The 57671-nt window shown below is 44.8% G+C and carries 53 protein-coding genes and 2 tRNA genes (2 of these 55 running past the window's edge); 45 read left to right on the plus strand and 10 right to left on the minus strand.

Features of this window, described 5'->3' with window-relative positions:
• Nucleotides 1-83, plus strand: partial view of a transcription elongation factor GreA gene (greA, locus tag ABMY42_RS05745; RefSeq protein WP_005439449.1) — the end only. It extends 391 nt beyond the left edge of the window; the window shows 83 of its 474 coding nt (coding positions 392-474); its start codon lies off the left edge, out of view; its stop codon occupies nucleotides 81-83.
• 91 nt (nucleotides 84-174) lie between these two features.
• Here greA and yhbY read toward each other — a convergent pair whose 3' ends face one another.
• Nucleotides 175-471, minus strand: coding sequence for a ribosome assembly RNA-binding protein YhbY (gene yhbY, locus ABMY42_RS05750; RefSeq protein WP_005425257.1), 297 nt, complete (start codon nucleotides 469-471; stop codon nucleotides 175-177).
• 138 nt (nucleotides 472-609) lie between these two features.
• Here yhbY and rlmE point away from each other — a divergent pair, with 138 nt between their 5' ends.
• The 17 genes from rlmE (at nucleotide 610) to vmrA (ending at nucleotide 18652) form a co-directional block, all read left to right on the plus strand.
• Nucleotides 610-1239: a 23S rRNA (uridine(2552)-2'-O)-methyltransferase RlmE gene (gene rlmE / locus ABMY42_RS05755; RefSeq protein WP_005439450.1), complete on the plus strand. Its 630-nt coding sequence runs from the start codon at nucleotides 610-612 to the stop codon at nucleotides 1237-1239.
• Nucleotides 1240-1347: 108 nt separating this feature from the next.
• Entirely contained in the window at nucleotides 1348-3327 is a 1980-nt protein-coding gene (ftsH, locus tag ABMY42_RS05760; protein ID WP_009698724.1) for an ATP-dependent zinc metalloprotease FtsH, read from the plus strand.
• 68 nt (nucleotides 3328-3395) lie between these two features.
• Nucleotides 3396-4226: a dihydropteroate synthase gene (gene folP, locus ABMY42_RS05765; protein WP_349266120.1), complete on the plus strand. Its 831-nt coding sequence runs from the start codon at nucleotides 3396-3398 to the stop codon at nucleotides 4224-4226.
• Between the two features lie 18 nt (nucleotides 4227-4244).
• Nucleotides 4245-5585, plus strand: a complete 1341-nt coding sequence (gene glmM / locus ABMY42_RS05770; protein WP_005449157.1) for a phosphoglucosamine mutase — start codon at nucleotides 4245-4247, stop codon at nucleotides 5583-5585.
• 225 nt (nucleotides 5586-5810) lie between these two features.
• The gene (gene secG, locus ABMY42_RS05775) at nucleotides 5811-6149 is read left to right on the plus strand and encodes a preprotein translocase subunit SecG (protein WP_005449155.1); all 339 of its coding nucleotides are present in this window, start codon (nucleotides 5811-5813) and stop codon (nucleotides 6147-6149) included.
• An 18-nt stretch (nucleotides 6150-6167) separates the two neighbouring features.
• Nucleotides 6168-6251 (plus strand) — tRNA-Leu (locus ABMY42_RS05780).
• A 56-nt stretch (nucleotides 6252-6307) separates the two neighbouring features.
• A tRNA-Met gene (locus ABMY42_RS05785) sits at nucleotides 6308-6384 on the plus strand.
• Nucleotides 6385-6615: 231 nt separating this feature from the next.
• Entirely contained in the window at nucleotides 6616-7071 is a 456-nt protein-coding gene (rimP, locus tag ABMY42_RS05790; protein ID WP_005449153.1) for a ribosome maturation factor RimP, read from the plus strand.
• Between the two features lie 36 nt (nucleotides 7072-7107).
• A complete protein-coding gene (gene nusA / locus ABMY42_RS05795) occupies nucleotides 7108-8595 on the plus strand; it encodes a transcription termination factor NusA (RefSeq protein ID WP_005449151.1) in 1488 nt (495 codons plus the stop codon).
• Nucleotides 8596-8616: 21 nt separating this feature from the next.
• A complete protein-coding gene (gene infB / locus ABMY42_RS05800) occupies nucleotides 8617-11304 on the plus strand; it encodes a translation initiation factor IF-2 (RefSeq protein ID WP_005449149.1) in 2688 nt (895 codons plus the stop codon).
• Nucleotides 11305-11413: 109 nt separating this feature from the next.
• Nucleotides 11414-11821, plus strand: a complete 408-nt coding sequence (rbfA, locus tag ABMY42_RS05805) for a 30S ribosome-binding factor RbfA (protein WP_005449148.1) — start codon at nucleotides 11414-11416, stop codon at nucleotides 11819-11821.
• Nucleotides 11821-12765, plus strand: a complete 945-nt coding sequence (gene truB, locus ABMY42_RS05810; RefSeq protein ID WP_005449147.1) for a tRNA pseudouridine(55) synthase TruB — start codon at nucleotides 11821-11823, stop codon at nucleotides 12763-12765. The genes rbfA and truB overlap by 1 nt, the downstream gene beginning before the upstream one ends.
• A 149-nt stretch (nucleotides 12766-12914) precedes the next feature.
• Nucleotides 12915-13184: a 30S ribosomal protein S15 gene (rpsO, locus tag ABMY42_RS05815; protein WP_005449146.1), complete on the plus strand. Its 270-nt coding sequence runs from the start codon at nucleotides 12915-12917 to the stop codon at nucleotides 13182-13184.
• A gap of 313 nt (nucleotides 13185-13497) precedes the next feature.
• Nucleotides 13498-15630, plus strand: a complete 2133-nt coding sequence (gene pnp / locus ABMY42_RS05820) for a polyribonucleotide nucleotidyltransferase (protein WP_005449145.1) — start codon at nucleotides 13498-13500, stop codon at nucleotides 15628-15630.
• A 183-nt stretch (nucleotides 15631-15813) separates the two neighbouring features.
• On the plus strand, nucleotides 15814-16737 hold the full coding sequence (gene nlpI, locus ABMY42_RS05825) for a lipoprotein NlpI (protein ID WP_005449143.1): 924 nt from the start codon (nucleotides 15814-15816) through the stop codon (nucleotides 16735-16737).
• Between the two features lie 97 nt (nucleotides 16738-16834).
• Nucleotides 16835-17248: a MarR family transcriptional regulator gene (locus ABMY42_RS05830; protein WP_050907048.1), complete on the plus strand. Its 414-nt coding sequence runs from the start codon at nucleotides 16835-16837 to the stop codon at nucleotides 17246-17248.
• Nucleotides 17249-17305: 57 nt separating this feature from the next.
• Nucleotides 17306-18652 (plus strand): sodium-coupled multidrug efflux MATE transporter VmrA, encoded by a 1347-nt coding sequence (vmrA, locus tag ABMY42_RS05835; RefSeq protein WP_009698720.1) that lies wholly within the window; start codon nucleotides 17306-17308, stop codon nucleotides 18650-18652.
• Between the two features lie 70 nt (nucleotides 18653-18722).
• Here vmrA and ABMY42_RS05840 read toward each other — a convergent pair whose 3' ends face one another.
• From ABMY42_RS05840 to ABMY42_RS05850, 3 genes are all read right to left on the minus strand, one after another.
• A complete protein-coding gene (locus ABMY42_RS05840; RefSeq protein WP_005449138.1) occupies nucleotides 18723-19601 on the minus strand; it encodes a U32 family peptidase in 879 nt (292 codons plus the stop codon).
• Nucleotides 19602-19621: 20 nt separating this feature from the next.
• The gene (locus ABMY42_RS05845; RefSeq protein ID WP_005431919.1) at nucleotides 19622-20635 is read right to left on the minus strand and encodes a U32 family peptidase; all 1014 of its coding nucleotides are present in this window, start codon (nucleotides 20633-20635) and stop codon (nucleotides 19622-19624) included.
• A gap of 149 nt (nucleotides 20636-20784) precedes the next feature.
• Complete coding sequence (locus tag ABMY42_RS05850; protein WP_005449136.1) at nucleotides 20785-22824, minus strand: EAL domain-containing protein; 2040 nt, start codon at nucleotides 22822-22824, stop codon at nucleotides 20785-20787.
• Nucleotides 22825-23090: 266 nt separating this feature from the next.
• Between ABMY42_RS05850 and ABMY42_RS05855 the strand changes: the two genes are divergently transcribed.
• Both ABMY42_RS05855 and ABMY42_RS05860 read left to right on the plus strand, forming a co-directional pair.
• Nucleotides 23091-23618 (plus strand): SCP2 domain-containing protein, encoded by a 528-nt coding sequence (locus ABMY42_RS05855; RefSeq protein WP_005431915.1) that lies wholly within the window; start codon nucleotides 23091-23093, stop codon nucleotides 23616-23618.
• Nucleotides 23602-24105, plus strand: a complete 504-nt coding sequence (locus ABMY42_RS05860; protein WP_038898002.1) for an N-acetyltransferase — start codon at nucleotides 23602-23604, stop codon at nucleotides 24103-24105. Before ABMY42_RS05855 ends, ABMY42_RS05860 begins: the two co-directional genes overlap by 17 nt.
• 87 nt (nucleotides 24106-24192) lie before the next feature.
• On the opposite strand, the gene ABMY42_RS05865 is transcribed toward ABMY42_RS05860, so the two are convergent.
• Nucleotides 24193-24645 carry a hypothetical protein gene (locus tag ABMY42_RS05865; protein ID WP_239923239.1) on the minus strand — a complete coding sequence of 151 codons (453 nt, stop codon included), beginning with the start codon at nucleotides 24643-24645 and terminating at the stop codon, nucleotides 24193-24195.
• Between the two features lie 63 nt (nucleotides 24646-24708).
• Between ABMY42_RS05865 and ABMY42_RS05870 the strand changes: the two genes are divergently transcribed.
• The 11 genes from ABMY42_RS05870 (at nucleotide 24709) to deoD (ending at nucleotide 36054) form a co-directional block, all read left to right on the plus strand.
• Nucleotides 24709-25107: a DNA polymerase III subunit psi gene (locus tag ABMY42_RS05870; RefSeq protein WP_005449132.1), complete on the plus strand. Its 399-nt coding sequence runs from the start codon at nucleotides 24709-24711 to the stop codon at nucleotides 25105-25107.
• A 12-nt stretch (nucleotides 25108-25119) separates the two neighbouring features.
• A complete protein-coding gene (rimI, locus tag ABMY42_RS05875; protein WP_017817701.1) occupies nucleotides 25120-25578 on the plus strand; it encodes a ribosomal protein S18-alanine N-acetyltransferase in 459 nt (152 codons plus the stop codon).
• Nucleotides 25579-25786: 208 nt separating this feature from the next.
• Nucleotides 25787-26854 (plus strand): GGDEF domain-containing protein, encoded by a 1068-nt coding sequence (locus tag ABMY42_RS05880; RefSeq protein WP_009698716.1) that lies wholly within the window; start codon nucleotides 25787-25789, stop codon nucleotides 26852-26854.
• Nucleotides 26855-26986: 132 nt separating this feature from the next.
• On the plus strand, nucleotides 26987-28576 hold the full coding sequence (gene prfC, locus ABMY42_RS05885) for a peptide chain release factor 3 (protein WP_005449129.1): 1590 nt from the start codon (nucleotides 26987-26989) through the stop codon (nucleotides 28574-28576).
• Nucleotides 28577-28699: 123 nt separating this feature from the next.
• Entirely contained in the window at nucleotides 28700-28867 is a 168-nt protein-coding gene (locus tag ABMY42_RS05890; RefSeq protein ID WP_005449128.1) for a DUF5363 family protein, read from the plus strand.
• Nucleotides 28854-29627 (plus strand): TatD family hydrolase, encoded by a 774-nt coding sequence (locus ABMY42_RS05895; RefSeq protein WP_349266121.1) that lies wholly within the window; start codon nucleotides 28854-28856, stop codon nucleotides 29625-29627. Before ABMY42_RS05890 ends, ABMY42_RS05895 begins: the two co-directional genes overlap by 14 nt.
• A 204-nt stretch (nucleotides 29628-29831) precedes the next feature.
• On the plus strand, nucleotides 29832-31115 hold the full coding sequence (locus ABMY42_RS05900) for a NupC/NupG family nucleoside CNT transporter (protein WP_005449124.1): 1284 nt from the start codon (nucleotides 29832-29834) through the stop codon (nucleotides 31113-31115).
• A gap of 580 nt (nucleotides 31116-31695) precedes the next feature.
• A complete protein-coding gene (deoC, locus tag ABMY42_RS05905; protein ID WP_005449122.1) occupies nucleotides 31696-32472 on the plus strand; it encodes a deoxyribose-phosphate aldolase in 777 nt (258 codons plus the stop codon).
• A 98-nt stretch (nucleotides 32473-32570) separates the two neighbouring features.
• Nucleotides 32571-33899, plus strand: coding sequence for a thymidine phosphorylase (gene deoA / locus ABMY42_RS05910; RefSeq protein ID WP_005449121.1), 1329 nt, complete (start codon nucleotides 32571-32573; stop codon nucleotides 33897-33899).
• A gap of 68 nt (nucleotides 33900-33967) precedes the next feature.
• Nucleotides 33968-35188 (plus strand): phosphopentomutase, encoded by a 1221-nt coding sequence (locus ABMY42_RS05915; protein WP_272759784.1) that lies wholly within the window; start codon nucleotides 33968-33970, stop codon nucleotides 35186-35188.
• A 146-nt stretch (nucleotides 35189-35334) separates the two neighbouring features.
• Complete coding sequence (gene deoD / locus ABMY42_RS05920; RefSeq protein ID WP_005449118.1) at nucleotides 35335-36054, plus strand: purine-nucleoside phosphorylase; 720 nt, start codon at nucleotides 35335-35337, stop codon at nucleotides 36052-36054.
• 91 nt (nucleotides 36055-36145) lie between these two features.
• On the opposite strand, the gene ABMY42_RS05925 is transcribed toward deoD, so the two are convergent.
• Entirely contained in the window at nucleotides 36146-36751 is a 606-nt protein-coding gene (locus ABMY42_RS05925; protein ID WP_009698713.1) for a YtjB family periplasmic protein, read from the minus strand.
• Nucleotides 36752-36842: 91 nt separating this feature from the next.
• Between ABMY42_RS05925 and serB the strand changes: the two genes are divergently transcribed.
• A complete protein-coding gene (serB, locus tag ABMY42_RS05930) occupies nucleotides 36843-37823 on the plus strand; it encodes a phosphoserine phosphatase (RefSeq protein WP_061065361.1) in 981 nt (326 codons plus the stop codon).
• Between the two features lie 57 nt (nucleotides 37824-37880).
• On the opposite strand, the gene ABMY42_RS05935 is transcribed toward serB, so the two are convergent.
• Nucleotides 37881-40229, minus strand: a complete 2349-nt coding sequence (locus ABMY42_RS05935) for a PilZ domain-containing protein (protein ID WP_005449113.1) — start codon at nucleotides 40227-40229, stop codon at nucleotides 37881-37883.
• Nucleotides 40230-40380: 151 nt separating this feature from the next.
• Between ABMY42_RS05935 and radA the strand changes: the two genes are divergently transcribed.
• Complete coding sequence (gene radA, locus ABMY42_RS05940; protein WP_005439523.1) at nucleotides 40381-41760, plus strand: DNA repair protein RadA; 1380 nt, start codon at nucleotides 40381-40383, stop codon at nucleotides 41758-41760.
• Between the two features lie 217 nt (nucleotides 41761-41977).
• Nucleotides 41978-44068, plus strand: coding sequence for an elongation factor G (fusA, locus tag ABMY42_RS05945; RefSeq protein ID WP_005449112.1), 2091 nt, complete (start codon nucleotides 41978-41980; stop codon nucleotides 44066-44068).
• 120 nt (nucleotides 44069-44188) lie between these two features.
• On the opposite strand, the gene ABMY42_RS05950 is transcribed toward fusA, so the two are convergent.
• Nucleotides 44189-45118: a LysR substrate-binding domain-containing protein gene (locus ABMY42_RS05950; RefSeq protein ID WP_017189169.1), complete on the minus strand. Its 930-nt coding sequence runs from the start codon at nucleotides 45116-45118 to the stop codon at nucleotides 44189-44191.
• Between the two features lie 99 nt (nucleotides 45119-45217).
• On the opposite strand from ABMY42_RS05950, the gene ABMY42_RS05955 reads away from it, so the two are divergent.
• The gene (locus ABMY42_RS05955) at nucleotides 45218-45427 is read left to right on the plus strand and encodes a DUF1127 domain-containing protein (RefSeq protein WP_009698710.1); all 210 of its coding nucleotides are present in this window, start codon (nucleotides 45218-45220) and stop codon (nucleotides 45425-45427) included.
• Nucleotides 45428-45501: 74 nt separating this feature from the next.
• Here the strand turns inward: ABMY42_RS05955 and ABMY42_RS05960 are convergent, their stop codons facing one another.
• Nucleotides 45502-47193: an AMP-binding protein gene (locus ABMY42_RS05960; protein ID WP_349266209.1), complete on the minus strand. Its 1692-nt coding sequence runs from the start codon at nucleotides 47191-47193 to the stop codon at nucleotides 45502-45504.
• Nucleotides 47194-47346: 153 nt separating this feature from the next.
• Nucleotides 47347-48072: an AraC family transcriptional regulator gene (locus ABMY42_RS05965; protein WP_050907040.1), complete on the minus strand. Its 726-nt coding sequence runs from the start codon at nucleotides 48070-48072 to the stop codon at nucleotides 47347-47349.
• Nucleotides 48073-48386: 314 nt separating this feature from the next.
• On the opposite strand from ABMY42_RS05965, the gene ABMY42_RS05970 reads away from it, so the two are divergent.
• The 10 genes from ABMY42_RS05970 to ABMY42_RS06015 all read left to right on the plus strand — a co-directional run.
• A complete protein-coding gene (locus tag ABMY42_RS05970) occupies nucleotides 48387-48575 on the plus strand; it encodes a fimbrial protein (protein WP_038898346.1) in 189 nt (62 codons plus the stop codon).
• Between the two features lie 204 nt (nucleotides 48576-48779).
• A complete protein-coding gene (locus ABMY42_RS05975) occupies nucleotides 48780-49322 on the plus strand; it encodes an A24 family peptidase (RefSeq protein WP_038898347.1) in 543 nt (180 codons plus the stop codon).
• Nucleotides 49323-49365: 43 nt separating this feature from the next.
• Nucleotides 49366-50691 carry an AAA family ATPase gene (locus ABMY42_RS05980; RefSeq protein ID WP_050907039.1) on the plus strand — a complete coding sequence of 442 codons (1326 nt, stop codon included), beginning with the start codon at nucleotides 49366-49368 and terminating at the stop codon, nucleotides 50689-50691.
• A gap of 15 nt (nucleotides 50692-50706) precedes the next feature.
• Nucleotides 50707-51453, plus strand: a complete 747-nt coding sequence (gene cpaB, locus ABMY42_RS05985) for a Flp pilus assembly protein CpaB (protein ID WP_029790388.1) — start codon at nucleotides 50707-50709, stop codon at nucleotides 51451-51453.
• Nucleotides 51454-51460: 7 nt separating this feature from the next.
• Complete coding sequence (locus ABMY42_RS05990; protein ID WP_349266122.1) at nucleotides 51461-52915, plus strand: type II and III secretion system protein family protein; 1455 nt, start codon at nucleotides 51461-51463, stop codon at nucleotides 52913-52915.
• A complete protein-coding gene (locus ABMY42_RS05995) occupies nucleotides 52905-53174 on the plus strand; it encodes a hypothetical protein (protein WP_029790390.1) in 270 nt (89 codons plus the stop codon). The genes ABMY42_RS05990 and ABMY42_RS05995 overlap by 11 nt, the downstream gene beginning before the upstream one ends.
• Before the next feature lie 96 nt (nucleotides 53175-53270).
• Complete coding sequence (locus tag ABMY42_RS06000) at nucleotides 53271-54488, plus strand: AAA family ATPase (RefSeq protein WP_029790391.1); 1218 nt, start codon at nucleotides 53271-53273, stop codon at nucleotides 54486-54488.
• Nucleotides 54489-54506: 18 nt separating this feature from the next.
• Nucleotides 54507-55952 (plus strand): CpaF family protein, encoded by a 1446-nt coding sequence (locus ABMY42_RS06005; RefSeq protein WP_050907037.1) that lies wholly within the window; start codon nucleotides 54507-54509, stop codon nucleotides 55950-55952.
• A gap of 12 nt (nucleotides 55953-55964) precedes the next feature.
• Nucleotides 55965-56927: a type II secretion system F family protein gene (locus tag ABMY42_RS06010; RefSeq protein ID WP_029790393.1), complete on the plus strand. Its 963-nt coding sequence runs from the start codon at nucleotides 55965-55967 to the stop codon at nucleotides 56925-56927.
• Between the two features lie 3 nt (nucleotides 56928-56930).
• Nucleotides 56931-57671, plus strand: partial view of a type II secretion system F family protein gene (locus ABMY42_RS06015; protein WP_029790394.1) — the 5' portion only. The gene runs 234 nt beyond the window's last position; 741 of the gene's 975 nt are visible here — the first part of the coding sequence; it begins with the start codon at nucleotides 56931-56933; the stop codon falls past the right edge of the window.

Below are 57671 nucleotides of genomic sequence, written 5' to 3' on the forward strand. Positions count from 1 at the left end.
GTAAAATGGAAGGTGACGAAGTTGTTATTCAAACTCCTGGCGGAGCGAAAGACTTCGAAATCGACAGCGTTGAGTACATCTAACTTCGTGTTCTAACGGTTAGTTGAAATAAACTCTAGATGCAAAAAAGGTCGCCTATGGCGACCTTTTCTTCTTCCGCTGCGCAAGTAGGTATTACTTACGTGGGATTTCGATTTTACGCTCTTCAGACTGGCGGTATAGCACAAGTACCTTACCGATTGTCTGAACTTTTTCAGCGCCCGTCTCACGTACGATAGCGTCGATGATCAGCTGTTTTGTCTCACGGTCTTCTGATGCAACTTTAATTTTGATCAGTTCGTGGTGGTCAAGAGCGATTTCAATTTCTGCTAGCACGGCTTCTGTAAGTCCATTTGCGCCCATTAGCACAACAGGTTTTAAACTGTGAGCCAGGCCTTTTAGGTGCTGCTTTTGTTTGGTGCTTAGGTTCATTACGCGGCCAATTTTCTTTAAAATAAGGGTTGAAAAAAGCTATTTTAACGCCATCTATTGCTGAAGACTATAATTTATTGAGTAATAGGTTGAGCCTATTAAAACAATAGCTCCTAATTACGCCTTGTTGGGATTAAGATGAGTAAACAAAAACATTCGGCTAGTTCTGGTCGTTGGTTGAAAGAACACTTTGACGATAAATATGCGAACGAAGCTCGTAAAAAAGGCTATCGTTCTCGTGCTTACTTCAAAATTGAAGAGATCCAAACAAAAGATAAATTGTTGAAATCTGGGATGACAGTCGTCGATTTAGGCGCCGCTCCAGGTGGATGGTCTCAATATGCTGCTAAGATAATAGGTGAAGAAGGTCAAATCATCGCATGTGACTTATTACCTATGGATCCAATCGCTGGTGTAAGCTTTTTGCAAGGTGACTTTCGTGACGAGGCGGTTTTAGACGCTCTATTGGAAAGAATCCAACCTTCGATGGTGGACGTAGTAATGTCTGATATGGCTCCAAACATCGCTGGTAACAATTCCGTAGATCAGCCACGAGCTATGTATTTAGTTGAATTGGCTTTAGATATGTGTCGACAAGTTCTAGCACCTAATGGTAGCTTTGTCGTAAAGGTTTTCCAGGGTGAAGGCTTCGATCAATTTGTGAAAGAAGTCCGAGACATGTTTAAAGTCGTAAAAATCAGAAAACCAGACTCATCGCGAGCTCGCTCACGAGAAGTCTTTGTTGTAGCCACTGGTTACAAAGGTTAACTATTTCGCTCGTTTAGAGCATGGTTAACACTATAGCTACAGCTAATAAACTGTAGTACCCTACCTTTAATTACAATTAGTTATCGAGAGGCTGACACCTTGAGTGACATGGCAAAAAATTTAATTCTGTGGCTTGTTATCGCTGTCGTGTTGATGTCGGTATTCCAGAGCTTTGGCCCTGGAGAGAGCAATGGCAGAACCGTGGATTACACCACGTTTGTACAGGAAGTTGGCCAAGGCCAGATTCAAGAAGCAACTTTTAAAGACGGTGAAATTAGTTTTGTTCGTCGTGGCGGCGGTGCCAAAATGGTCACTTACATGCCTGTGTACGATCAAAAGCTTCTAGATGACCTAATTAACCAAAACGTGAAAGTGCAAGGTACGCCTCCTGAAGAGCAAAGCTTACTTGGCACAATCTTCATTTCTTGGTTCCCTATGATCTTACTGATTGGTGTGTGGATTTTCTTCATGCGTCAAATGCAAGGCGGCGGCGGTAAAGGCGCCATGTCTTTCGGTAAGAGCAAAGCTCGTATGATGAGCGAAGAGCAGATCAAGACGACTTTTGCGGATGTCGCAGGTTGTGATGAAGCAAAAGAAGACGTTAAAGAACTGGTTGACTACCTACGCGATCCAAGCCGATTCCAAAAATTGGGCGGTAAGATCCCGACAGGTGTACTTATGGTTGGTCCTCCAGGTACTGGTAAAACGCTTCTAGCGAAAGCCATTGCTGGTGAAGCAAAAGTGCCTTTCTTTACTATCTCTGGTTCTGACTTCGTAGAAATGTTTGTTGGTGTTGGTGCGTCTCGTGTGCGTGACATGTTCGAACAAGCGAAGAAAGCGGCACCTTGTATCATCTTTATCGATGAGATTGATGCAGTAGGTCGTCAGCGTGGTGCTGGTGTAGGTGGTGGTCACGATGAACGTGAACAAACCCTAAACCAAATGCTCGTTGAAATGGATGGTTTCGAAGGTAACGAAGGTATCATTGTTATCGCAGCGACTAACCGTCCAGACGTGTTGGACCCAGCACTACTGCGTCCTGGTCGCTTTGACCGTCAAGTTGTTGTTGGTCTTCCAGACGTACGTGGTCGTGAACAGATTCTTAAAGTACACATGCGCAAAGTACCTCTAGCAGGTGACGTAGAGCCTTCTCTAATCGCACGTGGTACACCTGGCTTCTCTGGTGCTGACTTAGCAAACCTAGTAAACGAAGCAGCCCTATTTGCTGCGCGTGGTAACAAGCGCAACGTTTCTATGGTTGAATTTGAACTAGCGAAAGATAAAATCATGATGGGTGCAGAGCGCCGTTCAATGGTGATGTCTGAAGAAGTAAAAGAGTCAACTGCTTACCACGAAGCAGGTCACGCGATTGTTGGTCGCCTAGTACCTGAACATGACCCTGTGTACAAAGTCTCTATCATTCCACGTGGTCGTGCGCTTGGTGTGACTATGTACCTACCAGAGCAAGACCGTGTGAGCATGTCTCGCCAACACCTAGAATCTATGGTTTCTAGTTTGTACGGTGGTCGCCTTGCTGAAGAGCTAATCTACGGTGCTGATAAAGTATCGACAGGTGCATCGAACGATATCGAGCGTGCAACTGATATTGCTCGTAAGATGGTGACGCAATGGGGCTTCTCTGAAAAACTTGGTCCGCTTCTATATGCGGAAGAAGAAGGTGAAGTGTTCCTAGGACGTAGCGTGACACAGACTAAACATATGTCTGATGACACAGCGAAGCTAATCGATGATGAAGTTCGTAAGATCATCGACCGCAACTACGACCGTGCGAAGCAAATTCTGGAAGACAACATGGACATCATGCATGCGATGAAAGATGCGCTAATGAAGTATGAAACCATTGATGCTGGCCAGATTGATGACCTGATGGAGCGTAAGACTGAGATTCGTGAACCTGCTGGTTGGGGTGATAAGCCTGCAAACAAACCAGAAGATAACGATAAGCCTCAGGCTAAACCTGAAGTGAAAGCGGAAGAGAAACCAGTTGAACCGACTAAACCGGTAGAACAACCAACGTCTCAAGAAGCGACTTCAAGTGAAGCTCCAGAAAAGAAAGACTCTGAATAAAGAGTAGCGTTAATAAAAAACCCCGAGTTAGGCTCGGGGTTTTTGTTTCTGTTGTGATTATTAAAGCTATGATTATTAAAGCAAACAACAAATCTCTCGACCTTTCCCTCTCGCATGTTATGGCGATCCTCAATGTCACTCCAGACTCGTTTTCTGATGGTGGTAAATTCAACTCGTTAGAGCGTGCACTTGCTCAAGTCGAAAAAATGATTGCTGCTGGCGTTAGCATTATTGATGTGGGCGGGGAGTCTACGCGTCCAGGGGCTCCAGATGTTGCGTTAGAAGAAGAGTTGCAGCGTGTGGTCCCTGTAATCAAAGCGATTCGCGCAAAACATGATGTGTGGATTTCTATTGATACCAGTAAAGCGGAGGTCATGCGTCAAGCTATTGAAGCCGGGGCGGACTTGATTAACGATGTGCGTGCTCTCCAAGAGCCGGGGGCGTTAGAAGTTGCCGCGAAAGCAAACCTTCCTATTTGCTTGATGCATATGAAAGGTCAACCGCGCACTATGCAGACTAATCCTCAATACGATGATCTGATGGATGATGTCTCTGCATTTCTTCAAGAACGCATTGCTGCCTGTGAGTCCGTGGGCATCGATAAATCTCAACTTATTCTTGATCCAGGTTTTGGCTTTGGAAAAACCATTGAACACAATTATCATATGCTGGCACACCTCGATAAGTTTCATGAATTCGGTCTGCCAATTTTGGCCGGTATGTCACGTAAATCAATGATCTTTAAATTGTTGGAAAAACCTGCAGCAGAGTGCGCAAATGCTAGCGTTGTCTGCGCGACAATTGCTGCGATGAAAGGTGCGCAGATCATTCGAGTACATGACTTTGAAGAAACCATTGAGGCAATGAAAGTTGTTGAGATGACGAACAATAATATCTAAAAGAATTAAGGAAATTTTATGTCTGATAAAAGACGTTATTTTGGTACTGACGGTGTACGCGGGAAAGTAGGACAATACCCAATTACTCCGGACTTTGTACTAAAGCTTGGCTGGGCGGCTGGTCGTGTACTAGCAAAACAAGGCACTAAGAAAGTTATCATCGGTAAAGATACCCGTATTTCAGGTTACATGCTTGAGTCTGCACTTGAAGCTGGTCTAGCTGCGGCAGGTCTAAAGGCTACCTTTACTGGTCCGATGCCAACGCCAGCAGTTGCATACCTAACACAAACTTTCCGAGCGGAAGCTGGTATCGTTATTTCAGCGTCACATAACCCATACTACGATAACGGCATTAAGTTCTTCTCATCTGAGGGGACTAAACTTCCTGATGACATCGAACTGGCTATTGAAGCTGAGCTAGATAAAGATATCGAATGTGTAGAGTCTGCTGAACTTGGTAAAGCAACTCGCCTTAATGACGCCGCGGGTCGTTATATTGAATTTTGTAAGAGCACCTTCCCGTCAGAACTTAGCCTAGCAAACCTTAAGATCGTTGTTGACTGTGCACATGGTGCGACTTACCACATCGCTCCTAACGTATTCAAAGAGTTAGGTGCAGAAGTGATTGCTATGGGTGTTGAGCCAAACGGCACTAACATCAATGCAGAAGTCGGTGCGACAGACGTTCGTGCCCTACAAAAGCGTGTTGTGGAAGAGCAAGCTCACCTTGGTCTTGCATTCGATGGTGATGGCGACCGCATCATGATGGTTGACCATTTGGGCAACAAGATTGACGGCGACCAAATTGCCTACATTATCGCTCGTGATGCTCTACGTCGTGGCGAACTAAAAGGCGGTGTTGTTGGTACGCTAATGACCAACCTAGGTATGGAAAATGGTCTAAAACAACTGGGTATCCCATTTGTTCGTGCCGCAGTTGGTGACCGTTACGTGATGGAGCAACTACTTGCTAAAGGCTGGAAGATTGGCGCTGAAAACTCAGGTCACGTTATCTTACTAGACAAAGTCACTACGGGTGATGCAATTGTTGCTGCACTGCAAGTTCTTGCTTCTGTAGTTGGCAGTGATATGACACTACACGACTTGTCACAAGGCATGACGCTTTATCCTCAGGTACTAGAAAACGTGCGTTTTGCAGGTCAAAGTAACCCACTTGAAGCGCAGGTTGTACTAGACTCAGTAGCGGAAGTGGAAGCTGAGCTTGGTGACAAAGGTCGCGTATTGCTACGTAAATCTGGTACTGAGCCTCTAATCCGAGTCATGGTAGAAGGTGAAGATGCTGAACTTGTACAAAGCTCTGCGCTTAAGATTGCAGAAGCTGTAAAAGCAAGTTGTTAATCATTGCTTTAACCTGTTTTGCGAGAGAAAAGGGCATCTTTTGCCCTTTTTTTGAGCGCTTAATGCGTTAGTGGTGACTTTTTACTAATTTTCCCTTGTCAGCGTTACTGGCTTTCGCTAGTATTGCTCCGCCTCCCGTTAGGAGGTCGCTAGCCTTGTTCATAAATAAACACGATTGTTTTTGAACGGCGCTGGCTCAACAATTTGGAACATAGGTGGAAAAAAATGTTTTCAGTTCTACTTGTGATTTACCTGTTGGCGGCGCTTGGTGTGATTGGCCTTGTGTTGATTCAACAAGGTAAAGGCGCAGATATGGGAGCCTCGTTCGGTGCAGGTGCTTCAAACACAGTGTTTGGTGCAAGCGGCTCAGGTAATTTCTTAACCCGAACAACTGCTATTTTAGCAACCGTATTTTTTATCGTTAGCTTGCTACTTGGTCGTATGTCTACGCACAAGACTGAGTCACAATGGGTAGACCCAACACTAGGTCAACCAGTTGTAGAACAAGTTAAAGATGCAGCAAGTGAAGTTCCAGCACCAGCAGGTGATGAGATTCCACAATAAGCTGTAAAGGTTTATGTAGCCGAGATGGTGAAATTGGTAGACACGCTAGCATGAGGTGCTAGTGCCTTAGGTGTGAGGGTTCGAGTCCCTCTCTCGGCACCATGAATTTACAAACTTGTAAATCACTTGTGTGAGCGTATAATGCTCATCAAGTCGGACGCGGGGTGGAGCAGCTTGGTAGCTCGTCGGGCTCATAACCCGAAGGTCGTCGGTTCAAATCCGGCCCCCGCAACCAATCTCTTCTTTCAGTTGGAAAGGATGATTCGATTGGCAAGTTTGCACAGTGCTAACCACACTGTGAGTTAAGAAAAGCATTTCTTGGCTATTCTTAACGTATCAGGGTCCAGCAGCATAAAACCCCGACTTTCGGGGTTTTTTGTTATCTGAGTTTTTGTAAATGAACTCAGATACTGCTTGGTTTTTTGATTGGGCTCTGAGCCCTTTTTTTGTTTCTGGAGTGGTTCAAATGACTGGTTTAGAAAGACAACTTACTGAAATGCTTGAAGCTCCAGTAGAGGCATCAGGCTACGAGTTGGTTGGATTAGAATTTATTCGTGCGGGTGCGCACTCAACGTTACGCATCTACATCGACCATGAAAATGGTATCAACGTAGATGCTTGTGCAGAAGTAAGCCATCAGGTTAGCGCAGTACTAGACGTTGAAGATCCAATTTCTGTTGCTTACAGCCTAGAAGTTTCTTCTCCAGGCTTAGAAAGACCACTTTTCAAAGCAGCACATTACGAGCAATTTATTGGTCACGAGGTCAGCATCGTATTGAAAATGGCTGTTGCAAACCGTCGTAAGTGGAAAGGTATTATCCACAGCGTAGATGGTGAGACAATCGCAGTTACTTGTGAAGGGCAACAAGAAGAGTTTGCTCTAAGTAACATTTCAAAAGCTAACCTGATCCCTAAATTTTAGTTCCCTAAAAAATTTGAAGCTTAGAGGCTAAATACAATGAGTAAAGAAATTTTAGCGGTAGCAGAAGCGGTATCGAACGAAAAAGCGGTACCTCGTGAGCGTATCTTTGAAGCTCTTGAGATTGCTCTAGCGACTTCTACAAAGAAAAAATACGAAATCGAAATCGATGTACGTGTAGCTATCGACCGTAAAACAGGTGAGTTTGAAACATTCCGCCGTTGGTTGGTTGTAGAAGACGTTGAAAACCCAACAAAAGAAATCTCTCTAGAAGCTGCACAATACGAAGATGCAGACATTCAACTAGGTGATTTCGTAGAAGACGATATCCCGTCAGTTACATTCGACCGTATTACGACTCAAACTGCTAAGCAAGTTATCGTACAAAAAGTACGTGAAGCAGAGCGTGCACAAATCGTAGAACAGTTCATCGACAACGAAGGTGATCTGATCACTGGTGTTGTTAAAAAAGTGAACCGCGATACAGTTGTACTTGATCTAGGTAACAACGCTGAAGCGGTAATCCTACGTGATGACCAACTTCCTCGTGAAAACTTCCGTCCAGGTGACCGTGTTCGTGGTCTTTTGTACAAAGTTGCTCCTGAAGCGCGTGGTTTCCAACTGTTCATCACTCGCTCTAAGCCAGAAATGTTGGCTGAGCTATTCCGCGTAGAAGTGCCAGAAATCGCTGAAGAAATCATCGAACTGAAAGGCGCTGCACGTGATCCAGGTTCTCGCGCTAAGATCGCTGTTAAAACAAACGACAAACGTATCGACCCTGTAGGTGCGTGTGTTGGTATGCGTGGTGCTCGTGTTCAAGCAGTATCTGGCGAACTTGGTGGTGAGCGTATTGATATCGTTCTTTGGGACGATAACCCAGCTCAATTCGTTATCAACGCAATGGCTCCTGCTGACGTTGCTTCTATCATCGTTGATGAAGATGCTCACTCAATGGACATCGCTGTTGAAGCGGACAACCTAGCGCAAGCTATCGGTCGTAACGGTCAGAACGTACGTCTAGCGTCTCAACTAACTGGTTGGGAACTGAACGTAATGACTGTGGCAGATCTTCAGAAGAAACACGCTGAAGAGTCTCAAGCGTCTATCGAAAACTTCATGAAGTACCTAGACATTGAAGAAGACTTCGCTCAATTGCTTGTTGAAGAAGGTTTCTCAACACTAGAAGAAGTTGCGTACGTTCCTGTTAACGAACTACTAGAAGTTGATGGTCTGAACGAAGAGCTTGTAGAAGAGCTTCGTAGCCGTGCGAAAGACGCACTAACGACAATCGCTCTAGCACAAGAAGAGTCATTCGAAGGTCTAGAGCCTGCTGAAGATCTGCTAGGTCTTGAAGGTCTAGAGCGCGAAATGGCGTTTAAACTGGCAGCTAAAGGCGTGGCAACACTAGAAGACCTAGCTGACCAAGGTATCGACGATTTAGAAGGTATTGAAGGCCTGACAGAAGAGCGTGCAGGTGAGCTTATCATGGCTGCACGTAACATCTGTTGGTTCGGCGAAGAAGCATAATATCAGCAAGGAGGAAGCGGCATGACACAATTAACAGTTAAAGCTCTGAGTGAAGAGATTGGTACTCCAGTCGACCGCTTAATGGAACAACTTGCTGACGCTGGCATGAACAAAGCGAGTTCTGACCATGTATCGGATGAGGAGAAGCAGAAGCTTCTCTCTCACCTGAAGAAAGAGCACGGCGATAAGTCGGGCGAATCTGAACCTACTAGACTGACGCTTCAACGTAAGACTCGTAGCACGCTAAGTGTTGCAGCAGGTGGCGGCAAAAGTAAGGATGTTCAAGTAGAAGTGCGTAAGAAGCGCACATATGTGAAGCGCAGCACTATCGAAGACGACGCAAAACGTGAGGCTGAGGAAGCAGCAAAACGTGAAGCTGAAGAGCTTGCGAAGCGTGAGGCTGAAGAACAAGCCAAACGTGAAGCTGCAGAGAAAGCACAGCGCGAAGCCGATGAGAAAGCGAAACGTGAAGCGGATGCAAAACGTGAAGCTGAAGAAAAGGCAAAACGCGCACAAGCTGATAAGGCTAAGAAAGAAATGAATGCAAAAAATGCGGATGCTAATGCGCAAGCTAAGAAAGAAGCTGATGAGCTAAAAGCACGTCAGGAACAAGAAGCTCAACGTAAAGCAGAGCAAGAAGCTGCAAAACTCGTTGAAGAAGCTCGTAAGCTTGCAGAAGAGAACGAAGCTCGTTGGTCTGAAGAAGAGACTAAGAAGAAAGAGCTAGAGAACTCTGACTACCACGTAACTACTTCTCGTTACGCACGTGAAGCTGAAGATGCAGCTGACCGTCAACAAGAAGGCGGTGCACGTCGTAAGAAGAAGAAACCAGCTGGCAAAGAAGAACAATCACGCGGTGGTCGTAACCAACGTGGTGGCAAGGGCCGTAACAAAGGCAAACTTGCTAAACCAACTTCTATGCAACACGGTTTCGACAAGTCTGCGACTGTAGCGAAACAAGATGTAGTAATTGGTGAGACAATCGTTCTTTCTGAACTTGCTAACAAGATGTCGGTTAAAGCGACAGAAGTTATCAAAGTAATGATGAAGATGGGCGCTATGGCGACTATCAACCAAGTGATCGACCAAGAAACAGCACAACTTGTTGCTGAAGAAATGGGTCACAAGGTAGTTCTTCGTAAAGAGAACGAACTGGAAGAAGCAGTACTATCTGATCGTGATACAAACGCAGAAGCAGTGCCTCGCGCTCCAGTTGTAACAATCATGGGTCACGTTGACCACGGTAAAACGTCAACACTTGACTACATCCGTCGTACTCACGTTGCTTCAGGCGAAGCGGGCGGTATCACGCAGCACATCGGTGCGTACCACGTTGAAACTGACAACGGCATGATCACGTTCCTTGATACTCCTGGACACGCGGCGTTTACCGCTATGCGTGCTCGTGGTGCTCAAGCGACAGATATCGTTGTTCTTGTAGTAGCAGCAGACGATGGCGTGATGCCACAAACAGTTGAAGCGATCCAGCACGCGAAAGCGGCAGGCGTTCCTCTGATTGTTGCTGTGAACAAGATCGATAAAGAAGACGCGAACCCAGACAACGTTAAGAATGAGCTAGCTCAATACGACGTAATCCCTGAGGAGTGGGGTGGTGAGAACATGTTCGTTCACATCTCTGCTAAACAGGGTACAAATATCGACGGTCTTCTAGAAGCAATCCTTCTTCAGTCTGAAGTTCTAGAGCTTACAGCTGTAGCAGAAGGCATGGCGTCTGGTGTTGTTGTTGAATCTCGTCTAGATAAAGGTCGTGGTCCAGTAGCAACAGTACTTGTTCAATCAGGTACGCTAAACAAAGGCGACATCGTTCTTTGTGGTCAAGAATACGGCCGTGTTCGTGCAATGCGTGACGAACTAGGTAAAGAAATCACAGAAGCTGGTCCATCTATCCCTGTAGAGATCCTAGGTCTTTCAGGCGTACCATCTTCAGGTGACGAAGCAACAGTAGTACGTGACGAGCGTAAAGCACGTGAAGTAGCGAACTACCGTGCTGGTAAGTTCCGTGAAGTGAAACTTGCTCGTCAGCAGAAATCTAAACTAGAGAACATGTTCTCTAACATGACTGCTGGTGAAGTTGCTGAGCTAAACGTAGTTCTTAAAGCAGACGTACAAGGTTCTGTGGAAGCGATTGCTGACTCACTACTGAAACTGTCTACTGACGAAGTGAAAGTAAACATCGTTGGTTCTGGTGTTGGTGGTATTACAGAAACTGATGCAGTTCTTGCAGAAGCTTCTAACGCAATCATCCTTGGCTTTAACGTACGTGCTGATGCATCTGCTCGTCGTGCGATTGAAGCAGCAAGCGTTGATCTGCGTTACTACTCAATCATTTACCAATTGATTGACGAAGTTAAACAAGCAATGGGCGGTATGCTTGCTCCAGAATTCAAGCAAGAAATCATTGGTCTTGCTGAAGTACGTGACGTATTTAAGTCACCGAAACTGGGCGCAATCGCTGGTTGTATGGTTACTGAAGGTCTAATTAAGCGTAACAACCCAATCCGCGTTCTACGCGACAACGTTGTTATCTACGAAGGTGAGCTAGAATCACTTCGTCGCTTTAAAGATGACGTTCAAGAAGTTAAGAATGGCTACGAGTGTGGTATCGGCGTTAAGAACTACAACGACGTTCGCGTGGGCGACCAGATCGAAGTATTCGAAATCGTTGAAGTAAAACGTACTCTAGACTAATTGACTAAAATTACTAACCGTCTGAAAGACAAATAGTAATTGGTTGTTGAATACACCATGGGGGGCTGGCTTGACCATCCCCCCATTCTTTCTATCTAAGAGAATGAATATGTCAAAAGAATTTAGCCGCACGCAGCGCGTATCACAGCAGCTGCAAAAAGAACTAGCGATGATCCTTCAACGCGAAGTTCGTGACTCTCGCCTAGGCATGGTTACGATTTCAGATGTAGAAGTATCACGAGATCTTGCTTACGCAAAAGTATTCGTTACTTTCCTATGCGTGGGTGAGCAGACGCCAGAATCATGCCTAGCAGCGCTACGTGAGCACGAAGTGCACATCCGAATGATGCTAGGTAAGCGTATTCGCCTACGTCTAACGCCTGAAATCCGTTTCTACTACGATAACACGCTAGTAGAAGGTATGCGCATGTCGAACCTAGTTTCTGAAGTTGTGAGCGAAGATAAACGCAAACAACAAGATTCTGGTCGCGAAGAAGATCAGGCAGGGGAAGAGTAATGGCTCGTCGTCGTAAAGGTCGTCCAATTAATGGCGTTATCTTGTTGGATAAACCAACAGGTATTTCTTCAAATGATGCACTGCAAAAAGTAAAGCGTATCTACTTTGCTGAGAAAGCGGGTCATACGGGTGCATTGGACCCATTAGCGACGGGCATGTTGCCAATCTGCTTAGGCGAAGCAACCAAGTTTTCTCAGTTCTTGTTGGATTCAGACAAGCGCTACCGTGTAATCGCAAAACTGGGTGAGCGCACTGATACGTCTGACTCTGATGGCGAAGTGGTAGAGACACGTCCTATTGATGTGAATCTGGAGAAGCTAGAAGCGTGCATTGATACGTTCCGTGGTGAATCAGACCAAGTACCTTCGATGTTCTCAGCATTGAAATACCAAGGCAAGCCGTTGTACGAGTACGCTCGCAAAGGCATTGAAGTACCACGTGAATCTCGCAAGATCACGGTATATGAAATCGTACTTCACCGTTTTGAAGGTGATGAAGTTGAGATGGAAGTGCACTGCTCAAAAGGTACTTACATCCGTACAATTGTTGATGACCTAGGTGAGATGCTTGGTTGTGGCGCACACGTGACTATGCTTCGTCGTACTGGTGTTGCTAAATACCCGTACGAAAAAATGGTGACGCTAGAGCAACTTAATGAGCTGCTTGAGCAAGCGCATCGTGATGAAGTGGCACCAAAAGAGTTGCTTGATCCACTGCTACTGCCAATGGACACTGCCGTTGAAGATTTACCCGAGGTAAACCTAAACGCAGAGCTGACTAACCTAGTACAACACGGTATGCCCGTGCAGGTGTTGGGTGCGCCAGAGGGTACGCCAATTCGTATGACTTCTGGTGAAGAGAAGCTGTTTATCGGTGTAGCAGAAGTTAACGACGATGGAAAAGTAGCACCAAAACGTTTGGTGGTTTTCCGCGACGAAGAGTAACTTCGCAAAGCTTAAAAAATACCGGCATCATTGCCGGTATTTTTATATTGCGCGAGTGAGGAAACTTCCTTATAATTCGCGCTCCTCGTGTCGGCTGAATCAGAGATTGGCTGGCACAAATATTAACCTACTCTTATTAGGAGAGAATTATGTCTCTGAATGCAGAAACTAAAGCAGCAATCGTTGCAGAATACGCACAAGGCGAAGGCGACACTGGTTCACCAGAAGTTCAAGTAGCTCTACTTACAGCTTCTATCAACCACCTACAAGGTCACTTCAAAGCACACAAAGGCGATCACCACAGCCGTCGTGGTCTTCTACGTATGGTTTCTCGTCGTCGTAAGCTTCTAGATTACCTAAAAGGTAAAGATCTAGCTCGCTACCAAGACCTAATCAAGCGTCTAGGCCTACGTCGCTAATAAGCGACTGCATAGCAGTTTGTCTAAAAGGGGCTTTATGCCCCTTTTTTGTTGCCTGTTACTTATTTTGACTGCTATAGCTTAGCCAAATCAGACTTATGCCGTTATACTACACGCGGCTTAATCTCGTTTAGAGATTTTCACTAAGCTCATTGCATTACAGTCAACCTCGTCGACCAAAAGGTCGCGACTATTAAAAGTGAACTGAATACTAAGTTAGTTTGTTTTTACTAGTCGCGATTCGTAATGCCTTGGGTATCAATCAATACTCTCTAAGCAAATCAATCGATGCGCTTGGAAACAAGGAATAACAATGTTCGAAAAACCAGTTGTTAAAACGTTCCAGTACGGTAACCACACAGTTACTCTAGAAACTGGCGTTATCGCACGTCAAGCTACGGCTGCAGTAATGGTTACTATGGACGATACAGCAGTATTCGTTTCTGTAGTTGGTAAAAAAGAAGCGGTTGAAGGTCAAGACTTCTTCCCTCTAACAGTTAACTACCAAGAGCGTACTTACGCAGCAGGTAAAATCCCTGGTGGTTTCTTCAAGCGTGAAGGTCGTCCTTCTGAAGGCGAAACGCTAACGGCTCGTCTAATCGACCGTCCAATCCGTCCTCTATTCCCAGATGCATTCAAAAACGAAGTTCAAGTTATCGCGACAGTAGTATCTGTGAACCCAGACGTTCAACCAGACATCCCAACGATGATTGGTACGTCTGCTGCGCTAGCTATCTCTGGTATCCCGTTCAACGGTCCTATCGGTGCTGCACGTGTTGGTCACATCGACGGTCAGCTAGTACTTAACCCAAGCAACACTGAGCTAGAAGCATCTAAGCTAGACCTAGTTGTTGCGGGTACTGAATCTGCAGTACTAATGGTTGAATCAGAAGCTGACAACCTAACTGAAGAAGAAATGCTATCTGCTGTTGTATTCGGTCACGATCAACAACAAGCGGTAATCAAAGCAATCAACGAATTCAAAGCTGAAGTCGCTACTCCTGCTTGGGATTGGGTTGCACCAGAAGAAAACACAGCGCTTGTAACTAAGATTGCTGAACTTGCTGAAGCTAAACTGGTTGAAGCTTACCAAATCACTGAGAAAATGGCTCGTTACGACCGCATCCACGAGATTGCTGGTGAAGTTAACGAAGTTCTTCTTGCTGAAGATCCAGAAGCAAACACAAAAGAAATCCACACTATCTTCCACGATCTAGAGAAGACTGTTGTACGTCGTAGCATCATCGCTGGTAACCCACGTATTGATGGTCGTGAAAAAGACATGGTTCGTGCGCTAGACGTACGTACTGGTGTTCTTCCACGTACACACGGTTCTTCACTATTTACTCGTGGTGAAACTCAGGCGCTAGTAACTGCGACTCTAGGCACGCAGCGTGATGCTCAAATCATCGACGAACTAACGGGTGAGCGTAAAGATCACTTCCTACTACACTACAACTTCCCTCCGTACTGTGTAGGCGAAACTGGTTTTGTAGGTTCTCCTAAGCGTCGTGAAATCGGTCACGGTAAACTGGCTAAACGCGGTATCGCAGCAGTAATGCCTTCTGTTGATGAGTTCCCATACACAGTACGTGTTGTATCGGAAATCACTGAATCTAACGGTTCATCATCAATGGCTTCTGTATGTGGTACTTCTCTTGCTCTTATGGATGCAGGTGTGCCAATCAAGTCTTCTGTTGCGGGTATCGCAATGGGTCTTGTTAAAGAAGGCGACGACTTCGTTGTTCTTTCAGACATCCTTGGTGACGAAGACCACCTAGGTGACATGGACTTTAAAGTAGCGGGTACTAACACTGGTATCACTGCACTTCAAATGGACATCAAGATCGAAGGTATCACTAAAGAGATCATGCAAATTGCGCTTAACCAAGCTCAAGGCGCACGTAAGCACATCCTATCTGTAATGGATGAAGCTATCTCTGGTGCTCGTGAAGACATCTCTGAATTCGCTCCTCGCATTCACACAATGAAGATCAGCGCAGAGAAGATCAAAGACGTTATCGGTAAAGGTGGTGCAGTTATCCGTGCTCTAACTGAAGAGACTGGTACTACTATCGAAATCGAAGACGACGGTACGATCAAGATTGCTGCAACTGAAGGTGCAGCAGCGAAAGAAGCTATCCGCCGCATCGAAGAGATCACTGCTGAAGTTGAAGTAGGCCGTATCTACACTGGTAAAGTTGCACGTCTAGCTGACTTTGGTGCATTCGTAACGGTTCTTCCTGGTAAAGATGGTCTAGTACACATCTCTCAAATCGCTGAAAAACGCGTTGAGAAAGTGTCTGACTACCTAACTGAAGGTCAAGAAGTTCAAGTTAAAGTTCTTGAAATCGACCGTCAAGGTCGCGTACGTCTAAGCATGAAAGAAGCAGTAGAGAAGCCAGCAGAAGAAGCGTCTGACGCATCTGAAGCTAAAGGCGAGTAATCTAAGATTCGACTTTTGGTCTTTTATTAGCTTAAGAGCCTGAAAGCATGCTATAAAAGGGGAGCATTTTCGCTCCCCTTTTTTTTGGCCTGTTTCGTCAAGTTTAGCCTCAAGCGAAGTTAAATATCCTATAGTGCATAAAGAGAAACAGACCCAGAGCGGTCCAAACAGGAGTACCAATTAGTGAAATGGTTTCAAACCGCAAGTTTATGTGTCGCTATCGCGCTGACCGGTTGTGCTAACACCTCTCAACAATCGGCACAAAAGTGGATCTATCCTCCGATGGCGGTACCGCTACAACCAAGCGTGCAACAAGAAGTCCAGATTGCTCGTCTTTCTCAGTTATTACAACGTCCAGATTTGAGTGACGAAGTTCGCGCTAAGATGCATTACGAGCGCGGTAACTACTACGACAGCGTTGGTTTGCGTGATCTTGCCCGTTTGGATTTTAATCAGTCTTTGCAACTTAACCCTGCTCAACCAGATATCTTTAACCTACTAGGGGTGTATTTCACTCAAGTTGGTGAGTTTGATGCGGCTTACGAAGCATTTGATTCGACATTAGAGCTTGCACCAGAGAATTCATACGCAGAGCGTAACCGCGCGATTGCGCTTTACTATGGTGGTCGTATCGATCTGGCTTTAGAAGACATGACCAAGCATTACCAAGAAATGCCGAGCGACCCATTCCGCGCGTTATGGTTGTACATTATCGAAGCAGAACAAAATCCAGAGCAAGCGAAAGCGAACCTAGAAAAGCGTTACCAACGCGATCGCAGTGAAGAGTGGGGCTGGGTTCTAGTTGCCATCATGTTGCGTGATGTATCTGATGACGCAGCGTTAAAAGCCATCATGGATGGTACGCGTGAAAACTACCGTCTTGCTGAGCGTCTAACAGAAACTTACTTCTACCTTGGTAAGCGTTACCAACTAGAAGGTGATATTGCTGATGCGATTTCACTGTACAAGCTAGCAATCTCTTTCAACGTTTATGAATACGTAGAGCACCGTTACTCTTTCTTGGAACTGGCGCAAATCTACGATCAGTTGCAGCAAGAACAACTTGCTAAGCTCAAAGCTGAGCAACAGAAGCAAGAAGAAAAATAGCCATTAGCCGCTCAACTAGAGCGGCTTTTTTGTGCTTGAAGAATTTGGTGAGCTTCTCTAAAATAGTTAGCCTTGCTAACTAAATGAGCGAAACGTAATGGCATTAGAAAAAAGCCTGATCGATTTAGAACGCTTTTGTGCAAAGGCGTGGCGAGTGTATGCCAAAGAAGATCCGCTTTCGCACCTGAGCTTTAATGAGTTTGATTACTTGCGAGTGATCCAGCTTCATTCAGAAGGTATACGCATTACTGACTTGGCGGAAGAGCTTCAAGTTACCAAGCCTTCGGCTTCAAACATGGTGGTTCGTTTGGAGAGAAAGGGCTTGGTGAAGCGTATTGCTTGTAATGAAGATGCTCGTTCTAAGCGCGTGCTGCTAACAGAAGAAGTGATCGAAGAAATGTCATTGGAACAGGTGGTATATAAAGACATTTCACAGCAGCTTATGTGTAAGTTGGATGCGAAAGAAGCACAGCAATTGAAAGCGCTATTAGATAAAGCGCTCGGAAACTAAACCTATTTTTTATTCTTTTATCTATTTAGTTAGCCTTGCTAACTATTGGTGGTAGTCATGCAAAACTCTATTTATAAACAGTTTTGGAAATACACAATTCCGACCGTCGCAGCCATGCTGGTCAACGGTTTATACCAAGTCGTTGATGGTATCTTTATTGGTCGTTATGTAGGTGCTGATGGATTAGCGGGGATCAACGTTGCGTGGCCGATCATTGGCTCGATACTCGGTATTGGTATGATGGTGGGCGTGGGTACGGGCGCTCTAGCCTCTATCAAGCAGGGGGAAAAAGACCGTGAGGGCGCGAAACGCATCCTTTCTACTGGTTTATTGCTTTTAGTCGCTTTGATGCCAGTTGTAGCAACAACATTGTTCTTCTTCGCCGATGATTTTATTCGCTGGCAAGGCGCGGAAGGTCGTGTTTATGAACTTGGTTTGCAGTATCTGCACATCTTAAGCGTCGCGTGTGTGTTCTCGCTTGGGTCAATTGCGGTGCCGTTCTTGTTGCGCAATGACGATAGCCCGAATTTAGCCACCATTTTGATGGTGATTGGTGCTGTCATCAATATCGTGCTCGATTATATCTTTATCGCTTGGCTTGGCTGGGAGCTTAAAGGAGCGGCAATCGCAACTGCGTTAGCGCAGATGGTGGTGACGATTCTTGGTGTTGGTTACTTCTTTACTGCAAGAGCGAAGATGCGCCTGTCGACTGGCGATCTGAAAATGCAGTTTGATGTCATCCCTAAGATTGTCATGATCGGCACATCGAGCTTCTTTATGTATGCCTATGGCTCAATGATGGTGGCACTTCACAATGCGCTATTTGCCCAATACGGCAGTGCATTGCTTATTGGCGCTTACGCTATCTTGGGCTACATAGTGACGGTTTACTATTTGATTGCGGAAGGCATTGCCAATGGTATGCAACCTCTAGTGAGCTACAACCATGGTGCGCGTAATCAAGACAATATTCGTAAGCTGTTGAAGGTTGCAATGGGGACTTCGGTGCTAGGTGGGGTTGCGTTTGTTATTCTGATGAACATTTTCCCATACGAGTTTGTGTCCGTGTTTAACAACGCCGACCAACATCTTATTGATGCGACGGTAGTGGGGATTCGTCTCCATATGTTTGCGCTGTTCTTAGATGGCTTCTTGGTGGTTGCCGCAGCGTACTACCAATCGGTGAACAAAGGCAGCAAAGCGATGTTCGTGACCATTGGTAATATGGTGATTCAATTGCCGTTCTTATTCATTATGCCAAAGCTATTCGGTGTTACTGGTATCTGGATTGCGTTCCCATTGTCTAACATAGCTTTGAGCTTAGTGGTGATGACAATGCTGTGGCGCGATATAAAGAAGCTAATGAACGAGAGCTCTGTAGAGCCAAGTATTCAAGCGTCTTAACGACGAATAAAAATAAAAAAGCGAGGTTATAACCTCGCTTTTTTATTGCTTTGAAGCCCGTGAGAAAGAGTTAGATGTTCTTCACTTCCAGACCCGCAAGCTGATGCCAATAACCGTTACATTGGCGGTCTTGGATCTTGCCTGGGTTAGTACCTTTCTCATTGGAACGGAACTGATCCAGTTCAGAGAAGGTGCTAAGACCAAGTGGGCTCAAACGTACCACGTCAACCAGACCTTCCATGCTTGGTAGATCGTTGATCAGGTTGTAGCAGTAACCAGACTGAGTTTGGATACCGTTTAGGTTAAATACTTCCTGACCCTCTTGGCTGCTTACTTTAATGCCCGTTGGGTACTTAATACAGCAGGTTTCGCAGTCATCTTTGGCTTTGTTTTCTGCACGAGCTGTAAAGCAGCGCGCCGAGTAAGCCAGAGGCAGATAACCATGACTGAAGACTTCTACTTCAAACTTATTACGAATACCAAGTTCATCACATTGAACCAGCGTGTTGCTGAGCCATTCGCGCGATAGTTCTACTGGCATGCACCAGCGGATCATACCTTGTTTTAGGAACAAGTTAAGCGTGTGAGCGTTGTAAGTATTAACCGCAGGACCAACGACGAAAGGCACTTTATGCTCAGAAGCCAGTTGAACCGCGGACACGTCATTGGCTTCAATCGCGAAGTCACCGTTGTCGATGTACTTCTTCATGATGTTCACTTCACTTGGCGCTTCTAATAGTGCCATCGTTGATAGCACGACTTGTTTGCCAGATGCAGAGAGTTCTTTCGCGATATCGAACCAATGTGCTGGCTTCATTTCACGACGTTTCGAACATACGGTTTCACCAAGGTAGATGATGTCCGCAGAGCTTGATTTTGCTTGTTCATAAAACGCTTCAACGTCTTGCTTTGGCCAGAAGTACAACAGTGGACCAAGCGCGTATTTCATTGAGTTATCCATTTTAACCTCTACTGCCATTTACGGTGGTAAGCACCAAGAGTGGTTTGCGTGCCTTCAGACACGTTTGCCAACGCTGCATCCCAAGCCGCTTCTACTTGGTAAGCTTCTGGGTTTGCTTGGTAGCGATCAATCGCTGCACGCCATGTGCGCGTTACTTGTTCTACGTACGCAGGACTCCGTTGGCGACCTTCAATTTTTACTGAAGCGACATTAGCGGCAAATAGCTCTGGCAGCATCGACAGGGTGTTCAAACTGGTTGGTTCTTCCAGTGCGTGATAACGTTTTTTCTCGCCTTCAATTTCAGCTTCAAAACGACCTTTACACAAAGTTGGGTAGCCTGCGTTTTCACCGGCACTGTAGCGATCGATCAGAATATCGTTAAGACGAGACTCTAGACCGTTTTCTGTTTCTTGCCAGCGAACGTATTTCGCCGGAGAGCACGCACCAACGGTGTTTGGTGATTCGCCAGTCATGTATGAAGACAGGTAGCAACGACCTTCTGACATGATGCATAGGCTACCAAAAGCAAAGACTTCCAGCTCGACATCGCTGGTGATGTTGCGAGAAAGCTGTTTTACCTGATGGATAGACAATACGCGAGGCAGTACAACACGTTTTACGTTGAAGTTTTGCTTGTAGAAATCTACCGCTGCAACGTTGGTCGCTGATGCTTGCACAGAAAGGTGCAGTTCGAGTTCTGGGTATTTGCGAGCAGCGTACTCAAGTACCGCAATGTCAGCCACGATAAGCGCGTCCACACCCAATGCTGCGGCATTGTCGACAGCGTTTGTCCAACGTTCGAAACCATTTGGATGGGCAAATGTGTTTAATGCAACGTGGATCTTTTTGTTGCGGTCATGAACGTATTGCACCGCTTTTTCAAGCTTCTTGCCGTTGAAGTTCAGACCAGCAAAGTGACGAGCGTTGGTATCGTCTTTAAAGCCGATGTATACGGCGTCTGCACCGCAATCAATCGCGGTTTTTAGCGCAGGCAAGTTACCCGCAGGACACAAGAGTTCCATATGCTCACAATCATAGAGAATAAAAAGGTGCCCGCATTTTATGAAGAATTATGAATAGCGAAATTGACCTAAGTTAGGTTTAGCTCAATAAAGTTGAGATTTACCCCTTGAGAGTAAGGGGTAACACTCAGATTTTGTTGCAGTTGAGATCAGTTCTTATGACGGCGGTTTTGCGCAAACAACTCTTCCACTTCGTGTTTAGGTTGAGGACGGTAGAAATGGAAGCCCTGAATCGAGTTACATTGCAGGTTCGATAGCAGTGTTGCTTGCTGGTGGGTTTCTACACCTTCGGCAACAACGGTCAAATCTAATGATTTACCAAGATTGATGATGTTCTCAATCACCGTCACCTGTTTCGGTAGTGTATCGATGTCGTTGATAAACGCACGGTCGATTTTTAATTCATCGATAGGGAAGCGTGCTAAGTAGGAAAGGGAAGAGTAACCAGTACCGAAATCATCGATAGACAGCGCGAAACCAAGCTTCTTGATCGCATTAAGCATTTGCAAAGTGTGTTCGCTATCGCTCATTACCGCACTTTCGGTGAGCTCAAAGGTAATGCAGCTTGGGTCAAGTTCAGTAGTGCGCAGTAACTTCTCCATATAGTCGATCAGTTGTGGGTTACCGAACTGCTCTGGAGAAAGGTTGATCGCCACGCGTCCCGGTAGAATGCCTTGCAGTTTCCAACGTTTTACTGTGTTAAACACATCGCGCATGACCACGCGACCAAGATGTTCAATTAAGCCTGCACGCTCGGCGACAGGGATAAATGCGCCCGGGCTGATGTAGCCTTCGACTGGGTGCTTCCAACGTACAAGCGCTTCGGCGCCGTTAATGCTGAAGTCACGCGCGTTAACCTTCGGCTGGTACCAGACTTCCAACCCGTTTTGCTGCAAGGCTTTCTGCAGTTCAATTTCTAGCCATAAACGCATGCGCGCTTCTTTGTTCATCTGATCGTTGAATTTAATCAGACGGTTCCGACCGCGATCTTTCGCTTCATACATTGCAGTGTCAGCATTTTGCAGCAGAATGCGTGCATCTTGCCCATCTTCTGGGTAACGCACACTACCGATAGAGCATGCAAGGCGTTTACTGAAGTGATGGAGATCGAAAGGTTGGTTAATCAGAGAAATAATGCGCTCAGAGAGAATCTCCGCCATGCGAGTGTTTTCTGGCTCAGGCAGAATGATACCAAACTCATCGCCGCCCAAGTGCCCAATGATGGCTTGATTAGGTAAAGATCGTTTTAAGCGGGCGGAGACTTCTTGAATCACTTTGTCACCGATGTGGTGACCAAGTGAGTCGTTAATGTTCTTAAAGTTATCGATGTCGAGGTAGAAAACCAGCAACGGTGTCTGGCTCTTAATCAGTTGCTCTAATCGTTTCGTAAAGCCAAAGCGGTTATACAGTTTGGTCAGTGAATCGATGTGTGCGTCTTCATTGGAATTAGAAGAGAGCAGCTTGGGCGCGTCATCGGCATCTTGGATCAAAATGATTTGAGATTCACTCCCAAGAATTGCTGTGGTATCAGCATGCAACTGAACTTTCCGTTCGAAGCCACAGCGGGCGCTGGTCAGACACACAAAAGGTTTTTCAGAAAGTAATGTGCTGATGCGATGGGTGAAGACTTTTTTGCTGTTTTCATCGATAAACAAGCGAGTCAGCTCTTCACCAAGTAGCTCATGAGGCGAGTTCAACCCGAGTAAACGTGCGGAGGCTGGGTTGGCAGAGATGATGATGTCATCTTCTACCAATAACAAACCGTCAGGCAGTAATTGGGTTAATTTGGCGAACTTACTTTCTGACTCTTCTAAAGAACGAACCAGAATTTGTTTCTCAGACGTATCGATGGCGTGGAAGACCACGAAGCGGATTTCATTTTCTTCATGAACTGGAGAAAGGCTAAAGTGAAGGCTGGTTTCAAGGTCCGTTTCGTCAAGCGTGATTTCCGCTTCAACATGATCGCCTTTGAACGCGCGTTGGTAGTAGGGCGCGAGCTTCTTATAGAACTGCTCTCCCAGTACTTGGCTGTCGTTCAGACCAACGATGTCGTCGTGTCCTAAGCCTGCAATGTCACAATAGCGATCACTTACCATTCGATAATTGTGTTTCTTATCAAGAATGGCAAAAAAGAATGGGCTATTTGAGGTAAGCGTTGCAAACCAATGTTGTAATTGCTGGGAAGGCATTAAGGTGTTACCGATCTCCAATGAGCCTGATTATTCGTCCGTGTAATAAAAACGCTATTTTGATAACTATAACTTTGAACATACCGTTATTAAAGCGTTTATCCACGTCTTCGCGTCAATAATACACGTAAGGTCAAAAAAACGACGCTTGGGTGAGTAAAACTGCCTATTTCTAAAACAAACAGATTTATTGATACATAACAGGTACTGGTATTACTCTATTGCGTAAGATAGACAACCTTATGACAAAGTAACGGATAATTAGCGTGTTAAACAAGATTCGCAGTCAACTAGTAAAGAACGCAGCATCAATTTTGCGATCTCCAGTCCAGTTATTGCCACAAACTGTTCAGAAAAAAGCCTTATTGGAAGGTTTAAAAATGGTGTTCAAAGAAGCCCTAGAAGATGGCGATTTTGAGTTCCTTGAAGACAAGTGGTTAAAAGTTGCGATTAAAGACTTGAACTTAGCATGGTACATCAGCTACCAAGATGAAAAATTAGTGGTAGCAGAGAAACCGGTTCAGGAAGATGTAAGCTTTAGTGGTAACCTTAACGACCTAGTACTTATTGCTGGTCGCAAAGAAGACCCTGATACGCTGTTCTTCCAACGTCGTCTTTCTATCGAGGGCGACACTGAGCTTGGCTTAGAAGTGAAAAACCTGATGGACAGTGTCGACTTAGAGCAGTTACCAAAAGCGATGCAAGTAGCACTGAACCAATTGGCTGACTTTGTTCAGAAAGGGGTTCAAGCGCCTGCACAAGAAACCGGAGTAGCGAATGCTTATTCGAACTGAAGCCCCTGCGGACATTCTCACCATTGACCGCTTATTAAAACACGCTTTTCCAACGGATGCGGAAGCCAACCTAGTGATGCGTTTACGTGAAAACGGTAAGCTCACTCTGTCTTTGGTGGCATGTACCGATGAAGGTGAAGTGGTTGGTCACGCGTTGTTTAGCCCTGTGACGTTGAATGGTGAAGATTTGTCATGGCAAGGTCTTGCGCCTTTGGCTGTACATGAAGATTACCGCCGCCAAGGCATTGCCGCTGAGTTAATCAAAGAAGGCTTTGATTCATTGCGTGATTTTGGTTACCCAGTGTGTGTGGTATTGGGTGAGCCGGATTACTATGCGCGCCAAGGCTTTACAGCCAGCGAAGAGATGGGCTTCGACTGTGCGTGGGAAGTACCGCAAGGTGCGTTCCGTGTAGCAGAATTGGTCGAAGGTCAGTGTGACGGACGCTCTGGTCGTATCGATTATTCGCCAGAGTTTTCTGAGCTATAATCGCCAATATTGAATGACAAAGCCCGCTGAAAAAAGCGGGCTTTGTTTTTGAGCCGATTTTTTGACTGGCAAAAGAGGAAAGGTGGATTAATCCTGTTCTTGGATGCGTTTTTTACCCCAAACTTCGATTTTTGCCTTTTTACTCATGCCAGCAGCATTCAATGTCATGTTACCCCAGCTTTTGTATTCCATCTCTAAACGTTTGAATTTCGCATCTTCAGAACCCGGCAGTGTCCAAGCGCGCGTCGACATGCCTTTGGTCAGAGTGCCAACCATGGTTTTGAGTTTTTTCTCGCTGCCATCGGTCATGGTCACTTTCATGTTCTTAATACTCATGGTGCCTTGAGTGCACTTAATTTTGATCTTGCTGAATTTACGGTTTTGAAACAGACCGTTTGGCTCTACTGTGTCGGTTTCTGTTTGGAAGTTCACGGTTTTCTCTGCGATCAGCTCCCAACCATCGTTGCTATCCTTAGCGAATGCGGTAAAGCTGGTGGTGGCGATAAGTAACGTAATAGCGATTGATTGGAAAAGCTTCATAACACCTCTGACTTTAAATGCGAAATTTTGATAGGATTGCCTCGTTCAAATAGGTGACAAAAGATGTCAATTAACGAGAAACAATATTTACATGAAATGGGGATCAGCACTTGGGAGCTGAGTCACCCAGAAAGGCTGGAAGGCTATCAATCGCCATTATTGGATTTGCAAAGTTCTTGTAAACTCCTATTGGTATCGCCAACGTGTCCAGAAAACGAGACAGCTTTGATGTTTGAGCGTGTTTTAAAAAGCATTAAGCTCACGCTTGACGACGCACTGCACCTAGAGCCTGAACGCTTATCCATGCTGGGTGAGCATCAACTAGAGTGGGTGTGGTTCGCAGGCTGTGAGGCAGATGCCAGCATCAATGCCAAGCAACTGACTTCACCGCTATTACAAGATATTGATGGCAACAACGAACAACGCCGTGCATTGTGGCAACAAATCTGTTCGTACTCTTAACGGAGCTAACGCGTGACAATTGAAATTACGCTGATGGGTGCGGAGCACCTTGACCAAGTTTGGCAAATCGAGCAGCAAGCGCATTCTCACCCTTGGGCAGAATCTTTGGTTCGTGATTTATCCAGTCGCGGTGCTTGTCATCATGTGATGCTGGAAGGTACTCAGGTGGTGGGTTACTTCTATGGGCAGAATATTGTTGGGGAAGTGACGTTATTGAATATTGCCGTAGCGCCATCTCATCAAGGCAAAGGGCTTGGGCAAAAATTACTAGATGCGTTTATCGAATACTGCGAGCAAGCCAAAGCAGAAAGCGCTTGGTTGGAGGTACGTGAAAGCAACCACCCGGCAATCCATATTTATGAGCAAGCGGGTTTTAATGAAGTGGATCGTCGTTACAACTATTACCCAGCTAAAACGGGTAATGGGAAAGAAGATGCCATCATCATGAGCTACCTGTTTTTTAATGAGTAAGGTCTGTGGATAGCAAATAAATTGCACACACCTTAAGTTCATCGTCACATTAATAAGCCTCGGAATTCCCGAGGCTTTTTACTTTCTGGCATTTTACTTCATCCTTTTGACCGATTTGCCAAGCTTATTTTTGTTCGCTTTATTACCATGTAGGTTATAAGTTTATAAATTATATGAAACAAGATCTTGTCGGGAGGAAGAATTTACGATGCCGTATCCGCAAAAATTCGATACTCCTGTTGCTCAGTTGTTTGATGAGCAGAGTAGGGGAACTGTTCTAACCGTCTTAATGTTGGTGACCTTGGCGACATTTGTGCCACTTGGTATTAAAAATCTCCTGATTGGGGAGACATTCCTTGGGTGTGTTTTACTGGCTTTCCAACTGAGTTTCATTATTGAGTTTGCTGCATTGTTTATCCTTGGTGAAAGTAAAATTGGATATCGTATTCCACTGTTTTTGCTTTGGTTATCAGTGGTTTTAAGTGTGCATATCTTTGGCATCATCGCGACGTATTGGGTATTTCCGGTCATTGTGGCTTTGGTATTTATCATCCCGAGTAAAGATGCGTTGGTTACCAATGGGTGGATCATAGCTGGCTGTACATTCTCTGCTTGGTATCAACTTGAATGGAGCATCACTTTACGTTTTGTTGTTGCGGTAATTTGCTGCGCCATAGTTGCGCATGTGGCAGTGCATAAAATTGTTGAGTTGCAGGATAGGTTGAAGTTTCTTTCTACTAGAGACTCGATGACAGGTGCTCTTAATCGAGGGCAGTTAGAAGCTTTTCTTCTACGAGCCTTAGATGAAAAAAGAAGCGGTACCACCTCTTCAATAGCAGTCATTGATATTGACCATTTTAAACAGGTAAATGATTTGTACGGTCATGATGTTGGGGATGAGGTGATAAGTCAGATCGTTACAACGCTCAATGACTATTCAAGAGAGTACGATTTGCTGTTTCGATTGGGGGGAGATGAGTTCTTGATCTTGTTTGAAGGACTTTCCGATCAAACCGCGCAATTTATGATGAGTAGCATCAGCGATAAGGTGCGCGCCAAACATTATCCTCGCCATGCAAAAGTGTCTTTGAGTGTGGGCATTTCTGAGTGCTTGCTCGATGATGACACACCAGATCTTTGGCTAAAGCGTGCTGACATTGCTTTGTACGATGCAAAGCAAAATGGGCGGGACCAAATTGTAGTGGCTTCTACCATTGCTGCTGAAGTCGAATTGCTCGACTGGCAGGACGAAGCTCAGCAACGTAGTTATCTATAAACTCGCGAGGACAAACTCACGAGGAAAGTTGCCCCTAAAGCAATAATAAGCGAGAATACCGCGCAATATTGAATCGAATAAAGCTTGTTTGAATTTCGAGCAAGTCATCAGACATCAAAGAAGACCAGTTTCATGTCAAATACACCTTTTCTAGGCGAAGTTTCTAAGCGTAGAACGTTCGCTATTATTTCTCACCCGGATGCGGGTAAAACCACCATTACTGAAAAAGTACTGTTATTCGGAAACGCGATCCAAAAAGCAGGTACGGTTAAAGGTCGTGGTAACGCACAGCACGCAAAATCAGACTGGATGGAAATGGAAAAGGAACGTGGTATCTCGGTTACTACTTCTGTAATGCAGTTCCCTTACAACGATTGTCTGGTAAACCTACTTGATACTCCTGGACACGAAGACTTCTCGGAAGATACTTACCGTACTCTAACGGCAGTTGACTCATGTCTGATGGTTATCGATGCAGCGAAAGGTGTTGAGGACCGTACTCGTAAACTAATGGAAGTTACACGTCTACGTGATACGCCAATCGTAACCTTCATGAACAAACTTGACCGCGACGTTCGTGATCCAATGGAAGTATTGGATGAAGTAGAAAACGAATTGGGCATGATGTGTGCGCCAATCACATGGCCAATCGGCTGTGGTAAAGAGTTTAAAGGTGTTTACCACATTCACCGTGACGAAACGATTCTGTACGAATCAGGTCATGGTCATGAGATCCAAGAAGTTCGCATCATCAAAGGTCTAGACAATCCAGAGCTAGACGAAAAAGTAGGTGAAAGCCTAGCAGAAAGCGTTCGTGAAGAGCTTGAACTTGTCATGGGCGCATGCCCTGAGTTTGACTTAGAGTTATTCCTAACGGGTGAACTAACGCCAGTTTACTTTGGTACGGCACTGGGTAACTTTGGTGTTGACCACATGCTAGATGGTCTGACGGAGTGGGCTCCTGCACCGAAAACGCGTCAAGCAGTTGAGCGTGATGTTGAAGCAACAGAAGACAAGTTCTCTGGTTTCGTATTTAAGATCCAAGCTAACATGGATCCAAAACACCGTGACCGTATTGCCTTCATGCGTATCGTATCGGGCACTTACACGCAAGGCATGAAGATGAACCACGTTCGTCTTGGCAAGCAAGTGAGTATTTCAGATGCGGTAACCTTTATGGCGGGTGACCGTTCTCGTGCAGAGCACGCTTACGCGGGTGACATTATTGGTCTACACAACCACGGCACTATCCAAATTGGTGACACTTTCACTCAAGGTGAAGCGCTGAAGTTCTCTGGTATTCCAAACTTTGCTCCGGAATTGTTCCGTCGTATTCGTCTAAAAGATCCATTGAAGCAGAAGCAGCTACTAAAAGGTCTGGTTCAGCTGTCTGAAGAAGGTGCGGTACAGGTATTCCGTCCATTGCAAAACAACGACCTTATCGTAGGTGCGGTTGGTGTACTTCAGTTTGACGTGGTTGTAGCTCGTTTGAAGTCAGAATACAACGTTGAAGCGATCTATGAAGGCGTGAACGTGGCAACTGCTCGTTGGGTTGAGTGTGGCGATGCGAAGAAACTGGATGAGTTCCAGCGTAAGAACCAAACGAACCTAGCATTGGACGGTGGCGATAACCTAACTTACATTGCACCGACCATGGTTAACCTAAACCTAGCGCAAGAGCGTTTCCCTGATATCGATTTCCGTGCGACACGTGAGCACTAATCGAATCTAACTCGCTTTACATCGCGTACTAGATTATAAGCCGCCGTTAGCTATACACTTAGTTAACGGCGGTTTTTTTTATTTGGTTTGGAAAGAACTCTATGAGCTAAAAAAGGGTGTGTAATGAACTGGTTTAAAAAAGGACTTAAACGCTACGATGATTGGTGCAAAGAGATGGGACTAACACCCGATCAAAAGCGCAGTTGCGTGCCGTACAAACAAGACCCAGCTAATGAGCCATCTTCAACAAAGAAAGAAGAGCAAGAGAAGCCAAGTAATGAAACTATTTGATACTCATTGCCACTTTGACTTCGATGTCTTCCAAGATGACTTTGCATATCAAGTTGAGCTTGCGCGTGAGCAAGGAGTAGAGCGCATCCTTATTCCGTCTGTCGGGCCAAGTAATTGGACTCGCATTCAAGACCTCGCCAATCAATATTCTCATCTCTATTATGCGCTGGGTTTTCATCCCTATTTTCTCCAACAAGAGTTTGAGCAATTTGCTCCAGAGTTGGAATCATTGCTTTCTTCGTCCAACCGGCAATGCGTTGCAATAGGAGAGTGCGGTTTGGATTTCGCCATCGAAGTGCTGGTTGAGCGACAAGAGCGCGCGCTTGAGTTGCAATTTGAGCTAGCAAAGCGGTTTGATTTACCGGTGATCCTGCACAGCCGCAAAGCGCACAATCGACTTATTCAAATGGTCAAAGCGGCACATTTACCAAAAGGTGGGGTGTTGCATGCGTTCTCAGGCAGCTACCAACAGGCGATGGAATGGGTTCGATTAGGATTTTCGATTGGCGTCGGAGGCACTATTACGTATCCGAGAGCTAACAAAACTCGCGACGCAATTCAAAGATTACCCCTTGAACATCTCGTCTTAGAAACGGATGCCCCAGATATGCCTATACTTGGTTATCAGGGTGAGCCGAATCATCCCTTACAACTTATTCATGTTCTCAATGAATTGGCTTCTTTACATAGAAAAAGCAAGCAATCGATTGCTTCTCAGCTGTGGGAAAATAGCAATTCTGCTTTCTTTATATGTGAATAAAATCTAAAGAAGCTGTTTAAAAGCGAAAACGTTTTCCTGCTTATTGTGAGTTGACTCACAAACGAGAGTGAATCAATGATGAATCTTATAAGAAAGTGTGAGGGTGGCATTACTTTAATTGATTCTGCATGAGTATAATTGCCCCCGCTTTATAGCTCCATTTTGTAACACGCCAACAAATAACTTATAAGGAAGTCATAAACTATGAGCCTGTTTATGAGCCTAGTCGGTATGGTAGTGCTTCTTGCTATCGCATTTGCATTTTCCAATAACCGTAAAGCTATCAATCTAAGAACTGTGGGTGGCGCATTTGCTATCCAATTCATCCTAGGTGCATTCGTTCTTTACGTACCTTGGGGCCGTGATCTACTAAACGGTTTCTCTACTGGTGTTTCTAACGTTATCAACTACGGTAACAACGGTTCATCATTCCTATTCGGTGGTCTTGTTTCTGACAAGATGTTCGAAGTATTCGGCGGCGGCGGCTTCATCTTCGCATTCCGCGTTCTTCCTACACTGATCTTCTTCTCAGCACTGATTTCAGTTCTTTACTACATTGGCGTAATGCAGTGGGTTATCAAGATTCTTGGTGGTGCACTACAAAAAGCGCTTGGCACTTCTCGTGCGGAATCAATGTCTGCAGCAGCTAACATTTTCGTAGGTCAAACTGAAGCACCTCTTGTTGTTCGTCCTTTCGTTCCAAAAATGACTCAATCTGAGCTATTTGCGGTAATGTGTGGTGGTCTAGCATCTGTAGCTGGTGGTGTACTAGCAGGTTACGCTTCAATGGGTGTACCTCTAGAGTACCTAGTAGCAGCATCATTCATGGCAGCACCAGGTGGTCTACTATTCGCTAAGATTCTTCACCCAGAGACTGATCAGCCTCACGAAGACATCGAAGAAGCAATGGACGGTGGCGACGACAAACCAGCTAACGTAATCGACGCAGCAGCGGGCGGTGCGGCTTCTGGTCTACAACTAGCACTAAACGTTGGTGCAATGCTAATCGCGTTCGTAGGTCTGATTGCGCTTGTTAACGGTATGCTAGGTGGCATCGGCGGTTGGTTCGGTATGCCTGAACTGACTCTAGAACTAATCCTAGGTTACGCGTTCTCTCCACTAGCATTCCTAATCGGTGTTCCTTGGGACGAAGCAGTTGTTGCTGGTTCATTCATCGGTCAGAAACTAGTTATTAACGAATTCGTTGCTTACTTGAACTTCACACCTTACCTAGGTGACAGCGCTCAAGTAGTTGCGGCAACTGGTGAAGTAATGTCTGAGAAGACTACAGCTATCATCTCATTCGCACTATGTGGCTTCGCGAACCTTTCTTCTATCGCGATCCTACTTGGTGGTCTAGGTAGCCTTGCACCAAACCGTCGTTCAGATATCGCTCGCATGGGTATTAAAGCAGTTCTTGCTGGTACGTTGTCTAACCTAATGGCAGCGACTATCGCAGGCTTCTGCCTTAGCCTTGCAGCATTTTAATTAGAATCGGTTCTTAATATATAGACGCCGTTTTAAACCATGCCCTGTAGCAAGAGATTGCTGCGGGGCATTTTTCGTTTTTTGGACCTGAAAACTTAACCGCACGTAGGTCTACGTGAGTGGCTTACGCAGTCGGTGGAATAGGGGCTGGAAAATTTTGAGATACAAACCGTTTGCGCTCTATTTGGTGCTACAGTTTTGCGGTGAATATCTATAATGTAGTAATCACGAGATCGTGGTTATGATAACCACTTAATCATAGAGTGAATATTACATACTCGATGGGCAAATGAATTGCCCTCAATATCAAATCAAACAAGCGTTTTATTGTTTGATGTGATATTAAAGACACCGCAATCATAGATTGTTGTGCCATAGGCCAAACTGGTACTGTGCGGTGACAAGGATAGCAATTGGCATATGACTTTTTCGCAGTATATGCCGAGTCTTCAGGGAACCAAGTCCGTTCATAAATAGACTGTTTAGCCAATTTCTCACACTGTCTCGACTTGTTGATTATAGTTAGAGAAGTGATGTGAGGCTGAGTAGTGAATTTTTTGAATATTGATCGGAGATAGAAATGAGCGATTTAAAAGCAGCAGCGCTACGTGCACTGAAACTTATGGACCTTACTACGCTAAATGATGATGACACTGATGCAAAAGTGATCTCACTATGTCATGACGCGAAATCTGCAGTAGGCAACACAGCTGCAATTTGTATTTACCCTCGCTTTATTCCTATTGCTAAGAAGACACTTCGTGAGCAAGGCACGCCAGAAGTTCGTATCGCAACAGTAACGAACTTCCCACACGGTAACGACGATATTGAAATCGCTGTTGCTGAAACAAAAGCGGCTGTCGCTTACGGTGCAGACGAAGTTGACGTAGTTTTCCCATACCGCGCTCTAATGGCGGGTGATGAGAAAGTGGGCTTCGAGCTAGTTAAGCAATGTAAAGAAGCTTGTGGTGACATCCTTCTTAAAGTGATCATCGAAACTGGTGAACTTAAAGAAGAAGCGCTAATCAAGAAAGCATCTCAAATCTGTATTGAAGCAGGTGCTGACTTCATTAAAACTTCAACTGGTAAAGTGCCAGTAAACGCAACGCCTGAATACGCTCGCATGATGCTTGAAGTTATTCGTGACATGGGTGTTGCAGAAACTGTTGGTTTCAAACCAGCAGGTGGTGTGCGTACTGCTGAAGATGCAGCGGCATACCTAGCAATGGCTGACGAAATCCTAGGTGATAACTGGGTTGATGCTCGTCATTACCGTTTCGGTGCGTCTAGCCTGCTTACAAACCTACTAAATACATTAGAAGTATCGGACGAAGTCGCTGATCCAACAGCGTACTAATTCCAACAATACGTCTGAACGGTAGCACCAACTTTGGTGCTACCAAACCTCTTCTATCCTACTTATACCATGGCTCAAAATGAGCTTGGGAGGCACTAATGTATTTACCACAAGAAATTATCCGTAAAAAACGTGACGGCGAAGTTCTAACAGCCGACGAAATCAACTTCTTCATTCAAGGCGTAGCGAACAACAGTGTATCTGAAGGTCAGATCGCTGCATTTGCTATGACAATCTTCTTCAATGAAATGACGATGCCAGAACGTATCGCACTAACGTGTGCAATGCGTGATTCAGGTATGGTTATCGATTGGAGCCACATGAACTTTGGTGGTCCAATTGTCGATAAGCACTCTACCGGTGGTGTGGGTGACGTAACTTCTCTAATGCTTGGTCCAATGGTGGCTGCATGTGGTGGTTTCGTACCAATGATCTCTGGTCGTGGTCTTGGCCATACTGGCGGTACGCTGGATAAGCTTGAGTCTATCCCTGGCTACAACATCACGCCAACAAACGATGTATTCGGCCAAGTGACCAAAGATGCTGGTGTGGCTATCATCGGTCAAACGGGTGATCTTGCTCCTGCGGATAAGCGTGTTTACGCGACTCGCGATATCACGGCTACTGTAGACAACATTTCACTAATCACGGCGTCGATTTTATCGAAGAAGCTTGCTGCTGGTCTTGAATCTCTAGTGATGGACGTAAAAGTTGGCTCTGGTGCATTCATGCCAACTTATGAAGCGTCTGAAGAGCTAGCAAAATCAATCGTTGCGGTAGCAAACGGTGCAGGCACTAAGACAACTGCTATCCTAACGGACATGAACCAAGTCTTGGCGTCTTCTGCGGGTAACGCAGTGGAAGTGCGTGAAGCGGTTCGCTTCCTAACAGGTGAATACCGTAACCCACGTCTACTTGAAGTAACAATGGCGTCATGTGCAGAAATGCTGGTACTTGGCAAACTTGCTGAGAACACAGAAGACGCACGTGCAAAACTGATGGAAGCGCTAGACAACGGCAAAGCTGCTGAGTGCTTCGGTAAGATGGTTGCTGGTCTAGGTGGTCCTGCGGACTTCGTAGAAAACTACGATAACTACCTAGAAAAAGCAGAAATTATTAAACCTGTATACGCAACAGAAACTGGCGTTGTATCTGCGATGGACACTCGTGCTATCGGCATGGCTGTTGTTTCAATGGGCGGCGGTCGTCGCGTTGCGACAGATGAAATCGACTACGCAGTTGGTTTCGATAACTTCATCCGTCTAGGTGAAGTAGCAGATAGCGATAAACCTCTTGCGGTTATTCATGCTCGCACTGAAGAGCAATGGGAAGAAGCCGCTAAAGCACTTCGCAGTGCAATCACTGTAGGTGGTGAGTACACACCAACTCCAGAGGTTTACCGTCAAATCCGTGCAGAAGATCTTTAATCGAATAAGTAATTACACAAGGCCTACTCAACCATAATAAGAAGCCGAGTGGGCCTAAGGAACGAGCAATGAAAAGAGCATTTATTTTAGTACTAGACTCATTCGGCATCGGCGCAGCTGCAGATGCAGAACAATTTGGTGATGTAGGTTCAGACACATTAGGTCATATTGCAGACCAGTGTGAGCAAGGCTTAGCAGATAACGATCAACGTAAAGGTGCACTTCGTCTTCCAAACCTATCTAAGTTAGGTTTGGCAATGGCACATAAAGAGTCAACAGGTCGCTTCGCACCTGGCCTAGACGCAGATGCAGAAATCATTGGTGCGTACGGTCACGCAGCAGAGCTTTCTTCAGGTAAAGATACTCCATCTGGTCACTGGGAAATCGCTGGTGTGCCTGTTCTGTTTGATTGGGGCTACTTCAATGATAAAGCGAACAGCTTCCCGAAAGAGCTGACTGACCGCATCCTTGAGCGTGCGGGTTTAGACGGCTTCCTAGGTAACTGCCATGCATCAGGTACTCAAGTATTGGATGACCTTGGTGAAGAGCACATGAAGACAGGTCAGCCAATTTTTTACACGTCTGCTGACTCTGTATTCCAAATTGCATGTCACGAAGAGACTTTCGGTCTAGACCGTCTACTAGAGCTTTGCCAAATTGCACGTGAAGAGCTAGAAGATTACAACATCGGTCGTGTTATTGCGCGTCCTTTCATTGGTCCTGGTAAAGGTCAATTTGAACGTACGGGTAACCGTCGTGACCTTTCTGTTGAGCCACCATCAGCAACTGTTCTTCAGAAGCTAGTTGATGAGAAGCAAGGTGATGTGGTTTCTATCGGTAAGATCGCTGATATTTACGCGAACTGCGGCATCACTAAGAAAGTGAAAGCGACAGGTATCCCTGCATTGTTCGAAGCAACACTAGAGCAAATCAAAGAAGCGGGTGACAACACTATCGTATTCACTAACTTTGTAGACTTCGACTCAGCGTACGGTCACCGTCGTGACGTAGCGGGTTATGCTGCGGCACTTGAGTATTTCGATGGTCGTATCAACGAAGTGCTAGAGCTAATGGAAGAAGACGATGTTCTTATCCTAACGGCAGACCACGGTTGTGATCCAACATGGCCTGGTACTGACCATACTCGTGAGCACATCCCAGTGATTGTTTATGGTAAGAAAGTACCAGCGGGCTCACTAGGTCGTCGTGATAGCTTTGCAGATATCGGTCAAACATTGGCAAGTTACTTCGGTACATCACCAATGGACTACGGTAAGAACTTCCTATAATTATGTAGGTTTTGAAAACTAGGAGCTTGATTGCTCCTAGTTTTATGTTGGCAGCATGAAAATGTTGCTTGTCGGAAATGAGAATATTCTAGCCAAAACCGCCAGTAGCAGTGCGGATCGCTAGAGACAGGTTAAGGAAAAGAAACATGGCAACTCCACATATCAACGCAGAAATGGGTGCATTCGCAGACGTTGTTCTAATGCCGGGTGACCCGCTACGTGCTAAATACATTGCAGAGACTTTCCTTGAAGATGTAGTTCAAGTATGTGACGTTCGTAATATGTTCGGTTACACCGGCACTTACAAAGGTCGTAAGATCTCAGTAATGGGTCACGGTATGGGTATTCCATCATGTTCAATCTACGTGACTGAGCTAATCAAAGACTTCGGTGTGAAGAAAGTGATTCGTGTAGGTAGCTGTGGCGCAGTGAACGAAGATATCAAAGTACGTGATGTTGTTATCGGCATGGGCGCTTGTACTGATTCTAAAGTTAACCGCATCCGCTTTAAAGGTCATGACTTTGCCGCTATTGCTGACTACAAAATGGTTCGCGCAGCAGAAGAAGCAGCGAAAGCTCGCGGCGTAGACGTAAAAGTAGGTAACCTGTTCTCAGCAGAACTGTTCTACACGCCAGATCCAGAAATGTTCGACGTAATGGACAAGTACGGTATCGTAGGTGTTGAAATGGAAGCGGCTGGTATCTACGGCGTTGCTGCTGAGTACGGCGCGAAAGCTCTGACTATCTGTACTGTTTCTGACCACATCAAAACTGGCGAGCAAACCACATCAGACGAACGTCAAACTACGTTCAACGACATGATGCTAATCGCACTTGATTCAGTATTGCTAGGTGATGAAGAGTAAGGGCGAACAGCCTTCTATTCTTTTGCTTATCAGCATAAAAAAACAGCCCGCATCATGCGGGCTGTTTTATTTTGATAAATTGGTTTTTGAACTACTTGGTTAGCAATAGGTTTTCACCTTTTTTACGGCGGATCGGCTGTCTGCGTAAAATCATGATGAACAGCATGCCACATGCAAAGCTCATCAGTACCATCATGTACATGTAACGATCACTTTTACGGTAGTGATGATCAGAGATTGCCGTTACACGACCGGTTTCAAAAGTCACTCGTACAAAGCCAATCACTGCGCCATCTGCCAGTACCGGTTCAACGAGCTGCTGACGTCCAATCGACGCTGTCGCAAGTGGCGTATCTAATCCAAGTACCTCTCGTACAGACAGCGCTTCTTTGCTGGATGCAAGACGCACACCTTGCGCGTCATAGATGGTCGCATCGAATACCAGACGGTCTTGTGCTAACTGATTCGTCAGTTTAAGCAGACGCTCTTGGTCTTTATTTATGATCATTTCACTGGCAGATAACGACGCCTGTGAAATCAAAACTTTGGTCAGGGTTTCAAGCTGCTGCGCTTGTATCTTCTCATTACCCTTACTGATGACGACACTGTTTTTGATGGTGACAAATAGCATCACACACAGCAGTATCAGCGCCAGAATTCGTAGGGCATTCCTTACTGAGAATAAGGATTCACTCATGCTCTTTACTCGTCCATTCAAAACAAAACAAAGACTTGCCTTTTTAGCTTGTTGAGGTAACGTTTTAGCAAAGTCACAAGGGATTATATACATGGACGCGTCAAAAAGCTTGCCTATCAGAAGGCATACGACTCTTTTAAAACGACTACCCGAAACTCGCTTTGCTACTCAGCTCGATAAAGCCAAGGCTAACTGGATTGTATTTGGTGAGCACCTTGAGCCTCGCAATTTTGAAGACATAGATTTTTTTACCGGCTTCTACAACCCAATTTTAGATACTTGGAAGGTAGGTCAGTATGAAGTGGCATTGATGGCGGGTAACCTTACGTCAGAGCATGAAACCATTCTGAAAAGCTTAAATCTGGATTACGCTTCTTTAAATGAAGTACCGGATCTTTCTGCGCCGGGTTTGGTTGTGTTTGATATGGATTCAACGGCGATTCAAATCGAGTGTATCGACGAGATTGCTAAACTTGCCGGTGTAGGCGAAGAAGTCGCCGAAGTCACCGAACGAGCCATGCAAGGTGAGCTGGACTTTGAACAAAGTTTACGTCAGCGCGTTGGTAAGCTGAAAGGGGCTGATGAAGCCATTCTTGAGCAGGTACGAAGCCAACTGCCATTCATGCCAGACTTCGAAGCGTTGATTACAACCTTCAATGCATTGGGGTGGAAGACTGCGATTGCCTCTGGTGGATTCACTTACTTCTCCGACTTTATTAAAGACAAAGTGGGATTGGATTTTGCGCAATCCAACCAACTAGAAATTGTTGATGGCAAATTGACGGGTGAAGTGCTTGGCGATGTTGTATCTGCCCAAACCAAAGCTGACATTTTGGTAGAGCTTGCAGAAGAGTACGAGATTGAGCAACACAATACCGTCGCAGTCGGTGACGGTGCAAATGATCTGGTGATGATGTCTGCTGCAGGGCTGGGTGTGGCTTATCACGCTAAACCTAAAGTTGAAGAGCAAGCGCAAACTGCCGTTCGATTCGTAGGTCTAGGTGGTGTGCTGTGTATTCTTTCTGGTGCTTTAGTTAAGCAGCAGAAAATCAGTTGGAAAGCGAAACCATAATCTGGGTTTTCACGACGAAACACGATAGAAAAACACCGCCAGTTTGGCGGTGTTTTGTTATTCAGTCAGTTCTAATCGCACGATCACTTCTTCAGTAATGTCTTCAAATTCGCTGTAGCCAACTAGTGCGGTCAGCTCTTTTTCTAGTTTACTGGCTTGATGAACCCCAAATTGGGTTAAATCACTCAAATCTTGGCGCAGCAAAGAAGTCATCGGATCAAAGATTGGCGCGGTAGAAATACGGGTTGCGTAAAACTCACCCATCATGCGGGCTTTCTTTATGAACTGAATACGTTCTTTGACACTGGTAAAGTCTTGTTGCAGCTTCGACTCTAGCCCAGTGATTTTGCTACCAACTTTCGCCACGCTGATGTAAACATCTTGATGTCTCGCCTGAGCGCCATCAATACGTTTAATTGGTTCGGCGATCAGAGTGCTAGATCGTCCCTTAAATAATGGTTCGAGAGAGAACTGCTGATTGTGACCAAGGCGTGCGTATAACTCGATGTGCTTCGCTAATGGGAAGTTGACACCAATAACGGGAGTTTTCACCGAAGAGGCTGCGCTTTTACTAATAAAGATTGGCGTACTCAAAATACGTGAGAGTAGGACACTGTGCAGCCTTTCCAACAATGCGTTACTTGGCAGCATCTCTTTTTGTGGGATGAGTTTGTCTTGGTTGTGCTCGATAATGCTATTGAAGAAAGCAATAACACGCATGGTTTTGCTGTCTTCATCTATGACCAGTTGCACGCTACGACCATCGGGACTCACCCGAATAATCCGATAAGGGACTTCTGAAAGAGGCAATTTCTTATCGTATAACTGTAGCTCTCGGAAGTTGATGCGTACTTCTTGCCCTGAGCGTAATTCCGTCGGCTCATCCAAGCGTAAGCCCAAGCCTCGCTTAGAGATATCCATGGTAAAGCCTGCAGCTTTCGCACTTCCGGTATTAAGCACTAAAGGGGTTTTGAAGCGATAACGGGGCTCTTTTCGACGAGATTGGGCGTCAAAGTAAATACCTTTTGGATTGCCGATGATCTTACGTGGATGGCGAAAAGCATTAAGTGTATTCGCAGGCACGCGAGGTTTTTCAGTAAGCAAATAATCCTGTCCAGACTTCTCATCGGCAATTTCTTGCAAAATGCCTACGTGGGTCAGTTTTTGCGAACTTTCGGCTAACTCAGAAGAAAACGCAGCAAGGTCTTCTTTTTCTTGTTGAGACAGTTCAAAAATCGAAATGCGGAAAGCACGCCAACTGGCGCGTTTGGCTCCCAGGTGCCAGAACAATTGACGCTGCTCTCTGGTCGCTTCTGGGCGCAGCATTGAATAGAAGTACGTTTTGTTGTCATGCTCATGAGTAAAGGAATAGAGCACGTTGGTAGCCCCTTTGACCCCTGGCGCAATTAACGAAGCCATCCTTTTCGGATTGAACAACGAACCAAATACTTGCTGGTTACGCTCATCATGCCAGTATTGCCACATCTTTTGGTTATTTGGTGTCAGCATTGCGAGCTTGAGTTCGCTGCCTTCAAAAAACAGAGGGAGGTTGCTGGTGTGCTTCAGGGCTATATGTTCGTAACCACGCGTGCGAGCGCGAATGATTTTATCTTGGTTATCATGACGAGCACGTTTTGCAGCGCTGTTGAGAGCTTCATCAATCAAGCGAGCAACGACATTGGTCTCGGTCAAGCGAATGGTTCTTAGATAACGAACAGCATCGTTCTCGTAGCAATCATCCACTGCGAGCACACGATAAGTGATTGGCTTTTCAACGCCGGCAACCTGAGATTTGCTGGCAAACTCGGTAAAGGTAACTTGAATGACTTCGCCCAAGCTGTATTTGAATGCACTTGGGACTTTGAATTTTGCTCCAGAGCTAGAAAGGTCAATACTCAGACCGTGGATCACTTGGCTTTTTGAGCGAATGATTTCTACCTGAGACTGTACTTTTAAGCGCTTTTCTTGGCGCTTTAAGTCGTAACCAAGATGAACCGGTTCGGCAAGGAATGGACTTTTAGGGTCGGTCAGCGATTGTTCTTCATTCTTACCGTTGTTTTTACTCATTACACGAAAGTTGTTACGTGTATTGACCAAGGCTTCCCACATGCCTTCAGTGTAAGCACCGAATTTTTTTAAGTTTTTGTGGTAAGCGTTGAAAGCGACGTCATCCAACCAATGAGGGATGCCATCTAATAAGTATTCACGACATTCACCTTTCACTCGACCTCGCAAATCAATGCTTTTCTTGCAAGGTGCCATGACACGGTTGAGTTCCATCTTTACAAGAATTTTGGCCGATGGCGGTTCCCCCTCGGTCAATTGACCAAGGACGAAGTCAAAGTCATCAGAGCCATAAACTGGGATGAGTCGTTCTGCGAGCGAGAGAATTTCAGATTGCTGCATTATTTCTGTTAAAGTATGTCGTTATTCGAATTATATCGGCTAAGCAAAGCAAAACTTGAGTATATCAAGAGTTCATGTCCAATAAGGTCAGACATGGCAGTGTTTGGTCACATTTGTTGAAAAAACCGAATGTTGAAAAAATCGAGGCATCATGGCGAAAGCAAAACGAGCGTATGTTTGTAATGATTGTGGCGCAGATTTCCCACGTTGGCAGGGGCAGTGTAATGCGTGTGGTGCATGGAACACGATTACTGAAGTTCGTATTGCTGCATCGCCAACGGTAGCGCGCAATGAGCGCTTATCTGGTTATGCAGGCTCAGCGACGGAATCAAAAGTTCAGACGCTTTCCGAGATTGATCTGCAAGAAGTGCCGCGTTTCACCAGTGGGTTTAAAGAACTCGATCGTGTACTTGGCGGTGGTGTGGTTCCTGGTGCGGCGATTTTGATTGGTGGTAACCCAGGGGCAGGTAAGTCAACGTTACTTCTACAAACCATGTGTTTGTTGTCGGCGCAAATGCCTACGCTGTACGTAACGGGTGAGGAATCACTTCAGCAAGTTGCGATGCGTGCTTCCCGTCTTGGTTTGCCAAAAGAGCATTTAAAGATGCTGTCAGAAACGAATGTCGATAAGATCTGCCAAATTGCAGAGAAAGAGCAACCACGCATTATGGTTATCGACTCGATACAAGTTATGCACGTTTCTGATGTTCAATCCTCGCCGGGGAGTGTCGCTCAAGTACGTGAATCGGCAACCGCCTTGACGCGTTACGCAAAGCAAAACAATGTTGCTGTCTTTATTGTTGGTCACGTAACAAAAGATGGTACCCTTGCGGGACCTAAAGTACTTGAGCACATTATTGACTGCTCCGTCTTGCTAGATGGTGGGACTGATAGCCGTTTCCGTACGCTTCGTAGTCACAAAAACCGTTTTGGTGCAGTGAACGAGCTCGGTGTTTTTGCCATGACAGGGCAAGGGTTAAAAGAAGTGAACAACCCATCAGCGATCTTCCTTTCTCGTGGTGAAGAGGAGACGTCGGGTTCCTCCGTGATGGTTGTTTGGGAAGGTACGCGCCCTCTACTAGTAGAGATTCAAGCGCTAGTAGACTATTCACAACTGGCAAACCCACGTCGTGTCGCGGTTGGCTTAGAACAAAACCGTCTCTCTTTATTACTAGCGGTACTGCATAAGCATGGTGGTCTACAAATGGCAGACCAAGATGTATTTGTGAATGTCGTTGGTGGCGTCAAAGTCACAGAGACCAGTGCTGACCTTGCGTTAGTTATGGCGCTTTTATCGAGTTTCCGCGACCGTCCACTACCAAAAGATGTGGTGGTGTTTGGGGAAGTGGGCTTGGCGGGTGAGATTCGGCCTGTGCCAAGTGGGCAAGAGCGTTTGAATGAAGCGTTTAAGCACGGCTTTAAGAAAGCAATCGTTCCTGCAGCGAATATGCCCAAGGGCGGTATTCCTGGTATGCAAATCCACGGCGTGAAAAAACTATCGGAAGCTATCGAAGCATTTGATGAGTTGTAAACGCTATCTTGTGCCCCAATTCTAGGGGTAACAATAATGTTGAATCTGTCCTCATTATTGTCGAATTAAGCACACATATTGCGAAGTTTGACTATTATTTGAGGACGGAAAATCGACGTTAAAATTTTTTTTCTTCCATCCGCACGCAAGGGTATCAGTATTGACAGAATGTGATATACTCTGCGCGCACTTTATACCTTATTAACAGAGTAAGACAATGACTGATTTATCAAAATACAGAAACATTGGTATTTTTGCTCACGTAGACGCGGGTAAAACTACCTCTACAGAGCGTATCCTAAAGCTAACTGGTAAGATCCATAAGATCGGTGACACTCACGACGGTTCAACTACTACTGACTTCATGGAGCAGGAAGCTGAGCGTGGTATCACAATCCAGTCTGCAGCAACAACTTGTTTCTGGAACGATCACCGTCTAAACATCATCGATACTCCTGGACACGTTGACTTCACTATCGAAGTTTACCGTTCTCTAAAAGTACTTGACGGTGGTATCGGTGTATTCTGTGGTTCTGGTGGTGTTGAGCCTCAGTCAGAAACTAACTGGCGTTACGCTGACGAATCACACGTATCTCGTCTGATCTTCGTTAACAAACTAGACCGTATGGGCGCAGACTTCTACAAAGTTGTTGACCAAGTACAAAACGTTCTAGGTGCTACTCCACTAGTAATGACTCTACCTATCGGTATCGAAGAAGATTTCGTAGGTGTTGTTGACGTACTAAGCCAACAAGCTTACGTATGGGACGAGTCTGGCCAGCCAGAGAACTACGAAGTTCAAGACATCCCTGCTGATCTAGTTGAGAAAGCGGCTGAATACCGTGAAATGCTAATCGAAACTGCTCTAGAGCAAGACGAAGATCTAATGATGGCTTACCTAGAAGAAGGCGAAGAGCCATCTCTAGAAGACATCAAACGTTGTATCCGTAAAGGTACACGTGACCTAGCATTCTTCCCAACTTACTGTGGTTCAGCGTACAAGAACAAAGGTATCCAACTTATTCTTGACGCGGTAGTAGATTACCTACCATCACCAACAGAAGTTGATCCACAGCCTCTAACAGATTCAGAAACTGGTGAGCCAACTGGCGAAGTAGCAAAAGTATCTGCAGACGAGCCACTAAAAGCGCTTGCGTTCAAGATCATGGACGACCGCTTCGGTGCTCTAACGTTTATCCGCGTTTACTCAGGCCGCATGAAGAAGGGTGACACAATCCTTAACTCTGCAACTGGTAAAACTGAGCGTATCGGCCGTATGGTTGAGATGCACGCAGACGAGCGTAACGAAATCGATTCAGCTCAAGCTGGTGACATCATCGCTGTAGTTGGTATGAAGAACGTTCAAACTGGTCACACTCTATGTGATCCTAAGCACGAATGTACTCTAGAACCAATGATCTTCCCAGATCCAGTAATCTCTATCGCAGTTAAGCCTAAAGATAAAGGCGGCAGCGAGAAGATGGGTATCGCGATCGGTAAGATGGTTGCAGAAGATCCATCATTCCAAGTAGAGACTGATGAAGAATCTGGCGAAACTATCCTACGTGGTATGGGTGAACTTCACCTAGATATCAAAGTAGATATCCTAAAACGTACTTACGGCGTTGAGCTAGAAGTAGGTGCTCCTCAAGTTGCTTACCGTGAAACAATCACTCAAGCAATCGAAGACAGCTACACGCACAAGAAGCAGTCTGGTGGTTCTGGTCAGTTCGGTAAGATCGACTACCGTATCAAACCAGGCGAAACTGGTTCAGGCTTCACGTTCAAATCAACAGTTGTTGGTGGTAACGTACCTAAAGAATTCTGGCCTGCAGTAGAGAAAGGCTTCGCTAGCATGATGGAACATGGTGTTCTAGCTGGCTTCCCAACTCTAGACGTAGAAGTTGAACTATTCGACGGTGGCTTCCACGCAGTTGACTCTTCAGCTATCGCTTACGAAATCGCTGCTAAAGGCGCATTCCGTCAGTCTATGCCTAAAGCTGGCGCGCAACTTCTTGAGCCAATCATGAAAGTTGACGTGTTCACTCCAGAAGATCACGTTGGTGACGTAATCGGTGACCTTAACCGTCGTCGTGGTATGATCAAAGACCAACAAGCTGGTACTACTGGCGTACGTATCAAGGGTGATGTACCTCTATCAGAAATGTTCGGTTACATCGGTACTCTACGTACTATGACTTCTGGCCGTGGTCAGTTCTCTATGGAGTTCTCACACTACTCGCCATGTCCAAACAACGTTGCTGAGCAAGTAATTGCTGACGTTAAAGAGCGTAACGCTAAGAAGTAATTCTTAAGTTAACTCTGTAAGACATCAAAGCCCCGCCTAGTGCGGGGCTTTTTACTATCTAACATCTGTTTACTTGTCTATCTGAACGGAGCTGGTGTTGTCCAAAATTTATTGCTTACTTCATTCTTCTTTTAATTGAATCGTTTCAAAGTCTCGAACGGTACTGCGTTCAAATTCAGCAATCTCTTCTTTTATCCATTGACTAAATAACTGTGTTTTTTGACGCTTTAAATACCCTGTCGGCGCACAAAGGTAATAGGCATACTTAGGCTGAATGCCTATGTCACCGATTCTTACCAGTTTTCCTTCTTGGATGTATCGATAAGCCAAGCTGTGCTTGACCAACGCTACGCCTTGTAACGACAGAGCACCTTCTAAAACCAAATGCGAGCCACTGTACTTGAGCGTTGGTTTTGCCGCTTTATGACCTAGCGTGTTGAGCCACATGTTCCAGTCTAGGTCCGGCCATAAATCTTCGATCAACTCTGCTTTATTTAAATCTTGGACGCTGTAGATACCATGTTCTTTTTGGTAGATGGGATGGCAGGCAGGGTAGAAGACTTCATCCATCAGCCATTGTGATTCGAGATTCGGGTAGTCTCCATGACCATAACGAACACAGAGATCTATCTGGCTATCTTGAAATGAAACCAGTTCATTTGTTGGCTCCATGAGTAGCGAGATATCTGGATGTCGTTGTCGAAATGCAGCAATCCTTGGTACTAACCAATGATGAGCAAAAGAAGGCAGTGTTGAGATGGAGAGATGATTTGGGTTGGGATCTTGGTTAATTAATCGCACACCCTGTTGGAGGTGATTGAAACCTCGTTCGGCTTGGGCAAACAGCAAGTCGCCTTCTGCGGTGAGCAGTATCTTTCGATGTTGGCGCACAAACAAGTCGGTACCCAGAAATTCTTCCAATTGACGTATCTGTTGGCTAATCGCTGCTGGTGTGACAAATAAGTATTTGGCAGCCGCTTTAAAACTGCCTTCCTTTGCCGCGATGTAGAAATAATACAGCCCTTGTAGCGGAGGCATGCGTTCTTTCACATTAGTTTTCCTTAACTCAATGTCAGATTCTATCGTTTGAGAATAACAGGGTAGTCACTGATTATTAAGTGGTCAATGTGAATGAATCAAGGAGGGTATATGAACAATGCAACGCAAACCTGTGGTCACTTAGCATCGAAGCCACGCAAGAGCTTAGTTCAGTATATCTTTTCTAAATTAGCCGTATGGAGAAAAAACTACCGTACACGCCGTCATTTGTCTGAGTTACCTCACCACCTTTTGGATGATATCGGCTACAACGAAACTGAAGTCCAAAAGGAAATTCAGAAACCATTTTGGCGTGATTGATCATCGTCGAAAATGAAAAACGCTCCCTTTATGGGAGCGTTTGAATTGTTGGTTCTCGGAGTGTGAGTAAGAGATTATAAATCTTCTTCCCATACAACCAGTTCGCCTTTTGGCCAGTTGTGTCCGATTTCATGATATTTCTGCTCAAGAACGTGGCGTTTGATCTTCAAGGTCGGTGTTAGAATGCCGTTTTCAATACTCCACGGGTCTTGGATCATCAATACCCCTTTGATTTGCTCGTGCGATTCAAGTTCTTGGTTCATGCGAGCGACAACCTTGCGTGTGGTGCGGGCGTAACGTTCTTTATCAAAGTTCGGGAAGTCATGTGGCACAACTAATAAAATGGGTGCTGGCAAGCCTAAGCCGATCAAACACATCATTTCGACGCGGCTATACTCAAACAGTTTCTTCTCGATAGGAACCGGAGCAACAAACTTACCTTTGGCAGTTTTGAAGGTGTCTTTTTTACGACCTTGAATGGTGAGGTAACCATCCGCATCTATTGAACCGATGTCACCAGTATGAAGCCATCCTTCTGAGTCAAACGACTCTTGTGTCGCGATGTCATTTTTGTAGTAGCCAGAGAACAGCCCTTTGCCGCGAACCATGATCTCATCATCGTCAGCGATCTTAAGTTCAATACCTGGTCCGGCATTGCCCACAGAGCCAATCTTATCGGCGCGGAATGGGTAGTTTAGTGTGCTGTAGGCGAAAGACTCTGTCATCCCCCAAGCTTCAGTGATGTTTAGACCAACACTGCGGTACCACTCAAGCAGTGCTGGCGACACTGGGGCAGAACCACAACCAAGGACGCGGGCTTGATCCAAGCCGAGACCATCAGCCAATTTCTTCTTAATCAGTGAATTAACGAATGGGATCTTCAGCAGAATATTGAGCTTTTTCTGAGGAAGTTTGTCTTGAATACGTTGCTGGAACAGCGTCCACAATCGCGGTACAGAGATGAAGAGTGTCGGGCGATGCATTTTGACATCTTCAATGAAAGTATCGAGTGACTCAGGGAAAGCCGTTGTTACGCCACCCATAATTGATGAACCGAAGATGTAAACTCGTTCTGTGATATGAGCGAGTGGTAAATAAGAGAACAATCGATCGTTTTCTTGGATGCCAATGTGATTGATCAGTTGTTGAACAGACCAACTGAACGCGCCGTATGTCAGCATTGCCCCTTTCGGCAGCCCTGACGTACCTGAGGTGTATACGAGAGACATAAGCTTGTCATCATGGTGTTGTGGACGCTCTGCGCTTGGCTCTACGTCGGCAATAATCTCAGTAAACTGATATTGGCATTTCGGCGCAGTATCGTAAGGAAGTGCAATGCTAATTAAATCTGGCATTGAATCGATCACTTGTTGCGTTGCCGCTGGAGCATCTAACTTACCGCCAATCAGTGCTTTACTTTCGCTGTGGGTAACACAGTACTCAATGGTGTCAGCGCCAGCTGTCGGGAAAATTGGCACACTCACGTAGTCGCCAAGCATCATGGCTAAATCGCAGATAAACCATTCGGCACAGTTCTTCGAAACCAATGCGACTTTTTCACCGGGTTGAACCCCCAAGTTGCGCAGAGCAGTAACCAATTTAAGCGCCTTATCGGCGACCTCGGCATAAGTAAATTCAACAAACTGTCGATTAATGATTTGTTTTAAGTAAACCTCATTTGGGCGTTCCTCTGCCCATTTAAGGATCATTTCATTTGGCGGCGGGAGAGCGCAACCAGCGGTCTGTTCTAGGTTAGGCTGATTCATTGTAGATGACTCCATGTCTTCTCTCGTTTGTATTTATAGTTGTTAAAACATTGTTAACTTTAGCATGTTAAATCATTATACGGGAATGCATTTTGATGAAATCTGTGGGAAAGGTTACGTTAGAGAAGGCAAAGTTGCCCAAGTCGTCATTCTTTAAAACTGTTGCCGATAGCTTGCGGGTGAAAGTCCGGTTTTCTTTTTGAAGATGCGAGAAAAATACGAGACGTCACGGTAGCCGCATTGATACGCAATATAGGCAATTTTCATTGAGTCTTCTTCTGTAAGCATTTTCTTGGCAAGAGAGATGCGCTTTTCCGTGATGTAATCGCGAAAGCACATTCCAACTTTTCGGTGAAAGAGTTTAGAAAAGTAATTCGGGGAATAATGGCAAAGTGCTGCGGCTTCTTCCTCTCTTAGATCTTTGTGTGCATTGTTCGCGATATAGCTAACTACATCAGAAAAGTTAGGCTTGCCATTTTTCTTTAATACTAAATCACCTGAAAGTACTGCTTCACTAGACATGGTGGTGGAAAAGTATCTGAGCTTTATCTGTGACAACCATTCTGAAGCATTATTTGATTCAACGTGATAGTACTCAGCTGTAATGTGTTCAGGTGGGAGAGTGATGGGATTGGTCTTGTCGTGGATCACGAGTAACTTTTTATCAAGGTTCTCGCAAAGAGTAATTATGCTCTTATGTAAATGCTCATGCTTTGGCTCAGCATAGTAAAAGAAGTGGGTGAACTCTTTGTCGCTTAGGATTGAAATGTCGTTATAACTTTCGATAACAGAGAAAAAGGTTAGAAGCTCTGAGCGAAAAGTGCCCGGGAGAGATTCAACAGTTTTACCGAGCCAGTATGCCTTAACCTGTTCTTCCATAATGATTCCATGAATTGTGAACTTTATACAATTTGAGCCGTAAAACTAAAATTAGATCTCTATTCCTGAGATCAAAAAACTCAACCTTTCGTTTATTAAGCTTAGGCTTATATAAATAGACTTCAAGTGTGAAAGGTGTCACATATCTTGCTTGGTTTGTCTCAAATTTGCTACACATGCACTTTGTAGGCGTCTCTAGCAAGAAAGTGCTAGTGCTTGGCAAAAAAGTCCTACCCACAATGAAAATCGCCCTCTAAGTTTTAAAGGACAGGTAATTGACCTGTTTATCAAGTTAAGACAAGGGAGTGATTGTCATGAGCAAATTTGTAGATAGCTGCAAAGCTTTTTTGAAAGATGAAGAAGGTTTAACTGTTATCGAATACGTAATCGGCGCGGCGATGCTTGTATTCGGTTTATCGACTATTTTCGGGGGCATTAGTAGTACATTGAGCACCAAGCTTGGCAATATTGTAAGTGCTATCTCTTCGAGCTCAGCTCCGTAGAAATATTAAACTATTGACCAAGAAACTAGTTGTGGCTAATTCACACTACTATAAACAGAAAGGTTTGACTGTTGTTGAATATATAATTGGGGCAGCTTTATTAGTTTTCTTCTTAAGTGTTGCTTTCGCAAGCTTGTGGGTGGATTTAGCTAATACAGTCGGCTCAATAATATCAATGATATAAAGAGGGGATAGAGCAAAAGTATGGATATTTATGCTCCTTTTTGGGTTGTTATGATTATGATTGCTATCAATGATATACGATGGCATAGAATACATAATAACCTACTCATTCTTTTGCTTCTATTTCTTGTTGTTAAACTCTTGATTCCACCAATTGATTACAATGAAATTTTGTATTCAATGTATGGTGCGATTGCCCTTTTTGTTTTTGGGTTAATTTTATTTTTTCTCAGAGCGATGTCTGCGGGCGACGTAAAACTTTTATTTGTTGTTGGTGCATATGTTGGTTGGGGTAATCTTGTTGAATCCAGTGTTTATATTGTTGTTGCTGGTGGGATAGTCGGATCGTTATATCTTTTCTACAGTATTTCTCAAAGCGGAGAGCAAGTGAGTTTTTTGGCAAAAAACTACTTTTTTAATCGATGGATACTGAGAGGAATAGAAAGTCAAAAAGAGAAAGGATCTACTAACCTTCATACCCACGTGAGATACAAGAATAATTTAACAATGCCTTTTGCTCCATCAGTGGTTATTGGACTCGCTATGTTTAGTTACTTTCATTAAAGATTAACAGTCTGGATTAATCTATTTTATTCGAGGGATCTCCATGGATATTCGAAAAAAACTGCATTCTGGAGACTTGACCCCTCACATTGACCCTATTCCTGTACCAACCTCGTGTGACGCTTTAGGCGTGCCTGAGGCCGTTGTAGAAAATCTGGTATTAAAACATTTGGCAGCCTATCCCAAATCTGATTTGCTTGAATTGTCTAAGCTATTAGGGGTTGTCATAGGCGTTGTTGAAACGGTTCTTGCAACGTTGAGAGCTCGCTCAGAGATCGAAGTTTTTCAACCTAGTGAACATGGCTTTCAAGCCAGCATTTCTCACAATCACATTCGTTATTCGTTGTCTGAGAAAGGACGAAAGGCAGCAGAAATTGCTTTTGTGAAAGACCCTTATCTTGGACCTGTGCCAGTATCTCTTGTGCACTATTGTGAAATCGTCGAGGCGCAAGACTTACGATCGAAAGCGATCTCTAGGCAAGCGGTAGAGAGCGCACTCAGTGATGTATATGGTGCAGACCGTTTAGTGCCTTTGCTGGGACCCGCTATTAACTCTGGTCGTGCAATGTTGCTATATGGAGAAGCTGGTACGGGTAAAACGTTTGTCGCTTCTAAGATTATCAATGCATTAAATACCTCAGTCTATATTCCTTTTGCGGTATATGCTTTAGGTAATGTGATCAAAGTGTTCTCGCCTCAGCATCATGTCAAAGTTGAAGGGCATTTCGAAGAAGCAGAATTTCTATATAAAAAGCAATATGACAATCGCTGGGTGTTGTGTGAACGTCCAAATATTCAAGTCGGAGGCGAACTTACTCTGGATATGTTGGAAGTGAACCATTCAGAGCACAACAGAGTTTGGTTGGCGCCACTGCAGATGATGGCGAATAACGGTATTTTGGTGATTGATGACCTAGGACGACAGCCTGTTCCAGTGGATGCTCTACTTAATCGTTGGATTGTGCCAATGGAATATTTTTTCGACCAATTTTCATTGCCAAACGGTCAACAAATTACTGCGCCATTTATTTTAAATCTGGCATTTTCTACTAACTTTACGCCAGAGAAAATAAGCGACCCTGCCTTTTTAAGAAGGCTTGGGTACAAAATTAAATTCGATCCTATTCTTAAAGATGAATATCAAGAATTGTGGTTGAAAACAGCAAAACAGAAAGCATTAGAATTAGAGAGTGATGCTTTAGATACGGTACTAAATCTACATCAAAAAAATAAGGTTGCGTTTTATCCCTGTTTACCGAAAGACCTGGTGGGAATCAGCCAAGATATGATCAAATTTGAGGAATATTCACCAATTATAACGTCAGAAATATTGGAGAGGGCGTGGAAGGTGTATTTTACCGAGGATTAATAGAGGACAAGGAAAATGGGAAGTAAACAGGTGTTTTTACTACTTATTTTGTCAGTGATATTTGGGTTGGGGGCGGTCTTTTTTGCTAAACAGTGGCTTGAAGCAAATCAAAAGCCAACCGTTCAGATTGAAGAAATTGAGCGTCATCCTGTTGTCGTGGCGGCGACTGAAATTCCCGCAGGTACTGTCGTCCAAGACAAAGACTTAACTCTAAAACTGATGGAAAAAGATTGGATAAACGAAAACAACTACACAGATAAAAGTGAGCTAGTAGGACAAGTTGTTGCGAATACGATTTACGAAGATGAGGTGGTTCACCGTCTCAGGTTCACATTGCCCGGAGAGGGCGTCACATTGGCTTCGCTAATCCCAGAAGACAAACGAGCAGTTACTATCAGGGTAGATGATGTTATTGGTGTTGCCGGTTTTCTATTGCCTGGGAATAAGGTCGATATTTTAAATACGATCCAGTACCAAAAAAATATTGTTAACACGTCTACAGTGCTTAAGAACATTAGGGTGCTTGCGGTAGACCAAACTTCTCGTTCAGAAGAAAACTCTCCAGTCATTGTTCGTGCTGTCACGCTAGAAGTTAGCCCAAAAGAGGCTGAAAAACTGATGACGGCTCAATCAAAAGGTGGACTGCAATTGGCGTTGAGAAATCCACATGCTGTGGACAAGAAAGTGCGCCGTTATGTTCCAAAACCGAGCGTAACCATCATTAGAGGTACGGAAACGTCTAATATTAGAGTGAGCAATTGAGGTTAATATGAACAAAATAATAACGTATTTGATTGCCTTATGTTGTTTCTCATTTGGGGCATATGGAGCTGCACCGACAGGAAAAACCGTCGTTGTACCTCATCACAAATCCACACACGTTGTCCTGTCTGGTAAGGCAAGAAAAGTATCTTTGGGCGATCCTGAGGTACTTGATATCGTCATGCTTCGCTCGAACGAAGTGTTTTTGATTGGTAAAAAACTTGGCGCTACAAATCTTATGGCGTGGGATTCCAGAGGACAATTGATTGAATCCATTAATGTTGAAGTAACTCATGATTTAAACAGTTTAAAAGCCAAACTTTACGAGTTTCTTCCTGATGAAAAAATCGAAGTCCATAGCGCTCAAAATCGCGTTGTTTTAAGTGGCTTAGTCAGTAATCAAGCCAGAATGAACACCGCGATGAGGATTGCCGAAAGTTATTCGGGTGGGCGATCCGTTGATAAGGAAAAAGGCTCATCGAATGAAGTTGTAGAAGATACTGGTGTTATCAACCTGATGGCGATTGGTGGTGCGCAGCAAGTGATGCTAGAGGTTACTGTTGCCGAAGTTCAAAGAAGCTTAGTAAAGAAATTTGATGCTAACTTCCATTTCTTCCAGACATCGGGCTCTAATTTCTCTTGGGGAGCGACTGCCGGACCTGGTGGTGTATTCAATGGAACGCCTATCTTTGATATTCCCGTTGCGAGCGATTATGGGCTGTTAGGCTCGTTTATTGATGGAAATACCTTGTTTTCTTTTGCACTAGATATAGCAAAACAAAACGGTGTGGCGAAAGTATTGGCAGAACCTAACCTCACTGCACTGAGTGGTTCCAAAGCCGAGTTTCTCGCTGGTGGGGAGTTCCCAATTCCTGTTCCTGACGATGACGGTATCGTCATTGAGTACAAAGAATATGGTGTTGGTTTGAAGTTCATTCCTACCGTTCTTAGCGACAAAAAAATCAATTTAAACATGGCTGTTGATGTCAGTGAGATTGCAAACGGCAGTTCATTGACTATTGATCCTACTGAAACCAACGCGACCTATTTTATCCCTCCAATTACCCGACGTAGTGCATCATCGACACTTGAGCTTGCCGACGGACAAACTATTGGGATTGCGGGTCTATTAAGTGAAAACGCTCGAGATATCAGTAATAAGATGCCGGGATTTGGAGACATTCCGGTACTGGGTCAATTGTTTAACAGTCAAGAGTTTGTCTCTGGTGAAACCGAACTCGTGATCCTTGTTACACCTCGCCTTGCCACTCCAATAGATAGAGAGCGTGTCACTTTACCAACCGATGCATTCGTTACTCCGAATGACTTCGAGTACTACTTATTAGGACGAGGGGCTTATCTAGACTTACCACGATCAGAGTCTATTCAGCGTCAAGAAGAGGATAGCGTGGTCATTCAAGTTGATGGCGGCAGTGAGGGGGTATTTGGACATGACTTATAAAACAACAAGATGGATTGCGCCAGTGTTTGTCACTGCGATATTAGTTTTATCAGGATGCAGCCATAACGAACCTCTCGGAGAGTCGGTAACCAATCTAAGAACATTGCAAACTTATAACCCTTCAGCGACGCAAGAAAACATGGGGCTCGTACCTGAAGGTGTTGGTGAAAAGATGCAGCAGTCTTACGACCAATATGTTGGCAAGGATACGGATGATCTATCTACACGCTCAAGCAAAGTGCTTGAGGAGTTTAATTAAACGAGTGACGGTAGAGCGTACTAATCGAATAAAAAGAACAAGCAAAGACGTCGTGATTTTTTATGAAGCATACGCACCAGTATGGAAGGGTGAGTTATGGGTGAAACCGTTTTTATGCAGCCGGAAAGTGAGCCAACAATCAATAGATTGAAGACAAATTTGAAAGTGTGGGTAGTGTATTCGAGTGAAGCATTTCATCTTCATATGAAGTCTGAACTCGCTAAATGCCGTAACTTACATCTCGACTTTTGCTCTTTGAATAACGTTAGCGAAACCTTTTTACACAACCTTGCTGCACCAGATCTTATCTTCGTCGAAGCTGGTGATGGTTGGGCGCAAAAGATGCAAGAGATGCAGCAATACAACTTCTCTTGGGGCGAGCACGAATCATCATTAATCGTTTTTGGTGATGAAGGTGATAGCGAGATGCTCAGAACTGCTCTGCGTATCGGCGCCAGTGATTTTCTGTCTCGGGAGATTACCATCTCGGGCATGATGCCGATGCTAGAGAAAACGGCAACCCAGAAATTGGACAGCTTGTCTTTTGGGGAGTTGTTTCTTTTTATCAATTCGAAAGGTGGTATGGGGGCGACAACGCTGGCGCTTAATTCTGCAATTGAACTTGCCAGTTACCACCAAAATAAAGTTTTGCTGCTCGATATCGATCTGCAGTTTGGTGTCATTCCTGACTATTTAAATGTTCAGCCTGCCTACAGCATTTCGGATGCCATCGCGATATCGAAAGACCTCGATGAGGTGTCTCTCGGTTCTCTCGTTCATAAACATGAATCTGGCTTACATATACTCAGCTTTAAGCATGAAAATTTAGCTGATGATTTTGAGCAGGCAAAAAGAATAGGGCGGTTATTACCGATATTAAGGCGTTTTTATCCTTACACCATTATTGATCTGTCGCGAGGAGTTGACCATGTGTTTGCATCGACCATTGCTCCTGCGACGCGCGTTTTTTTGGTTGCTCAGCAAAATTTAGTGTCGGTAAGAAACAGTGCAAGATTACTGAACTCCCTCGCTTTTGAGTATGGATTGCAAAAAGAGATCATCGAAGTGATCGTCAATCGATATGAAAAAAGACAAAGCATCAAGATCGGAGACATCGAACATGCACTCAAAGGGCAGCAGCTTCATCTGGTACCAAATGATTTTAAAGTGGCAATCGACAGCGCCAATTTAGGTAAGCCATTTGTGAGTACTAAAAAAAGAAGCTTTATTACCCGCTCCATTATCGACTTTTCTCACAAAATCGTACCCCCTGAAAAAGTGGAAAAAGGCTGGTTTAGCAAGCTGTTTTCATAGGGAACTTGGGAGATAACGATGTTCTTTAAACGTAAAAATTTAAACCCTGACTTCGAGCATAAAGCGAATTTAGAGGACGACAAAACGAAAGCACTAGAAGGGGTTGAACCTTCTCAGGAGGCTGCGAGTGTTGATAAGAAGCTTGAAGCCCAGCAAGCTAAAGAACAAGCCATTGAAGAGGCAAAACGAGCCTTGGAACAAGAGCTAGCGGTTAAGCACTATTACCACAAACAACTGTTAGATACATTGGACTTGGGATTGCTCTCGAATTTAGGTCAGGAACAGGCGAAGAAAGATTTGCATGAAGCCATTCTTCAAATGATGAATGATGATCCTTCACAAGCGCTCAGCGCTGAAGGGCGAAAGCGAGTTATAAAACAAATTGAAGACGAAGTATTTGGCTTAGGCCCTTTGGAGCCTCTACTCAGTGATGACACGGTTTCTGATATTTTGGTTAATGGAGCCAAGAATGTTTTTGTAGAGCGTAGGGGTAAACTTGAGAAGACCCCCTACACATTTCTTGATGATCGCCATCTGCGGAACATCATTGATAGGATTGTGAGCCAAGTAGGGCGCCGAATCGATGAATCTTCCCCTATGGTTGATGCGCGCCTACTTGATGGCTCTCGCGTCAATGCCATTATCCCTCCTTTGGCGCTTGATGGTCCCTCCGTGTCTATTCGACGCTTTGCCGTTGAACGACTCAAAATGTCGAACTTTTTAGATTTTGGCACGCTCTCACCGCAAATGGCGACATTTGTTGAGGCAGCGGTAGAAGGCGAACTGAACATTCTTATTTCTGGTGGTACAGGTTCAGGTAAAACCACAACCTTAAACATCCTATCTGGTTACATCCCAAGAGATGAACGTATCATCACAATTGAAGATTCCGCCGAGCTTCAACTTCAACAACCTCATGTTATTCGTCTAGAAACTCGACCTGCAAACCTAGAAGGAAAAGGCGAGATAGGGCAGCGTGAGCTAGTGAAAAACTCCCTGCGTATGCGCCCAGATAGAATTGTAGTTGGTGAGGTTCGTGGTAGTGAAGCCGTGGATATGTTAGCTGCAATGAATACAGGTCATGACGGCTCACTGACGACCATACATGCTAACTCACCAAGAGATGCATTAAGTCGAATTGAGAATATGTTCTCAATGGCTGGTTGGAATATCTCGACAAAGAATATCCGCTCGCAGATTGCTTCCGCGATTCACTTGGTCATTCAAATGGAAAGACAAGAAGATGGTCGACGTCGCATGGTGAGTGTGCAAGAGATCAACGGCATGGAAGGAGAAGTGATCACCATGTCAGAAATCTTTAAGTTTGAGCGTCAGGGGCTTGATAGTGAAGGTAATGTGCTTGGACACTTCGTTGCCACAGGAGTGGTTCCACAAGCACATGATGCTCTAGCAAAAAGAGGGTTTAACTTACCGTTTGAACTCTTTACCGATGAGCATAGCTAGAGGAGATCCATCATGGATGAAGTTACGATTTCACTCATCTTGCTCTTTGCTGCGGTATTACTGATTTCTCAAGCATTACTGCTTCCTGTTGTAGGTAAGAAAAGTAAGCACCGAGAGCTGTCTAACCGGCTCAAGCAGAACCGAAATGTAGATGAACAAAGTTTATCTTTACTTAAAGAACACTACCGAAAAGAGCTCTCCCCAACGGATCAATTCTTAGTTCGTTTTTCCTTCTTCGCCGATATAAGAAGAGTCATTGAACTAGCAGGTTTGAAGGTTGGCGTCGCAAGTTTTTTGATGACCGTTGTATTAGTGGGCTTCGCCTTTTCCCTTGTTGGCATCATGCTCAAACAGGAATGGTATATCTGCGTTGCGCTTTTCTTCCTATCTATGTCTGGTGCTTACTTTTACGTACAAAGAAGAGTTGAAAAGCGATTAGCCCTTTTTGAAGAGCAGTTACCGGAAGCCTTGGACATTATTCGCCGTTCGTTACAAGGTGGACAGCCTCTCGTTAAAGCATTTCGAGAAGTTGGAGAAGAGATGTCACCACCTATCAGTATCGAATTTCAAAACACGTACAACTTGCTTAATTTTGGTTATGACCTGCGTTTAGCGATTTTACAGATGGCGGAACGAGTGCCAACGATCTCCATGCTGGCTTTTTCTAGTGCCGTGTTATTGCAAAAAGAGACTGGGGGGAATCTAACAGAGAACCTGCAAAATGTATCTCAAGTGCTACGAGCAAGATTTAAGCTAGAACGAAAAATAAAAACCTTGTCTGCAGAGAGTCGTTTATCCGCATGGATACTCACCTTATCTCCCTTTATTTTGTTCTTAGGTCTGAAGATTTTTAACCCAGAATATATCGAACCTTTGTATGCCGATCCTCGGGGTTTAAACATGATCAGCATTGGCGTGATCCTACTTGCAATTGGTGCGGTTTGGATAAAGAAAATTGTCAGTATCGAGATATAAATTATGGAATATTTGAACCTAACATATTGGCAAAATATGATATTGAACTTCGATACTAATGCTCAATATCTGTTTTATGGGCTTGTTCTGCTAACCACAATGGCGTTTACGTTCACTGTAGGTTTTATTGTTTTTGGTCTTCGTTCTCCGTTAGATAAGCGTGTTCGAGATATTAATACTTCAGGCAATACTGGCAAAGACACAACAGCGGCTAAGTTTGCTCACACGTTAGATTCACTCAGCCCTTACATTGCTCAGGGTAGTGAAAAGGAGAAAGAAACCTACATACAGAAACTGATGCATGCTGGATTTCATAATAAGAGCGCTTTGTCAGTGTTTTACGCACTGAAAGGACTTTCTGCTTTGCTTGGTTTGATCATTGCGTTTGGCATTTACTATTTAGATATTGGTGGTTCGTTTCAGAACTTGTTCATTATTACCGCTGTGTTTATTGGCGTTTTCTTACCGAACATATTGTTAGAGCATATGAAAAAGGAGCGTCAGAGAAAAATACGCAATGGTGTACCAGATGCTTTAGACCTGTTGGTTGTATGTACAGAATCAGGTTTGGGTTTTAACGCTGCATTAAACAGGGTAACAAGGGAGTTGTACGTTTCTCATCCGGAATTTGCAGATGAGCTCGATACCGTGTGTACCAAAATACAAGCAGGGGTCACGATGCCAGATGCCCTCGCTCAGTTAGTTTCTAGAACTGGGCTGGTGGAGCTGTCTGGTTTGGTCTCT

The sequence above is a fragment of the Vibrio sp. SSH13-20 genome, assembly GCF_040104475.1.
Lineage (GTDB): Bacteria > Pseudomonadota > Gammaproteobacteria > Enterobacterales > Vibrionaceae > Vibrio > Vibrio harveyi.

Bases quoted from the DNA above. Each gene is read 5' to 3' on its own strand.
- ABMY42_RS05965 (WP_050907040.1), bottom strand. From the start codon at position 48,072: ATGGAAGAACAGGTTAAGGCATACTGGCTCGGTAAAACTGTTGAATCT.
- ABMY42_RS05840 (WP_005449138.1), bottom strand. From the start codon at position 19,601: ATGAAATACGCGCTTGGTCCACTGTTGTACTTCTGGCCAAAGCAAGAC.
- nusA (WP_005449151.1), top strand. From the start codon at position 7,108: ATGAGTAAAGAAATTTTAGCGGTAGCAGAAGCGGTATCGAACGAAAAA.
- truB (WP_005449147.1), top strand. From the start codon at position 11,821: ATGGCTCGTCGTCGTAAAGGTCGTCCAATTAATGGCGTTATCTTGTTG.
- ABMY42_RS06010 (WP_029790393.1), top strand. From the start codon at position 55,965: ATGGATGAAGTTACGATTTCACTCATCTTGCTCTTTGCTGCGGTATTA.
- deoA (WP_005449121.1), top strand. From the start codon at position 32,571: ATGTATTTACCACAAGAAATTATCCGTAAAAAACGTGACGGCGAAGTT.
- glmM (WP_005449157.1), top strand. From the start codon at position 4,245: ATGTCTGATAAAAGACGTTATTTTGGTACTGACGGTGTACGCGGGAAA.
- deoC (WP_005449122.1), top strand. From the start codon at position 31,696: ATGAGCGATTTAAAAGCAGCAGCGCTACGTGCACTGAAACTTATGGAC.
- ABMY42_RS05880 (WP_009698716.1), top strand. From the start codon at position 25,787: ATGCCGTATCCGCAAAAATTCGATACTCCTGTTGCTCAGTTGTTTGAT.
- fusA (WP_005449112.1), top strand. From the start codon at position 41,978: ATGACTGATTTATCAAAATACAGAAACATTGGTATTTTTGCTCACGTA.
- ftsH (WP_009698724.1), top strand. From the start codon at position 1,348: ATGGCAAAAAATTTAATTCTGTGGCTTGTTATCGCTGTCGTGTTGATG.
- ABMY42_RS05925 (WP_009698713.1), bottom strand. From the start codon at position 36,751: ATGAGTGAATCCTTATTCTCAGTAAGGAATGCCCTACGAATTCTGGCG.
- ABMY42_RS06000 (WP_029790391.1), top strand. From the start codon at position 53,271: ATGGGTGAAACCGTTTTTATGCAGCCGGAAAGTGAGCCAACAATCAAT.
- deoD (WP_005449118.1), top strand. From the start codon at position 35,335: ATGGCAACTCCACATATCAACGCAGAAATGGGTGCATTCGCAGACGTT.
- ABMY42_RS05980 (WP_050907039.1), top strand. From the start codon at position 49,366: ATGGATATTCGAAAAAAACTGCATTCTGGAGACTTGACCCCTCACATT.
- ABMY42_RS05865 (WP_239923239.1), bottom strand. From the start codon at position 24,645: ATGAAGCTTTTCCAATCAATCGCTATTACGTTACTTATCGCCACCACC.
- ABMY42_RS05935 (WP_005449113.1), bottom strand. From the start codon at position 40,229: ATGCAGCAATCTGAAATTCTCTCGCTCGCAGAACGACTCATCCCAGTT.
- ABMY42_RS05850 (WP_005449136.1), bottom strand. From the start codon at position 22,824: ATGCCTTCCCAGCAATTACAACATTGGTTTGCAACGCTTACCTCAAAT.
- ABMY42_RS05870 (WP_005449132.1), top strand. From the start codon at position 24,709: ATGTCAATTAACGAGAAACAATATTTACATGAAATGGGGATCAGCACT.
- ABMY42_RS05895 (WP_349266121.1), top strand. From the start codon at position 28,854: ATGAAACTATTTGATACTCATTGCCACTTTGACTTCGATGTCTTCCAA.
- ABMY42_RS05960 (WP_349266209.1), bottom strand. From the start codon at position 47,193: ATGAATCAGCCTAACCTAGAACAGACCGCTGGTTGCGCTCTCCCGCCG.
- ABMY42_RS05975 (WP_038898347.1), top strand. From the start codon at position 48,780: ATGGATATTTATGCTCCTTTTTGGGTTGTTATGATTATGATTGCTATC.
- infB (WP_005449149.1), top strand. From the start codon at position 8,617: ATGACACAATTAACAGTTAAAGCTCTGAGTGAAGAGATTGGTACTCCA.
- ABMY42_RS05995 (WP_029790390.1), top strand. From the start codon at position 52,905: ATGACTTATAAAACAACAAGATGGATTGCGCCAGTGTTTGTCACTGCG.
- rpsO (WP_005449146.1), top strand. From the start codon at position 12,915: ATGTCTCTGAATGCAGAAACTAAAGCAGCAATCGTTGCAGAATACGCA.
- yhbY (WP_005425257.1), bottom strand. From the start codon at position 471: ATGAACCTAAGCACCAAACAAAAGCAGCACCTAAAAGGCCTGGCTCAC.
- rimP (WP_005449153.1), top strand. From the start codon at position 6,616: ATGACTGGTTTAGAAAGACAACTTACTGAAATGCTTGAAGCTCCAGTA.
- ABMY42_RS05900 (WP_005449124.1), top strand. From the start codon at position 29,832: ATGAGCCTGTTTATGAGCCTAGTCGGTATGGTAGTGCTTCTTGCTATC.
- rbfA (WP_005449148.1), top strand. From the start codon at position 11,414: ATGTCAAAAGAATTTAGCCGCACGCAGCGCGTATCACAGCAGCTGCAA.
- ABMY42_RS06005 (WP_050907037.1), top strand. From the start codon at position 54,507: ATGTTCTTTAAACGTAAAAATTTAAACCCTGACTTCGAGCATAAAGCG.
- pnp (WP_005449145.1), top strand. From the start codon at position 13,498: ATGTTCGAAAAACCAGTTGTTAAAACGTTCCAGTACGGTAACCACACA.
- ABMY42_RS05990 (WP_349266122.1), top strand. From the start codon at position 51,461: ATGAACAAAATAATAACGTATTTGATTGCCTTATGTTGTTTCTCATTT.
- serB (WP_061065361.1), top strand. From the start codon at position 36,843: ATGGACGCGTCAAAAAGCTTGCCTATCAGAAGGCATACGACTCTTTTA.
- rlmE (WP_005439450.1), top strand. From the start codon at position 610: ATGAGTAAACAAAAACATTCGGCTAGTTCTGGTCGTTGGTTGAAAGAA.
- ABMY42_RS05830 (WP_050907048.1), top strand. From the start codon at position 16,835: ATGGCATTAGAAAAAAGCCTGATCGATTTAGAACGCTTTTGTGCAAAG.
- prfC (WP_005449129.1), top strand. From the start codon at position 26,987: ATGTCAAATACACCTTTTCTAGGCGAAGTTTCTAAGCGTAGAACGTTC.
- vmrA (WP_009698720.1), top strand. From the start codon at position 17,306: ATGCAAAACTCTATTTATAAACAGTTTTGGAAATACACAATTCCGACC.
- ABMY42_RS05845 (WP_005431919.1), bottom strand. From the start codon at position 20,635: ATGGAACTCTTGTGTCCTGCGGGTAACTTGCCTGCGCTAAAAACCGCG.
- radA (WP_005439523.1), top strand. From the start codon at position 40,381: ATGGCGAAAGCAAAACGAGCGTATGTTTGTAATGATTGTGGCGCAGAT.
- ABMY42_RS05970 (WP_038898346.1), top strand. From the start codon at position 48,387: ATGAGCAAATTTGTAGATAGCTGCAAAGCTTTTTTGAAAGATGAAGAA.
- ABMY42_RS05860 (WP_038898002.1), top strand. From the start codon at position 23,602: ATGCTTATTCGAACTGAAGCCCCTGCGGACATTCTCACCATTGACCGC.
- secG (WP_005449155.1), top strand. From the start codon at position 5,811: ATGTTTTCAGTTCTACTTGTGATTTACCTGTTGGCGGCGCTTGGTGTG.
- folP (WP_349266120.1), top strand. From the start codon at position 3,396: ATGATTATTAAAGCAAACAACAAATCTCTCGACCTTTCCCTCTCGCAT.
- ABMY42_RS05915 (WP_272759784.1), top strand. From the start codon at position 33,968: ATGAAAAGAGCATTTATTTTAGTACTAGACTCATTCGGCATCGGCGCA.
- cpaB (WP_029790388.1), top strand. From the start codon at position 50,707: ATGGGAAGTAAACAGGTGTTTTTACTACTTATTTTGTCAGTGATATTT.
- ABMY42_RS05955 (WP_009698710.1), top strand. From the start codon at position 45,218: ATGAACAATGCAACGCAAACCTGTGGTCACTTAGCATCGAAGCCACGC.
- ABMY42_RS05890 (WP_005449128.1), top strand. From the start codon at position 28,700: ATGAACTGGTTTAAAAAAGGACTTAAACGCTACGATGATTGGTGCAAA.